Raw genomic sequence first — 57,671 nt, forward strand, 5'->3', positions numbered from 1 at the left:
GGGCAGCGTCAGCAGGGAAATTGGACACAATTTCCATGCGAATCCGCCCTGGAACAATTCCACATGGAAAATGTGGACTGCTCTGGTAGCCGCGAGAGCGGCTACTCGCAACCGAACACACGGAAAACCACGTTTTTTCCGTAGTGTGAGGGCCGCGTCAGCAGGGAAATTGGACACAATTTCCAGGCGAATCCGCCCAAGGGGGACGGCAGAGACGGGGAGGGGAAGAGGGAGGCCCGTATCTATCAGCCGATGAGGCTGAGCAGCATATACGGGAAACTGTTGGCCTGACTGAGCATGGCCGTCGCGGACTGCGTCAGCACCTGGTTGCGCACGAACTGCGTCATCTCCTGCGCTACGTCCACGTCGGAAATGCGCGATTCGGCGTTCTGGAGGTTTTCGGCCTGGATGGTGAGGTTGGTAACGGTGTTTTCCAGCCGGTTTTGCAATGCGCCGAGGTGCGCGAGGATCGCATCCTTGGAAACGATGGCCCGGTCTATGGCCACGAGGGCTCTTTGGGCCGCCTCCTGGGTGGAGATGGTATAGCCGGCGGCAGCTGTGGCCTCTCCTGTAAAGCGTTCTTCATAGGTGACTTTTATGGTGGTTGTGACGGACGGCCGCAAATTGTCAAGGATGAGCTTGTCCGCGGGATCGTTCGGATCGAGCCCTGTTCGCGTAGGATTGGTGGGATCGGCAGCAAAAGAAGCGCCATCATCCGCCGTATAGTAGTGTAAACCTGTTCGGACGTCTTCATAGACAAGGTATTCCGCAGGATAGGGTAGCTCCTTGATGTAGTTTGTTGTCATGGAAACAGGTTCAAGATTGGCGATGGTATTCAAATCGCCGGGATTGTTTTTGCTCAAAGCGATAGACGTAAAATCTTTTGGATTTGTAAGATAGTTTGTCTTGCTCCCAAATGACATGGTATAATATTTTTTATTTGTAGTTTTGTCTATATACGAATCAAGAGGGATTAAAATCTGTTTATTTTCCTGTTCTGGTCGGAGCATGGCGATGAGCGAATTGTCAGTGACTTTGTTTTTGAGCTGCTGATCATAGTAGAAATTCTTTCCATCAAGCGAATAGTATCGATCAAGCGTATTTATTTTATTATAAACCTTCAGGTCGTATCCAGGTTTTACGATGCCATGATCGACAATATTGGCCATTATGTCGGCATAGTTTGGATCAGATTTATCAATGATGCTCCCTGACGGATCATTCAGGTCCGTAAAAATGTTTTGTTTATTATCAGCGGAGTAGTATACCAGCGAAGGATTGCGCTGGTCCCTGTACACCTGATATTCGATATATGTATGGAGGGTTCTGTTGACTGGCGTCAGTTTGGCGATCTCCGCATCATCCTTTCCCGCACTCAGATCGGCGAACTCGGGAGCATACAGCTTGTTTTCGGTATAGAATGTTTTTCCATTATCGAAAGAGTAATATTTTACATTTGTATCCGAATGGATAAAAGTTTTGTAGATGGTATATGTGATTTCCTGTTTCGGAAGAACGACAAGCCTGTTGATGACAGCCGAGTCCAGAAATGGCGTTGAATTCGGATTGGCGGTCGTATACACGGTTTGCAGATTGTCATTGCTGTAGTATCTTTTCTGGGTAACGGGATCCTGATATGTAATGAATTCAATGTCCGTTGTCATTTTGAATGTTTTTTGTTCGACAACCTTATTGAGCGTATCTATGATTTTTCGATCATCAGGATTGACGGAGGACAATATATTCGATGTTGGTCTGCTTACATTTTTAACAAAAGTTTTTCCGCTGTTGCAGGTATAATACGATACTCCATTCGGATCTTTGTATTCATTCCATGTTATTACTACTTCATAGTCGTTTCCTGTCGCTGTCAGTCTGTTGATAAGGTCATTGTAATTCGGGGAGTTTTGGTCAACAAGTCCATCGTAAAAGTTGTTTATATCTGTAGTATATCTATTTCCGAATTTCTGCTTGTAATATATCTTGCCATCAACACTATCGTAGTATTCATCATATTGCTCTGTTGTTGTTCTTGTGGAATTTTTCATTTGTAATCTTTCAATGATTTCCTTGTCATTTTCCGCATCGAGTGCGGTTTCAAAAGGTTTTTGATGATTTTCATAGAATATTTCCCCGTCTGTATAGTATGTTTTTCCTGAATCTGGATCGACATAAACGGTATAAGTGTTTTTTTGCTTGAATGTCTGCTGTGTTTCCACCAGCGTTTCCACACGGACGCGGGTCACGCCCGCTTCCGTATACTGGGAGGTGCTGCCGACACCCAATGCCCCGGCGGTACAGTTGCCGATGGTGATGTAGTAATAATCTTCCGCCGAATCGTTGGCCGTGCCGAAATGCACCTTCAGCGCGCCGGTGGACGAAAGACCGCTGCCGTCGTGTACGCCGGACAGAGAGCCGTCCAAGAGTTTGACGCCGTTGAACGCGGTGGAATTGGCGATGCGGTCGATCTCCGAAGCCATGTGCTGATATTCGGATTCGATGAGCAGCCGCTGTATGGAATCATAGGTCCCGGTGGCCGCCTGTTCGGCCAGTTCTTTCATGCGGATGAGCTTTTCATCGATGATGGCCAGCGCTCCGTCGGCGGTCTGGATGAGGGATACGGCATCATTGGCATTGCGCGGCCTTGTCCCAGCGTACGGATATCCGCGCGCATCAGTTCCCGGATGGCAAGGCCTGCCGCATCGTCCGCCGCGGAATTCACGCGCAGGCCGCTGGACAGGGCTTTCGTCGAGGAGGACAGACGGGCATAGTGACAGGTCAGGTTCCTGGCCACATTGGGCGCCATCAGATTCGTGTTGAGGAAAAGTCCCATGGAAACTCCTCATCAGGACACCGCTAAGCGTGCGGGGCTGCCATGCGCTGCCAAGACCGGAACAGTCCCACGGGCACTTCACACGCTCATTTCGGAAAAACAACACAGCTAGAGCATTTTCAGTTTCAAGGCCTACGGCCTGTCGTTTCGCGGAAGAAACGTGGTTTTTCCGCTCACGTTTGGCCGGGCGTGTGCGGGTCACCCGCCTTCTGTCCTTTTCAAAAAGAAAGCGATTTATGTATATTTTGCTGTTTTTTACCATTTTGTTGAAATAAGGGCAAGCCGTCCGCACATCTGAGACAAAAAGGAAATTTTGAGTAAGATAGCAAGGATAAGCGAGTTCTATCAGGTTGTAACAAATGACAATCCCTATCAGGTAAAGTACGGGAGGGCAGGGGGGCGCAGCTCTCCGGTGATGAGACGGCGCGGGGATGGCGGCTGTGGCGAGCGAAGGGGAGGCCTGGCCGCCGCAGGAGGGGCGGCGGATGGGACGCCCCGGAGGAGACGAGGAAAGGAAAAGGGGAGACGTAAATCGTCTCCCCTTGAGCATTTTCAGTTTGAAACGCGTTGCGTTTCAAACCATACGGCCTGTCGTTTCGCGGAAAAAACGCGGTTTTTCCGCTTGGTTTGGGCCGGGCGGCGCTGTCGGCCGCCTCGCGTTTTACCTTTTTCAAAGTTAAAACGCTCTTGTGCATCACGTATTCAGCAGATCCGCGGCAGTTGCGCGCCCTCGAGCATGCCGAGCAGGCGCTGCCCGCCAATGAGGGTACGCAGGACGACCTGTCCGGCGCGTTCCGCACCGACGGTGCCTATGCGGGCGGCTTCCCGGCCGTAAGGCGTGGAGCGCATGGCCGCAAGCACGGTATCGGCCAGAGCTTCGGGCACGATGCAGAGACATTTGCCCTCATTGGCCAGGTAGAGCGGATCAAGGCCGAGGAAGGAGCAGCCGCTGCGCACCGTCTCATGGACAGGGATGGCCTGCTCGTCCAGTTCGATGCTGACGCCGGACTGCTCGGCGATCTCGTTGAGGGTGGTGGCCAGTCCGCCTCGGGTGGGATCGCGCAGCACATGGACCTCGCCGGGCATGCCCGCCGCCTCGGCAGCGGCGAAGACGGCGCGGACAAGGCCGTTGAGCGGCGCGGAGTCGGAACGTACGTCGGTCAGGAAGGAAAGACCTTCCCGGCTGCCCATGATGGTCAGGCCGTGGTCGCCCACCGCCCCGCTCACCAGCACAGCATCGCCCGGACGCGCCCGATGGCCGGAAGGCTCGGTCTGCACGAGCAGATGGCCGATGCCCGTGGTGTTGATGAACAGCTGGTCGCAGGCCCCGCGCTGCACCACCTTGGTGTCCCCGGTGACGATCTGCACCCCGGCCTCCCGCGCGGCGGCGGCCATGTCGGCGGCCACCCTGTCCAGCGTGGCGAGAGGGAGGCCCTCCTCGATGATGAAAGCGCAGCTCAGATAGCGTACGTCGCCGCCAAGCATGCTCACGTCATTGACGGTGCCGTGCACGGCAAGGGTGCCGATGCTGCCGCCGGGGAAAAAAAGGGGCGTGACGGTGTAGGAGTCCGTGCTCATGGCCAGCGGCCTGTCGTGAGCGGAAGCCACGGGCAGCAGGGCCGCGTCGTCCATGCGGTCAAGAAGGGGATTGGCGAAATGGCGCAGGAAGCACTGGCTGATGAGGCGCTGCGAGGCGCGGCCGCCGCTTCCGGCATCCAGCAGAATGCAGTCATCCATAAGGAGTTCTCGGCAAGGTTAAAGGCTGGGGTGCGTATCCATGTATAGTAAATTTAATAGATAAGGAAAATACGTTGTACTTGCTCCGCTTGCCTTTGGGGCAAGGTCATCCCGGGTCCCCGACTCATCTCCGGTAAAAACGCGTTGGGGAAGGGATGGGGGGCTTGGAGGGAAGGGGAACCTCCTCCCGCGCGAGGCGAGGGGTTCCCCCTTCCCCCAAACAAACAGCAAATAGCGTTAATTGTCCTCATTTCGGGCGTATTTGAAATAGGCGGCGCAACTGCCTTCGGTGGAGACCATGCATGGGCCGACGGGGGTCGCCGGCGTACAGGCCTTGCCGAAGAGGGGGCATTGCGGCGGCGTGAGGCGTCCCTTGAGGACCTGGCCGCAGCGGCAGCCGGGCAGGGGGGGCACGTCGGGCAGGCGCATATCCAGACGGCGCATGGCGTCAAAGCGGGCAAATCCATCACGCAGAGCCAGGCCGCTTTGCGGGATGCGGCCAATGCCGCGCCACAGGGCGTCGGCAGGCTGGAAACACTGATCCAGCAGGGCGCGGGCGCGGGGGTTGCCGCCATCGTCCACGGCGCGGGCATAGGCATTGACCACCTCGGCCTGGCCGTCCCTGCGTTGTTCGGCCATAAGGCAGAGGGCCAGCAGGATGTCCGCCGGTTCAAAGCCGCCCACCACGGCGGGCACACGGTATTCTTCGGCAAGGAAGGCGTAGGGGGCCAGCCCGAGGATGGTGGAGACATGGCCCGGCAGCAGGAAGGCTTCGATGGGCTGCTCCTGCTGCTGCGGATCGTCCAGCAGGGCGCGCAGGGCGGGGGGCACGAGCTTGTGCAGGGAAAGCACGCAGAAGTTGTCCAGTCCTCGTTGCCGGGCGGTCAGGATGGTGGCGGCCACCGTGGGGGCGGTGGTCTCAAAGCCGATCCCCAGAAAGACCACCATGTCTCCCGGATGCTCGGCGGCCAGCGTCAGCGCATCGAGCGGCGAATAGACGATCTCGACGCGCGCGCCCTGGGCCTTGGCGTGTTTGAGGCTTTTGCCGCCGGGGCCCGGCACGCGCAGCAGATCGCCGAAGGTGGCCAGGATGATGCCGTCACGCCCGGCAAGATCGAGAAAGGCGGCCACTTCCGCGTCATGGGTGACGCAGACGGGGCAGCCCGGCCCGGAAAGATGCCGCACCTGTTCCGGCAGCAGCGAACGCAGACCGCTTTGGAAGATGGAAACGGTATGCGTGCCGCAGACTTCCATGAAGCGCAGGCTGCGGCCGTCAAGCGCCGCCTGCAGACGATCCAGCAGGCTGCGGCAGAGCTGCGGGTCCCGCAGGGCGGCGGTCAGGCGGGAGGACGGGTTGTCGAAAGCTGGGCTCGGGGATGTGGGCTGTTCCGCCATGATGCTGGTTCCTCAGGAAAAAAACGGGGTTGGTGATCCCTCAGCGACGCGCAGAGCGCCGAGCACGGCACGTTCCCCCTGAAAAAGCGCGCTGGGGGAGGGGTGGGGCCTGGGGGAGGGGAACCCCCTCCCGCGCGAGGCGAGGGGGTTCCCCTCCCCCAAAAAGAACAGGCCGACTGTCTGGTCGCCACGTTCTACGGCATGAGGGGGGCCAGTTGCAGCCCGGTCTCCACCGGCAGGCCGCACATGAGATTGGCGTTGGCGATGGCCTGCCCGGACGCGCCGCGACAGAGGTTGTCGATGGCGGAGACGATGATGAGCCGCGAAGTGCGCGGATCGACCACAAGGCCGATATCGCAGAACATGGTGCCGCGGACATTGCGTGTCTCCGGCAGGTTGCCCTTGGGCAGGACGCGTACCCAGCGGCTGCCGGCCCAGGTGCGGACATAGGCGGCGTGCACCTCGTCCAGCGTGGTTTCCGGCCGTTTGAGCTTGGTGTAGATGGTGGAGAGGATGCCGCGGTTCATGGGGACAAGGTGCGTATTGAAGGAAAGGGTCACCGGCTTGCCCGCCAGCAGGGAGACCTCCTGTTCGATCTCCGGCGTATGGCGGTGCTTGCCGAGGCCGTAGGCCCGGAAGGTGTCCGCCACTTCGCAGAACAGGGAGGGCACGACGCCCTTGCGCCCGGCGCCGGTGGTGCCGGACTTGGCGTCGATGACGATGTCCTCGGCCTCGATGAAGTCGTTCTTGAAGGCGGCATACAGGCCCAGGATGGCCGAGGTGGGGTAACAGCCGGGATTGGCGATCAGATAGGTCTTGGCGGCCTCGGCGGCGTAGAGTTCCGGCAGGCCGTAGACCGCCTGGGGCAGGAATTCCCTGCGGGTATGCGGCACATACCACTGCTCGTATACGTCCACATCCCGCAGGCGGAAGTCGGCGGACAGGTCCACGACCTTGGTCCCTTCATTGACGAGGTCGGCGGCCATTTCCATGGACTTGCCGTGCGGGACGGCCAGGAAGACCACATTGCACTCGCGCGCCATGCGGCGCGGTTCATATTCGGTGATCACCACCTCCGACCCGGAGAAACGCTCCAGGAAGGGGTAGAACTCCCCAAGGCGGCGTCCGGCCTCGGCTCGGGAACAGGCCATGTTCAGGCGCATGCAGGGATGGGTCGCCAGCAGGCGGGCAAGTTCCATTCCGGTATAGCCGGTAATGCCCACAAGACCGGCGCGAATCATGTCAGGCATGGGGATCGCTCCTTTGGTATGAGGGTTGGCAGGGACGCGTGGCGGCGTCTCGGGTATGCTGGGACGGTCTTCGCTCCCCCACGGGCGCTTCCCCGGCGGAGAGCGCCTGCGGGGCCGCATGTCGGCATCAGGCCTTGCCCTGTCCCGGATCGCCCGTCGCACCGCATTTCATGACGTATTTCATGCGCAGCTCGTAGAGCAGGCTTTCCAGCAGGCGGCGCTCCTGGTCATCGAGGCCCTGGGTGGTCTTGCGATGCAGCATTTCCAGCATGTCGATGCTGTGCCGGGCCAGACGGGGATGCATGGCCTGGACGCCGGTCTCGGGATTGGGCACTTCCCCGAGCTGCACCAGCGCCGCGGAAGCCAGCGACATGATAAAGGTGGAAAAGGTGACTTCCGGCAGAGCGTCCCGGGTGGGGCCGTCGTTGTTCTGACTCATGCTGCGTGTTCCTTTGCTCCGGCAGGCGCGGCCTGACCGGCAGTGGGTGACGAAAGGGCAGAGGCCGCTAGCCGTGATGCCGTATGACCGGCGTACCGGGAGGAAGGGCAAGGGCCGCCTCGTAGGCGGCAAGGCCCTGCTCCAGATAGTCCCGCGCGCCGCTGTAGCCGCCCACGGCGAAGATGCAGCGGTTCAGCGCGAAAAGACCGGCCGTCACGTCGGCCCAGTCCACCCAGCCCATATGGCCGATGCGTACGATGCGGCCCTTGAGCTGATCCTGTCCGCCGGCCATGACGACGCCGTAGGTGTCCTGCGCCAGGCGCAGCACTTCCACGCCATCGACGCCCGCCGGCAGGCAGACGCTGGTGATGCCCCAGGCGAAGTGGGAGGGGGCAAAGAGCTCGAGCCCCATGACGGAAAGGGCGGTGCGGGTGAGCATGGTCAGGGCCCACTGCTTGCGGTAGATCGCCTCCAGCCCGTCCTTGAGCAGGATGTCCAGGCTGACGTCCAGCCCCACGAGCAGGTTGACCGGCGAGGTGAAGAGCGTCTGCCCCTTGAGCACGTTGTCGCGCTCCTTGGGGAGATTGAAGTAGAAGCAGCCGGAGGGGATGCTCTCGGCCTTGCGCCAGGCCCGCGCGGAAAGGGCCAGCAGGGCCAGACCGGGCGGCAGCATCAGGCCTTTCTGCGAGCCGGTCAGCAGGCAGTCGATGCCCCAGTCGTCCATGGGACAGGGGGAGAGCCCCACGGCGGAGATGCCGTCCGCCACCAGCAGGACGTCGCGCGTGCGGGTGATGGCCGCCACCTCGCGCACGGGATGCAGGACGCCGGTGGACGTCTCGGAAAGCTGCATGAGCACGCCGCGGATGCCGGGATCGGCCTCCAGCGCCTTTTCCACGGCGGCGGGCTCCACGGCGCAGCCCCACGGCACGTCAAGCCGCACGCATTCCAGACCGCGGGCGGCGGCGATATGCTGCCAGCGTTCGCCGAATTTGCCGCCGTTGACCACAAGCACCTTGTCGCCGGGCGCAAAGAGGCTGTGCACGGCCGCCGTCATGGCGCCCGTTCCGGAACAGGAGAGAGGGAGCACGGGCTGTTCCGTGCCGAAAAGCGTCCGCAGCTTGCCCTGGACCCGCAGCATGATGTCCTTGAAGGCGGCCTTGCGGTGATGGATCATGTCCTGAGCCAGCGCAAGGCGAACCTGTTCCGGCAGAGGCGTGGGGCCGGGAGTGAGAAGACGGGGTTTGTTCAGCATGGCGTTTCCTTCAGGGCCCGGCCTGCCGCCGGGCGGTTAGTGGGCGGAGCGCGGCCGGTCAGTCGGCGCGCTGGGCAATGAAGCACTTGAGATAGGCCGTTTCCGGCATGGCCGCATGGACGGGATGATCGGGCCCCTGCCCGCCGGCGAAAAGGAGGCGCAGGGCGGTCTTCCGCCGTGCGGCGGCCTGCCCCAGACAGTGGCGCAACTCGTCGGCCGGCAGATGGTGCGAGCAGGAACAGCTGGCGATGACCCCGCCCGGCGACAGCAGCTGCAGGGCCAGCGCGTTGATCTTGCGGTAGGCGGCCAGGCCCTGCGCCGCATCCTTGCGCCGCTTGATGAAGGCGGGCGGATCCAGACAGATGAGCGAAAAGCGCCGGCCGCTGTCGTGCAGTTCGCGCAGCAGGTCAAAAGCATCGCCGCACAGGGTGCGGATGGCGTCGCCGGTGAGCTGGGGCGCATTGCGGGCGGCATTGGCGCCGGCCAGCTCCACGGCCTGCGGCGAGGCGTCGAGGAAGGTGACGGAGCGTGCCCCCCGCGCGGCCGCCGTGGCCCCGAAGCCGCCGGCATAACAGAAGATGTCCAGCACGTCCGCGCCCTGGGCGTAACGCGCGGCCTCCAGCCGGTTGACGCGCTGATCGTAGAACCAGCCGGTCTTCTGGCCGTCCAGCAGGGGGGCGGTAAAGGTGCAGCCGTTTTCGGGCAGTTCCAGCCGCCGGGGCACCGGCCCGGACAGGACGTTCTCGCGGGAAAGGCCTTCCAGCGAGCGCGAGGCCAGATCGTTGTCCCAGAGCAGGGAGGCGGGATGCAGCAGTTCGTCCAGACAGGCGGCGATGGCCTCCCGTCGCGCCTCCATGCCCGCCGTGCCCAGTTGCAGGGTCAGATGATCTCCGAAACGGTCGATGATCAGGCCGGGCAGCAGATCCCCCTCGCCGTGGCAAAGGCGGTAGTAGGGCTGGTCAAACAGGCGTGTGCGCAGGGCCAGCGCCGCCTGCAGGCGCTGCCGCAGCAGGCCGGCATCCAGCTCCGTATCCGGGGTGCGGCTGTAGAGACGGGCGCAGATGAGCGAATGCGGATTGACGAAGGCGCTGCCGATGATGCCGCCGCGGGCATCCCGCACGGTGACGGCTTCGCCGGGACTGAAGGCGGAGAGCGGACTCCGTTTGCCGTCCACCTCGTTGCCGAAGATCCAGAGGTGCCCGGCGCGCAGGCGGCGATCCTCACCCTTGTTGAGCCAGAGGGTACGCATCTACTGCGCCGCCTTTTCCCGTTGAGCCTTGACGCGTTCCTCCAGCGGGGACCCAGGTACGGCTTCCAGCTGCAGGCGCGTCACGAGCTGCAGCAACCACAGGGGATTTTCGGCCTGGATGGGGATCCATTCGTCGCCGTCGATACCTATTTTCAGCTCGCCGGGCGTGGCGATGAAGGTCTTGACGGCAGGCAGCAAGGTTTCGCCATTGGGCAGGTTGGCGGCGAGCATCTGGGCCATGCTTTCCATGGTCATGCGGGCAACGGCAGGTTCCTCGGCGATGTTGAGGGCCGTGAGGGCCATGAGGCCCTTGTCCGTCAGACGCATGTCAAGATGACGAAACGTGTTCATCGGGGAGAACATGCCGGCCATCTGGCCCTCGACGTTGTAGTCCAGATCGCACAGGCCGTCCGCTGTCAGGCTGCCGCTTGCTGTAACGATGCCGTTGTTGAGGCTCTGCCGCTCCGTGAACTTGCAGCGCAGTTCCTTCAGGCCGATGTGCACAAACGGCATCACCGACATGGGGATGACGAGATCGGTGATGGTGTTGGTGGCGTTCTGCGTGTCCCCTTCCGCATTCCAGAGCGTTTCCACCTGATCCGTGGTGACCGTGACCTCATTGAAGGTCAGGCGTATATCCTTGACCAGGTGGCGGGAGAAGAACGGCTGGAAAGAGTGTTTTTCTCCCACGGGACGGTCACGGCCTATGAGCTCATCCACCCAGGGAAGCGAGTCGCTTTTGAGAAAGGCGATGGCTTCGGCAAGCAGGACATCGTGCAGCTCCTGACGGCCAAAGTTCACGACAATCTCCGTCGGGAGCTGAGCGGAAGGCGGGAGCATCAGGTTGACCTGATCGATGACGAGCTGCTTCAGCATGCCGGCTTTTTCGCCGCGCGTCATCTCCAGCATGGCGAAGTTGTACGCGGGCTTGCTGGACGCGTCGTTCGGGGCGGCAATCTCCAGCTTCCCGTCCTTGATCTGGAGCGTGCCGCAGACAAGATCCGCGAAAAGCGCCTCCCAGAAGGTGTCAGGCGAGCTCTTCTTGAACACTTCCCAGATCGTTACGGGCCGCAGCTCCGTCAGCGTCGTTTCCTTCAGGCGCAGGCTGTCTTCGCCGGCATGGCAGGAAAGGTCAGTCAGCAGGATACGGCCGATCAGATCCTGCCGGATATCCGCTTTTTCCAGCTCAAGCACACCGGCTTCCATCTGTGTGGGAGCCATTTGCCCCTCCTGCCAAGTGAAGGCCGGCTTTTCCAGCTTGAGCGAACGGAAGGCGCAGCCGCGCAGGATGGCGGCGGCATCCGCTGAGGCATTGCGCAGGTTCTTGAACTGTTCCACGCTGACCGCCAGGGTGGAGCCTGCGACACTGGCGATGGCGCAGTCGTTCTTCGCGCCGTCGGCCAGGTTCTGGCGCAGGGTAACGTCCGTACCCTGCCAGTCGTCCAGCAGGGTCAGATAGCCCTGGGGCGAAAGCAGGAAATCCAGCTGCGGCGCGGCGTGCAGGATGGCGCGCAGGCTGATGGCGGCCTGGAGTTCCCGCGCCGTGAAGGTCAGGCCGTCTTCAGGAGAGGAATACTCTACGTCACGCAGGACGAGACGGCGGGAAAAGGAAGCGTAGTCCCAGGAAGCCAGGCTGACGCGCTTGTCGGCCTGCAGTTGCCGCAGCGTTTCGGCAAGCTGGGCGCGGACCGCCCTGTCCGCGGCATAGCACAGGCCAGCCACGGCGATAAGGAGGACAAGGAGAAAGATGACGGCTCGTTTCATGGCGCTCCTCTGAAGTAAAACTATGGCGACTGCTGCCAGTCGTCCTTTTTCTTATTTCTGTTTTTTCTTCATGCTGTCAATCTGCGCGCGCAGCGTCTCGGGGCCGGGTTCCATCGTGATGAGGAGGGGGAGAGTCTCTTCCGCCGGCAGGGCGGCCAGCGGATTCCAGAGCGCGCCCTCCGGCATGCGGATATCCAGCGTTCCGGGCTGCCGCCAGAAGCGCAACAGGGCCTCCCGCAGGGCTTGCGGCAGCGGCGCGGGCAGGTGCTTCTCCAGCAGGGGCAGGGGATTGCGCAGAGCCTCCGGCTGGTTCAGGGCCACGAGGGCCAGCAGGCCCTTGTCGGCATAATGGATGTCCAGCTGGCGCAGGCCCTCGTTTCCCGCGGGGATGACGGCCGAAAAGCTGCCGTCCGCCAGGCTGCCCTGCCAGTTGAGGCGTTCCTCCGTCCCTTCGGCGGTCACACGGCTTTGGGCGCTCATCTCCCAGTGCCAGACGGCGCCCGCGGGCAGCTCGAGGCTCAGAGCCCGGGCCAGGGTGTCGGCGTAGAGCTGTCCGCCTTCAAGGCGGCGCTGCGAATCCCTGCCGTCCAGATCCGCGTCCTTCTCCCAGGTAAGGCTTCGTATGGCGAACAGCGGGGCGTCGGCCAGACGGCAGAGCACATCCTCAAGGCTCCAGCCGTTTTCCCCGCGATATCCGGTGGGCTGGCTCCGGCCGGCTACCGAGGCCGGCACCAGACAGCGCGTCAGGCTCGCCAGCATGTCCGGGGCTGCCAGCATGTCGGCCAGCGGCAGGGCGGCATGGCGCAGCTCATGGCATTCCACGACATACGGGGGGCTGGCCAGGTTGATGTCTTCCCCCTTCAGGCGGAGGAGCTTGCCGTCCGCAAGGGCATCGGCCGTGAGTTCCCGTATGCCCAGGCGCAGGGGGGCAAGCAGGGAAGGCGCGTCATAATCGCAGAACTGGGCGGCATAGCCGGAGAAGCTCACGCCCTTGCGGAAGGTCTCCAGGGTGGCGGTGCCCCGGTCCAGGGCCCAGAGCAGCGAGGAGGAGATCTCCAGATGGCTGATGTGCTGGCGCTGGGCGCTCCAGGCGCCCTCGGCGGTCTGCAGGCGCGTTCCCCGCAGAGTGACGTCATCCAGCACGAGCGGGCCGCGCTCTTCGCCGGGCAGGGAACTCTGCCCCCGTTCCAGCGCCTGCAGCGTGGCGTGCAGATGTTCGGTATTGAGGCTGACGGAAAGCTCGCTGACCTGAAGGCGCAGGCCGCCCCCGGGCTGACGGATGTCCAGACCCCGCAGATTGATGCGGCCGGCCAGCAGGGAGACCTCGACGCTCCCCGTGACCGTTGCCTCCTGGCCCTGACGGGAAAAGAGGTGCGGCAGGCCGTCCAGCAGGGCACGCTCCATGCGCTGCTCCGCCTGCTGCAGAAAACCATAGGCCGCCAGACAGAGCAGCGCCGTCAGGACGAACAGGACAAGAAAAAATTTTCTCATGGCAGGATGGGAAGGGGCGGCCCGGGCCGCCCCTTCGTCGATCAGTCGATGCGGTGATGGCAGCCGAGGCTGTGCGGATTGCGCATGGCGGCCTGCGTGATGACATAGGCCGTCTGCGAGCCGTGGAACAGGTCGACCAGCCGGCGGGAGATGCGCGTGGTCTTGTAAAAGTCGTGGATATGGCGCACAAGGTCGCGCATATCCTCGAAGGCGCGGCGCAACCGCGGTTCGGAGCGGGATATGCCCACATAATTCCACATGGTGCTGCGGATGTTGAACCAGTCCTGCGCCACCAGCGCCGGGTCGTCGCGCTGTTCGTCGCCTTCATGCTGCCAGTCGGGGATGGCGTCGGCAAGGCCCTTGGGGATGACGCCATGCTTGCGGCCCACCTGCTTGGCCAGATCCCGTCCGCAGGCCACTCCCCAGACGACCCCTTCCAGCAGGGACGTGCTGGCAAGGCGGTTGGCGCCGTGCAGGCCCGTGCAGGCGCATTCCCCGATGGCGTAGAGGTTGGGCATGGAGGTGCGTCCGCTGGCGTCGGCCAGGACGCCGCCGCAGAAATAGTGCGCCGCCGGGACCACGGGGATGGGTTCCTTGCGGATGTCGATGCCCACTTCCAGACACTGGTTGAACACGGTGGGGAAGCGGGTGGGCAGGTCCTGCTTGACGCCGCTCACGTCGAGGAAAAGGCAGGGGGAGCCGCTGTGCAGCATCTCTTCCATCATGGCTTGCGCCACGATGTCGCGCGGGGCAAGGTCGCCGCGCTTGTCATGCCGCAGCATGAAGGGCTGTCCGTTCTCGTCCAGCAGGCGCGCGCCCTCGCCGCGCATGGCTTCGGTGATGAGGGGGCGGCGGTTGCTGCGCTCTTCATAAAGGGCCGTGGGATGGAACTGCATGAACTCCAGATTGGCCAGGGCCACACCGGCGCGCGCGGCCATGGAGATGCCCGCGCCCACGCAGCCCGGGGCATTGGTGGAATGCAGGAAGACCTGCCCCACGCCGCCGGTGGCGAGCACCGTCCAGTCGGCGAGGATGGTTTCCGGCTCGCCGCTCTCCTCGTTGAGGACGTACGCGCCGAGGCAGCGGTTGGTGATGCTGTAGCGGTGCTGGGTGATGCGGTCGTGGTGGCGGCTGGTCAGCAGGTCGATGGCGGCACGGCGGAAAAGACGCGTGATGCGCGGATGGGCCGCCACCTGCGCCGTCAGGCCGTCCATGATGGCCTTGCCGGAATAGTCGGCCCGGTGCAGGATGCGCGGCGCGCCGTGACCGCCTTCGCGCGTGAGGTTGAAGCTGCCGTCCGGGTTGCGGTCGAACTGCACCCGGGCGCGTTCGAGGAGCATCTCGTCCACGCAGACCGGCCCCTGCCGGCAAAGCTGCCGTACGGCGGAACGGGAATTGTAGCGGTGGCCCGCCACCATGATGTCATGTTCCAGGGCGCGCGCTTCGGCATCCGTATCGTCGGTGGCGGCGCGGTAGATGATGCCGCCCTGCGCCAGTTCGGAATTTCCCTGACCGAGGTTGTCCCCGGCGCTGATCAGCAGGACCTCATGGCCGGCGTCTGCCAGCGTGAGCGCGGCCGTGCAGCCGGCAACGCCGGACCCGATGATCAGGACCGGCACATGACAACGAGAATGACTCATGATCTTGCCTCATGCCCACAGGCGGTTACAGGCTTGCGCCGGAGCAGCGCGGCGTCGGCTGCTCCGGCGGCGGGGAAGGGGCGCGGCGCCCCGGAAGATGACGCCTTGTCCGCGACGCCTCAGGAGGCGGCGCAGATCTCCAGCATACGGGTCAGGGTCTGACGGGCCGGCGGGCAAAGGGCCTGATCCACTTCCAGAGGCTCAGCCGTGCCGGTCTCGATGGCCTGCAGCGTGGCAAGAAGATTCTTTTCGGTCACCTTGCCCATGTCGGGACAGATGGCCGGTCCCAGCGGCAGGACGGTGCAGCTCCCGGCGTGGCGTTCGCCCAGCCGGTCCACGAGGTTGGTCTCCGTGCCGACGATGAGGGTGCTGCCGGGTTTTTCCGCGGCAAGGCGGGCGGCTTCGTTGATGAGGAAGGAGGTGGAGCCCGCGCCGTCGCACAGGTCGATGACCTCCGGGCGGCATTCGGGATGGGCCATGACCAGGCAGCCGGGATGGGCCGCACGGGCGGCGGCGATCTGTTCCACGGTCAGATGGTCGTGGATGGGGCAGCAGCCCGGCCAGAGCAGCAGCGGCGTCTTCCAGAGGCGATGGGCGGGATCCCGTTCCGCCGGGGAAAGACCGTCGGCCCCCAGTTCCAGCAGATGCCAGTCGTCCGGGCCGAGGCCGAGCTGTTTGCCGACATTGCGGCCCAGGTGGCGGTCCGGCAGGAAGAGGACGCCCTGTCCCTGATCCAGCGCCCAGCGCATGACGGTGCGCGCATTGGCGGAGGTGCAGACGGTGCCGCCAAATTCGCCCACCACGGCTTTGAGGGCCAGCGTGGTGTTGACGTAGGCCACCGGGATGACCCGGCGGCCGCCGTCGTGCAACTGCCGCAGGACGGCGCGGGCGCTCTCGGCGGGCGACATGAGGGACATGGCGCAGTCGGCATCGGGGGCGGGCAGGTGTACCTGCTGGCCGGCCTTGGCCAGAAGGACCGCGGATTCGCCCATGAAATAGACGCCGCAAAAGACGATGTGGTCGGCCGTGATGTCCGGTACGCGGCGGGCCAGTTCCAGCGAGTCGCCGGTGATGTCGCAATGGCGCACCACGGCGTCATTCTGGTAGTGGTGGCCCATGATGCAGACTCGGGAGCCGAGGCGGGACTTGAGGGCGGTGATGGCGGCAGCGGTATCGTGCATGGGGTTTTCCTCAGGGATGGGCAGGCCCGCGGGCCTGGCCCTGTTGCAGGGTCATGCTGAAATCCGCCGCAACGGCGGAATGGGTCAGGCGTCCTACGGAGATGAAGTCCGGGGCGCGGCGGGAACAGCGGGCCAGCTCGCCGATGTTTTCCAGGGTCACGCCGCCGCTGACTTCGGTCTCGATATGGGGGGGGACCAGTTCCAGAGCCTCGCCCAGCAGCGGGGGGCGCATGTTGTCCATCATGATGCGGTCGGCCTGCGCGGCCACGGCTTCACGCACATGGTCGAGCGTGCGGCATTCCACTTCGATGGGCGGGCAGGGCGTGTAGGTGTCGCGCAGCTTCCGCACCGCGCGTTCGATGGAACCGGCGGCGTCGATGTGGTTGTCCTTGAGCATGAGCATTTCCGTCAGGTCCCGACGGTGATTGCAGCCGCCGCCCACGAGGACGGCGTATTTCTCGGGCCAGCGCAGGCAGGGGGTGGTCTTGCGGGTGTCCAGCAGGCGGACGCCCGTACCTTCCAGCTCGCGCACATAGCGCGCGGTCAGGTTGGCGATGCCGGAAAGATGCGTGACGTAGTTGAGGATGATCCGTTCGGCCTTGAGCAGCACCACGGCCGGACCTTCCATGACGGCCACTTCCGTCATGGCCGGGACGCGCCGGCCTTCCTCGGCCAGCAGCGTGTAGCGGACGGTATCGGCCCGCATGGCGGCAAAGACTTCCGCCATGACGGGCAGGCCCGCCACAAGGGTGTCCTCCTTGGCGCGGATGACGGCCCGCATGGGATCGGTGGGGGAAAAGAGACCTTCCGCCGTCAGGTCGGGGCCGTCCTCTTCCAGCGCAAGTTCCACGGAACGACGTAAAAAAACTTCTCCGCGGCCGGAGAAAAAAGTAGCCCAAGGCGTCAACATTTGCTTGTCCCTGTCATAGGTGCGTGCTAAGTCATGCCCGGCGGCCGCGCGATGGGGAACATCCTGCTCCGGCAGGCGGCCGCTGCGGACAGGCCGCCGGCGCACAGACCATGTGCTGCATGTGGCGACCGATGGTGCTTCCTTGATAAAGTTCCTGTCCGTTTGCGTCAAGGCCGGGGCGGGAATTGGGACGTTTTTCACAACGGATGTCGGCAAAAGGAGGGGGTGTCGGTATGCACGATCATGAAGACTGGCAGGCTGCCGGCAACCATACCGTCCCCTCCCGGGATGCGGACGCGCCGCGGCGGGATGACGGAGGGAACGACACGACGCCGCTCTCCCCCGGAACGCCGGCCTCGTCTTTTTCCGCGGAGCCGCCCCCGCTGGCTACGGCGCAGGAAGATGCGCCTTCCGACGAGCAGCACCGCTACGCCATGCCGGATTTCTGCCTTGACGAGGGCGACGAGATTGACGCCGAATTCGTCCATCCCGCCGACCTGGCCGACCATCTGGAAAACCTGACGCTGGAAAAGCAGGTCTGCGCCCTGCGCCACATGGCCAAGGAGGACGCCGCCGAGGCGCTCGCCGAACTGGACGGCAGCGTGGCCGTGGACGTGCTGGAAAACCTCGATGCCGACGTGGCGGCCCAGATCATCGCCGAGATGGAGCCGGACGACGCCGCCGACGTGCTGGACGAGCTGGACGAGGGGCACCGGGACGTCCTGCTGGGCAAGCTGGACAGGGAAGATTCCGAAGAGCTGCGCAACCTGCTCAACTTTGACCCGGATTCCGCCGCCGGGGTCATGAACATCGAGCTCATCCTGCTCGAGGAACACATGACCGTGGACGAGGCCATCGCCCACATCCGCAGCGAGATGGAAGACAAGGAAAGCCCCTACTACGGCTATGTGGTGGACGCGTCGGACATCCTGCTCGGCGTCCTCTCCCTGCGGGACATCATGCTGGCCCGGCCCGGGACCGTGGTGGGCGATGCCGTGCGCGGGCAGAGCGTGGTCAGCGTGCCGTACGACATGGACAAGGGCGAGGTGGCCAGCCTGTTGTCGCACTACAACTTCCTGGCCATGCCCGTGGTGGACCATGAGGGGCACATCATGGGCGTCGTCACCTACGACGACATCATGGACATCATGCACGAGGAAGCCAGCGCCGACATGCAGGGCATGGTGGGCGCCGACCCCGGGGAAAGCGTCGATACCCCGTGGCTGGAAAGCGTGGCCAAGCGGCTGCCCTGGCTCGTGGTCAACATGGTCAATTCGGCGCTGTCCGCCTCCGTGGTCTATATGTTTGAAGGCACCATCGCCCAGATGGCCGCCCTGGCCGTGCTCATGCCCATGGTGGCCAATCAGGCGGGCAACACCGGGCAGCAGGCGCTGGCCGTCATGATCCGCCAGCTGGCCACGGACCGTTTCGAGCAGAAAAAAGCCTGGCTTGCCGTGCTGCGTGAAGCCAAGATCGGCCTGTTCACCGGCGTCATCATGGCGCTGCTGGCCTTTGTGGGAGCCTGGATATTCACCAGCATACCGCAGGTCGGCATGGTCATGGCAGGGGCGCTGCTTTGCGACATGATGCTCGGCGCTGTGGCCGGAGGCTCCATCCCGCTCATTTTCCGGGCTATGGGGCGTGACCCGGCACAGGCCTCCAGCATCTTCCTCACCACCATCACGGACGGCGCGGGCTTCTTCCTCTTTCTGGGACTGGCGACGCTCTTCCTGTTCCAATAGAGCATTTCCAGTTTGAAACGCTTTGCGTTTCAAACCATATGGCCTGTCATTTTACGGAAAAAGCTCTGTTTTTCCGCTCACGCTGGGCCGGGCTGGGCGGTGGACAAAAGAAAAGGCATTCGGGAGATCCCGAGTGCCTTTTTTGCGCTGACAGGCATGTCTGATGTCGCTGCCGGAATATGGCACGCAACTTCGGAAAGGGCGTCGTCCGTTCCCGGCAGGGGAGTGCCTGGGCGGCCGCGGCGCGGGGACGCGGCCTACTTGCCCATGGCGTTCATGAAATCCTTGTTGGACTTGGTGCCCCGCATCTTGTCCAGCAGGAATTCCATGCTGTCGATGGGGGACATGGGCGCAAGGATCTTGCGCAGTATCCAGACCCGGTTGAGCACATCTTCCGGCAGAAGCAGATCTTCCTTGCGCGTGCCGGTACGGTTGATGTCGATGGCCGGGAAGACGCGCTTTTCGGCGAGGTGGCGGTCCAGGAATATCTCCATGTTGCCGGTGCCCTTGAATTCTTCAAAAATCACTTCATCCATGCGGGAACCGGTGTCGATGAGGGCCGTGGCGATGATGGTCAGGCTGCCGCCTTCCTCGATATTGCGGGCCGCGCCGAAAAAGCGTTTGGGGCGCTGCAGGGCATTGGCATCCAGACCGCCGGAAAGCACGCGGCCCGAAGAGGGGGTGACGGTATTGAAGGCGCGCCCGAGGCGGGTGATGGAGTCCAGCAGGATGACCACGTCCCGCTTGCGTTCCACAAGGCGCTTGGCCTTTTCCAGCACCATTTCGCAGACCTGAACGTGGCGTTGCGGGGGCTCGTCGAAGGTGGAGCTCACGACTTCGGCCTTTTTGACCGTGCGCTCCATGTCGGTGACTTCCTCGGGGCGTTCGTCGATGAGCAGGACGATGAGGTAGACGTCAGGATTATTGGCGTTGATGGCATTGGCCAGCGATTGCAGCAGAACGGTCTTGCCGGTGCGGGGCGGGGCGACGATGAGGCCGCGCTGACCGCAGCCGATGGGAGCCATAAGGTCGATGACGCGGTTGGAGAGGTTCTTGTCGCCATTCTCCATGACCAGCTGGCGATCGGGATAGATGGGGGTGAGGTTATCGAAGAGGACGAGGTTTTTGGCGTTTTCAGGCGGCTCGAAGCCGATTTCCGTGACTTTCAGCAGGGCGAAATAACGTTCCCCCTCCTTGGGGGGGCGTATCTGCCCGGACACCACATCCCCCTTGCGCAGGGAAAAGCGCCGTATCTGGGAGGGGGAAACGTAGATATCGTCCGGGCCGGGCATATAACTGCATAAAGGCGAACGCAGGAAGCCGAAGCCGTCCGGCAGTATCTCCAGCACGCCGTCCCCGAAGATGGCCCCGTTCTGGGAAGCGCAGCTTTGCAGCAGGGCAAAGATGAGCTCCTGTTTGCGCATGGAGCTGGCATTCTCGATCTCGTATTTCTCCGCCAGTTCCATGAGATCCTGCATGCTGCGGGTTTTGAGATCGGTAAGACTCAGGGTGCTGTCGGACAGGAGTTCCGGCTCGGCCTTTTTTTTGCGAACGGGCTTACGAGGTTTTTTTTCCATGAGATTGCAATAGGGAATACGGCACGTTGAATGTGTCGTCTGATGTGATGGAGAAAACTGTGGGGAAATGGAACAAAAAAGATGTGTGCCTTGCGATTAGCGCAAGTCAGGAAAAAAGGCAAGCAAAAAAGCTGGGATTTCCCGTGAGCGAACGCCAGAAAAGGCGCGGCCGTGCCGGGTGGGCGGGGGGAAAGGCGAGGGGTCAGCAGGCGGCGGCTTCCGGCACGGGGGGAGGCGCATAACGCTGGAGGAGATCATCCCTCAGGTCATGTTCATCCAGCTTGAGCACTTCGCCGATCTCGCCGGTGACAAGGCTCATGGCCTGCTCCTGGAGGCGGCGCTCCCCGAAGGAGAGGTCCTTTTGGCGGCTGATGAGCAAAAGCTCCCGCAGCACCTCGGCCACCACGCCGAGGTCGGGACTCTTGAGGCGCTCGGAGTACTCGCGGAAACGGCGGTTCCAGTTCTGACCCGTATGCACGTTTTTTTCCGTTTCGGACTGGAGAGAACCCCAGATGCGGCGTGCCTCGTCGGCGGCGATGAGGGGGCGCAGCCCCACGTTGGTCGCATTGGCCACCGGCACCATGAGCGTGATGTTGTTGGCGCGGATGCGCACGATGTACAGCTCGCACGCGACGCCGCCTATTTGCTGATTATTGACGCGTTCTATCTCTCCTACCCCTTGCGCGGGATAAACGACAAGCTCACCGGCGGTAAACATAGGCATCCACTTCCGGTTGATATGTGGGAGTACAAAAAGGGAAAGGTCGGGAGTATATTTCCCGACTGTTAAGAGATAGTAACAAGATGCGAAAGTAATGTCCAGCAAAAAAATTTTTTTTACGGGTATGTGGCTCCTCACGCCCTGCATCCGGATTGCAGCGCCAGAGCTTGCGGCGCCGTAGAGCATTTTACCTTTGAAACGGGTAAAATGCGCGGCGGCGGGCAGCGCCGCCCGGCCCAAACCAAGTGGAAAAAGCGCGCTTTTCCCGCGAAATGACAGGCTATATGGTTTGGAACGCGAAGCGTTTCAAACAGAAATTGCTCTGGACGCGCCGGGAGCCACAGGGACGAAAAAAGCCCCCGGAACGGACGCTTCGGGGGCTTTCTCGCGGCGGGGAGGGGCTGGAGCGTTTCCCCTTTGAAAAAAGGAAAGCGTGGGACGGCGGACAACGCCGTCCGGCCCAACGTGAGCGGAAAAACCACTTTTTTTCCGCGAAAGGTCAGGCCGCATGGTTTGAAACGTGACGCGTTTCAAACGGAAAATGCTCTATTTGCCCATGCCGCCGGCGTACAGACGGCGGCCGTGCCGCAGCTGCAGCTCGGCAACGATGAGCTGCTCATATTCCGGGGCCAGCGGCAGTTCGGCCTTGATCTGCTGGGAAAGAAGCCCCGCAAGCTGCTGGGTCTCTTCCCAGATCTCCAGCAGTTCATCGTCTTCCAGCGTCTTCACCTTGTCGGCGAAGGGGGCATCGTCGTTGAAGGGATGACAGGAACCCATGTATATGTCCTACGGTTGGGTGGTCAGAAAAGCCTGCACGGACGGCAGGGCAAAGAGGGCCTCGGCCATGACTTCGCAGCCTTCGGGACCGGCATGGATGCCGTCACGCAGGCTCTCCATGTACGCGGACGACCCCTTGAGCGTCTCAAAGACGTCGGCCCAGCCGAAACCGTGTTCGGCGCAAAGTTCGGCATAGGCGCGGTTGAGTCCCGCGATGCGGGCCGTCACGTCCGGATTGGCTATGGGGGGGACGCTGATGAGCAGCACCGGCGCAAGGGCGGCGGCCTCGGTCAGCATGGCCTGCATGGTGGCGCAGACTTCGGCCACGGGCTTGCCGTCGGCGGGCACCATGTCCACCACGCCGGCGCAAAAGGCGATATGCGGCGAGATGCCGGGAAGCTGGCGCGCCTCCCATTCCTGTTTCCAGCGGGCCCGCACGTCCATGACCGTATGGCGGCGGACGCCGAGGTTATAGAAGGTCGCCGGAGGCAGAGCATAGAGGCCCGCCGCGCCGCCCTTGCGGGCAAGACGGCCGACCCAGCCGCCCTGCATGGCGTCGTCATTGACGCCCAGGGTCAGGGAATCGCCGTAAAAGAACCATGTTTCCGTCACATTGCGGGACATCCGTTATCCTCCTGTAGAGCATTCTCAGCTTGGAACGCAAAGCGTTTCAAACATTGCAGCCTGCCGTTTCGCGGAAAAAGCGCGGCTTTTCCGCTCGCTTTGGGCCGGGCGGCGCGATGCCGCCGCGCGCTTTGCCTTTTTCAACGGCAAAACGTACTGGAAGCGTCCCGTAGCGCCCTGCGCCGGGAACGGCAAGGAGCGCGGACATCACGGGAGCCGGCTGTTTCGCCTACCGGCAGGCGGCGGCAAAGTGCTGTTCCGTCTTGCACAGATGCATGGCGGGGCGCAGGGTCTCGGCCTCGCCCAGCGAGGCCAGGACTTCCAGGCAGAACACTGCCGGAGAGAGATACATGCTAGCCCAATCCTGCGTGAATGTCACGGCATCGTCCGCCTGCGACCACTGGGCGAGCAGGGGGCGGATATCCACGGTACGCATGCCCTTCTTGGTCTCGCGGGTCAGCGGATGTTCGTCTTCGGCCGTGAAGCGGGCAAAGGCGGCGGCAAGCGTCGCGCCGTCCACCCCGTCCACGCGCAGCTGGAAGGTCTCGCGCACGGACTGCTCCGTACGGCGGCTGCCGTCCACGCTTTCCACATGCAGGATGTCCATGCCGGGCGGCAGGACCTCCCGCAGGCGGCGGGCCACTTCCACGGCGTCGAGGGGTTCGCGCAGGGTGATGGCGAACCATTCCGCGCGGCTTTCCACGCCCACGGGCAGGGCGCGGCCGAAACTCATGAGCGGCAGGGGATGGAAGCCCTGGGAGAAGCTCATGGGCAGGCGGGCGCGGCGCAGGGCCCGGTCCAGCAGGGACTGCAGCTCAAGCTGGCTCAGATAGGCGCAGCCGCCGGTCTTGCTGTGCCAGATGCGGAACTGGGCGGCCTTGACGGTGAGCTCCGGCGCGATCTGCGGCGGCTTCTTTTCCAGTTCGCGGCAGATGATGCGGCCCTCGGCATCCCTGTGCGGTTCGTGGGCGCTTTGATCCCGCTGGTTGAAGATGAGACGGTTACGGTGCAGGGGGCCGTCGTCCGTGGCCTTCCCGGCGTGGGGCAGGCGCGAGGGCCGGGCCGGGGTGTCGCAGGCCCCGCAGGCGCGGCAGGCCCCGTAACGGCAGTCGTCGGTCACTTTCTCGGCCTGGGCCCGCTCCCATTCGCGGCGCAGGAATTCGGGCGAGATGCCGGCTTCCAGATGGTCCCAGGGCAGGGGAGCGTCCAGGGGGCGGGCGGCGATGAAGTCGGCGGGCGCAAGCCCGTTTTCCGCCAGCGCCGCATACCACGGCTCAAGGGAGAACTCTTCCACCCAGCTCGTGAAGATGGCTCCCTTGCGGTAGGCGGCCTCCACTACCGGGGCCAGTTCGCGCCCGGCGCGGGAGAGGATGCCTTCCAGATGGCTCATGGCCGGCTCATGCCAGCGCAGCTTGAGGAACTTCTGTCCCTTGAAGGCTTCGCGCACCAGGCGGACGCGGCGTTCGATCTCTTCCATGCCGATCTGTTCCACCCACTGGAAGGGGGTGAAGGGCTTGGGCACGAAGGGGGAGAGGGCCGCCGTGACCTGCAGGCGGGGATTGCCGCGCCCGGCGGCGTCGCGCACCTTGCGGCAGAGGTCGGCGATGGCCAGCAGGTCGTCGTCGTTCTCCGTGGGCAGGCCGATCATGAAATAGAGCTTGACCTGCCGCCAGCCGTATTCCAGCAGTTTTTGCACATGGAGGAGGAGCTGTTCCTCGCTGACGCCCTTGTTGATGACGTCGCGCAGGCGCTGGCTGCCCGCTTCCGGCGCAAGGGTGCAGCCCGTGCGGCGGATGTCGGCCATGCGGCGCATGATGTCGTCATCGATGGAGCCCACCCGCAGCGACGGCAGGGAAAGGCTGACCTGCTCATGGACGCAGCGGTCGAGCACCCGGTTGGACAGGGTCTTGAGGGCGGAGAAATCCCCGGTGGACAGGGAAAGGAAGGAGATCTCGTCATACCCTGTCTTGTTCAGGCAGTCTTCCAGCAGGCGGGCGATGTTGTCCAGCGAGCGTTCCCGCACCGGCCGGTAGACCATGCCCGCATGGCAGAAGCGGCAGCCGCGCGTGCAGCCGCGGGCGATCTCCAGCGAAAGGCGGTTATGCACCGCGCCCACGGGCACCACCTGCTCCACGGGGTAGGGCGCGCTGTCGAGGTCGGCCACGATGCGCCGGGCGGGGCGGGCATGGTCGGCAAAGCGCGGCGTCAGGCTGCCGTCCGCCTGCGGCGTGAAGAAGGACGGCACATAGACGCCGGGGATGTGGCGCGCTTCCTCCAGATAGCGGGCACGGCCCCAGCCGGCGGCCTTGGCCTTCTCCAGCAGGTCGAGCACGTCCACGAGGGTCTCCTCGCCGTCGCCCAGCACGCAGAAGTCCAGAAAAGGCACGAGCGGTTCCGCGCTGAGCAGAGCGCCGCCGCCCGCGAAGATCAGCGGACAGGCGGAGAGGTCGTCGGGCCTGTCCGCATGGCGCAGGGGGATGCCGCCCAGATCCAGCATGTACAGGATGTTGGTGTAGCAAAGCTCATTGGTGACGGAGAAGGAGACGCAGTCCGCCTTGCCGATGGGCAGACCGGATTCCAGCGTGCAGAGCGGGGCTCCATGACGGCGCAGGATGTCGCCGCTTTCCCGATCCGGGGCCATGACGCGCTCGGCCCACCAGTTCTCGCGGGCGTTGACGATGCCGTAAAGGATCTTTTGTCCCAGATAGGACATGCCGACGTCGTAGGTGTCGGGAAAGGCCAGCGCTACCCGGAGCGTCACCGCCTCGGGGGATTTGCGGCATACGCCTTCTTCGATGCCGACATAGCGGCTGGGGCGGGGCAGGATCGGAAGCAGGTTTTGCATGGGGAGTCCGGGCTGAAAGAGGCAAGAAAAAAGGGCGGTTGCCACCGCCCCGGGTATCGGAAGAAAATCTTCCCCAGTACGGGCCTTTCCGGCGGGATGGCGCGGAAACGGCGCACGCGGGGACTACGGCGTCACCAGACCGCCGGACGTGGGGGCGGGGCCGCCGCCGAACTTGAGCTTGCCGAGCCCGCCGGCCACGGTGAGATTGGTGCTGGCTTCAATGTACTTGTCCTGCATTTCCTTGGGGGTATCGGCATAGCGGTACAGGAAATGCTTCCCTTCGATGGTGCCTTCGAAATTGGGTTCAAAGGGATAGCCGTAGGGCAGGATCATCATCTGCATGCCCTGCTGCGTGGGGATGCTCTGGATGATGGCGGTCTCGTTGAGGCAGTCCTTTTCGGCATCGTATTTGCCGATGACCAGTTCGCCGGTGACAAGCTTCATCAGTCGGATATCGTAAGCCATGAGTTTCTCCTCGAAGACGGCGGAAGCGTCCGCCGGAATACACGCCGGGAGGCAGCCCCTCAAATGGAAAAGAACCGGGCATGCCGGCACAGACCGGCATGACGCGGGCAGGGAGCGGCGTCCGGACGCAAGCGCGGATCCGGTAAGGGAAGGTGGCCCTTCCCGTGTCGGACTGCCAAGCAAATAGGCATTGCGGGAGCCTGTGTCAAGGCTTTTCTGTTGCCAGCGGCAGGGGCTTGGGCTACCGTCTGCCCATGAAAAAGACCCCGTTGCATACGCTTGATGAGGCTGTGGCCAAGCGGCTGGAAATGGCGCTGGACTACCATTTTGCGAATCGTTCCCTCTTGGCGTTGGCCCTGACGCACAGCTCATGGGCTAACGAGGGGGGATCGCAGCACCGGCATAATGAGCGTCTGGAGTTCCTGGGTGATGCCGTCCTTGAGCTGGCCGTTTCCAAGGAACTCTTCGAGCGCTTCACACAGCTGCGTGAGGGGGAATTGACGCGTTTGCGTTCGCAGCTTGTGAGCACCCCGAGCCTGGCCCGGCTGGCGAGGAGTCTGGATCTGGGGAGTGCACTTCTTATGGGTCGCGGAGAAGAACGGCAGGGGGGGAGAGATCGTGATGCCGTACTGAGTGACGCCTTTGAGGCTGTGCTGGCGGCCATTTATGAAGATGGCGGCTTTGCGGCGGCCCATGCGTGCGTCTGCAGATTGTTTTCTCCACTCTGGCCGAAGCAGGAAGAGTTTTCCCCCCGGCACAAGGACTTCAAGACACTCCTTCAGGAAATCATGCAGCAACGTTACAGGGATCGTCCCCTTTATCGCCTGACTGCCAGCCACGGACCGGAACACGCCAAGGTGTTCGAGGTGGTGGTAAGCCTGCCGGACGGCAGAGAATATGCTGCCTGCGGCACGAGCTGCAAAAAGGCCGAACAGGAGGCCGCACGTCTGGCTCTGGAGGCGGAGCAAGCTCTGCCGCAGGCGACGGCCCGGTAAACATCAATCCTCTTGTCATGTCGCCGTCCATGCACGGCACGGAACGCTTGCGACCTTTGGTCCGCGGCATACCGTTTTCTGTTCCGGTCCGGGGGGACAACCCCCCCGGACCTCCCGTCTTTGGTCTGCCACAGCCTATGTAGAGATGGCTTAGCCGCCGATAAGCTGCAGAGCCATCTGAGGCAGCGAGTTGGCCTGGCCGAGCATGGCCACGGCGCTCTGCGTAAGGATCTGCTGGCGCGTGAATTCGGTCATTTCCGTGGCGACGTCCACGTCGCGGATGCGCGATTCAGAGGCCTGCAGGTTTTCAGCCTGGATGTTCAGGTTGGAAATGGTGTTTTCAAGGCGATTCTGCATGGCGCCAAGGTGCGCGCGAATCTTGTCCTTGGAGATGATGGCCTGGTTCAGGGCGTTCAGCGCCCTCTGAGCGGCTTCCTGGGTGGACACGGTGCCGCCGTCGCGCAGCTGCCTCGTACCATTCTGGTCGATATAGTAGGCCTGGTTGCCGATACCGAGAGCGGAAGCGGTGGAGTCGCCGATGACGATGTAGTAGTAGTCTTCCGCCGAGTCGTTCGAGGTACCGAAGTGGACCTTCAGAGCACCGATGCTGGTCAGGCCGTCGGGGCTGGTCCGGCCGCTACCATCATGGATCTTGCCGTCGGCGCGGTCAAGAGCGGACAGGGTGCCGTCCAGCAGCTTGATGCCGTTGAAGTCCGTGGAGTTGGCGATACGGGTGATTTCCGAAGCCATCTGCTGATATTCGGATTCGATCATGAGGCGCTGGGTGGAGTCATAGGTACCGGTAGCGGCCTGTTCCGCCAGTTCCTTCATGCGGATGATCTTTTCGTCGATGATGCCCAGGGAGCCGTCGGCAACCTGAATCAGAGAGATAGCGTCGTTGGCATTGCGGGAGCCCTGTTGCAGGGTTGCAATATCGGCGCGCTGAAGTTCGCTGACAGCCAGACCGGCAGCATCGTCGGCCGCGCTGTTGATGCGGAGACCGGAAGAAAGACGCTGCGTCGAGGTAGACAGATTGCCGTAATGGGCATTCAGGTTCCTCGAAACGTTCATAGCCATCATGTTGTGATTAACGACCAAAGACATGGGACACCTCCTACGGTGGTTATTAGTTAAGCTGTGCCCTCTTTAATGCAGTTCGCGTGCCAAACTTTAAAAATATTGTTATTTCAAATGGTTAAAAATTCACTTTTACAAGTGGAAATTTTTTCCGCGCAAATTTGCCCATTTTTTCGGGGAGAAAACGGCAAAAGCTGCCCGCAGGGAGGGGGGCCGCGGCTGTTTTTGAGGCGCGTTGCCTTTTTCTGCCTGCGGACGGCGAGCGTTGTCTGCTGGTGAGTGCTTTTTGCTGTCTGGCGGGGATTGGGGCCGCAGCCCGGCGGCATGTCGCTCCTGAAGGGTAGGGGAGGCCTCCTGTTCCCTGTCGCTCTTCTTCCCGCGGACTTAGGCTCAGGACTCATTACTCTTTTGTGAGGGGGAAGAAACCCCTTTTGCTCGCGGCAAAAAGGGGTTTCTTCCCCCTCACACTCCCCCATCTTCCCCAAAACCCGCTACTTGGGTAAAAGTAATTGGAAACAAAAAACCTCAGATTATAAAAATAAGTATTTATTTTACAACAAGTTATAAAAATATCTCAGTCAGAACATATTGCCTGATAATGAGTCCTGACCTTAGATCTTTTCCCATTTGAACCGCTTTGCGCTCCAAACCATGCGGCCTCTCGTTTCGCGGAAAGAAACGCGGTTTTTCCGCCCACATTGGGCCGGGGGGCGCTGTGCCGCCACCTCGCGTTCCCCCTTTTTCCCGGCAAAACGTTCTAGGCCGCCGCAGGAGGAAAAAGCGTCCTACCGGCCGAACAGGTCTGGGCCGCTGGTTTGGGTACTGGAGAGGGCCGAAACCGGGCGTATCCGGCAAATACGGCAAAAGCGGGCGGAAAGGGCCAAAGCGGCCGCGTACAGGAAGATCCGGGCAACGGGTCGGAAAAATCTCTCGCAAGGCGTGGAGGGGCGGCATGCCGTACAAACTGTCCTGTCGCGGAAATGGGGAAAGAGGAAAAACGTGCCGGAGCGCATCAGGGCAGGGCATGCCGTCCGTCACTGGCGGCTTTTCCCGGGCATCTCCGCCTGCTGGCTCCATCTGCAGACCGGCATGTCTGCATCCTTGGCGTCATTATCAGCGCAGGCCCGACCGGCGGAAATTTTTTTGTCTGCCGCAAGGCGGCACAGGCCCGGCGGGGAAGGAAAATTTTTTCCCTGTCCGAGCATTTTCCATTGGAACCGCTTTGCATGTTAAACCATATGGCCTGACGTTTAGCGAAAAAAACGCGGTGTTACGCTCACTTTCGGCCGGACGGCGTTGTGCTGCCGCCTCACGTTCTGCCTTTTTCAAAGGGAAAGCGCTCTATCCGGCGTACCGTGCGTACATTGATTTTTCCGCGAAACTACAGCCACATGCGCCGAGAAGGGCATAGACGGCAAGGGGCTTTTTTCGTCTGTATCCGCAGGCATCCCGCTTCCGTCTGGATATTTTTTCCTTCTTCAGGAAAGCGTGCGCTGCCAGCGGGATATTTTTTATCTTTTCCGGCGGGCATTGCGGGATGGATATATTTTCCCTCCCCGGGGCGCGGCAGATTCTTCTGCCGGGGATCGTCGCCGGGCGGGCACGTTTTCCCGATCTCCCGCGGCAAGAGCGGCTTCCTTTGCCATGTCGTCGCGTTATCTCGTGCATAGTCAGGCCGTTTGCCCGAACAGGGGCGTACGCATGCTGTCTGCCCAAGGTTGTCTTTTTTGCCGGGCAGGAGACCGAAGAAAAGTGCTGGAAGAAGTCGCTTCGGCAGGCATGGAGCTATTTTTTTCCTGCAAGAAAAAGCAGGGAAATGTCTGCTGGGCTGCAAACAGGCTGCGGCAGTCAGCCCTGCGCAGCTCTTTTTACCTTTTGCCGGGTATACGGCTTTCCCTGCAGGGTGAGGCGTCACGCCACGCGCGTTGTTCCTCAGTAAGGGAAACGGGGGAATTTTCCGCCTTTGCGGCGTTGAGATGACGGAGACGATCCCTGCGTGTCCTCCGTGCGACGGAGCGCGGTGGAGGCCCGGCGGGTACGCTGGTGGGGCGCGCATGCCACCCAGGCGCAGCTGAAGGGAGGGGCTTCCCCTGTGCGGATGGAAAGGGAGGGCGGCATACGGGACAGATGCCCGGCAGGCCTGGAAAGGCGGGAAAGGGGAGGAGGACGTCGGCCACTGCGGCAAATGGCTTGCCTTGCCGCTCTATGCCGCAGCCTGAACAAGGCAGGCAGGACAGAGCAGGGGAGCTTGCTCCTTCGGAGGTGCCGAAGGGAGATCCATGCCAGAACGCTGGGGGGAAGCCTCGAACTGCGGAAAACAGGACAGCCACAGCAAGCCCGTCGGTACAGACAGGGCTTGGTGGCCGCATAAAACGTAAAGGGCGTCGACCCCAATGGCCAACGCCCTGCACGGAGGAAACGGATTCTCTGCGAGAAGTCGTGGAGAAAGCCTCTGAAGCGGGCGGGGAGCCCGTAAGCTCGCCCGCCCGATGCTTATCTGTTGTTACCGCTTCATGTTGATGACGGTTTCCAGCATGGTGTCGGTGGTGGTGACGCCCTTGGAGTTGGCCTGGAAGCCGCGCTGGGTGGCGATCATCTGCACGAATTCGGTGGTCATGTCCACGTTGGACTGCTCGATGTTGTAGCCGAGCACGTTACCGAAGCCGTTGTCGCCGGCCACGCCGAGCATGGGATTACCGGATTCCATGGTGGCGGAGTAGAGGTTGCCGCCTTCCCGGTACAGACCCTGATAGTTCTCGAAGTCGTAGATGCAGAGCTGCCACATGGGCAGGGTCACGCCGTTGTTGTAGGTCACATAGAGCACGCCGTTGGTGTCGAACTCCATGTTGGTCATGCGCCCGGAACCGTAGCCGTTCTGTTCGGTCTGGTTCACATAGGTATCCTTGTTGGCCACGATGGCGTTGTCCTGGCGTTCCGCGGCCGTCATGGTGGCGGCGTTGCTGTTCACGTTGACCGTGGCGTACCAGGTGCCGTCGGGCTTCTGCTCCAGGCCGGTCATGAGGCTGGCCAGGCTGTTGGTGTCGTTGGCACGCGCAGGCTCCAGGAAAGTGTCGGGCTTGGTGGTGAAGTTATCCGCGTTGTTGATACCGCCTGCGTATTCGTACACGCTCTTGGCGTTGTCGCTGGAGAAACTGGTGACATTGGGCGTGCTCAGGCCCTGCGCCAAATCCTGCCGATCACCGGCGGCGTCGATGTAGTAATAGCCCTGGGCATCGTGCAGCACGGCCCGGTTGGTATTGCCTGCGCCGTCGTCATAGATGCCGTAGACGAGGTCGCCCGTATTGGCGCCGCCGTACGTCGTATTGTCATCAGGCGAGACCGTATAAAAGCCGTTGCCGTCCTTGTTCAGATAGAGTTCGCCAGCAGCGATCTGGTTGGGGGCAGTGCCAATGGGGCCGGTATTGGTGTATTGGTACTTCGTGTCATTGGGATCGCCCACGACATAGAACTTGCTGCCTTCAGCGAAGATTTCCTCAGCGGTACCGTCTATGGTCGCCTGACCGTACACCTTGTCGCCAGTGGCGTTGTAGGTGTAGTAGCCCATGTTGTCGCCATAGATGGGGTCACCACCAGCGTCAAATCCAAACACCTTGTCGCCGGGATGCTGTCCACCAGCAGGCTCATAGTAGTAATAACCCAGCGGGGAGTCGGTCTCCAAAGATACCTGCTGACCGTTGACCGTGGTGTAGGGCTTGCCGGTGGCGGGATCGATCCGCACGGAGTTGGCTTCCGCGTTATCCCAGGCGGGCTGGGCGACCTGCTTGAGGCCCATGTTCAGCTCGATGATGTACTCCTCGGCCTGGCTGAAGGGGGTGCTGCCGGCGGCCGTGGTCATGGTCTCGCTCACGCTGTTGGCCAGCGGCTGGCCGGTGAAGTTGGCCGTAAAGGTCGGGTAGCCGTTGTTGGAAATCTTGGTGGGCTGCCACGAGGTCTTGAGGTCGGGGTTCAGGCTGACCTGATCGTTGGCGGGCGGGTTTGCCGTCGCGCCGAAGGTGTAGGCCGTCTGGTCGATGAGATTGCCCGCGGAGTCGAAGATCAGGATGCCGCTGGCCAGCACGCCGGCATTCTTGCAGGTCTGACCGGTGGTCGGATCGTTATAGAAGCGGGTGGGTTCCTTGGCCCAAGATTCGGTGGCGGCGTCATAGCCTTCACCGCCGTAGGAGCGCATGTCTTCAGACGGGGGAATGGTGACGAGGTATTCGTACACCTTGCAGCCGGCGGGCAGGCCTTCCAGCGAGTAGCCGATGCTGCCGTCGCTGTTGTTGCGCTCCAGCGCCACGGCGTCGTAGTAGATGGTGAGGTCGTGCGTGCTGCCGCCTTCGTCGTAGACGCTCATGGTCGAGGACTGGGCATAGGCGGAACGGGCCAGCGGCGGTTCGGCATTGGCGTTCCAGCTGTCGAACAGGGCGGTCAGCGGGCTGGTCATGGACGTGCTCTTGTCCTGATCGCTGATGTCGTTGAGCAGGCCGGTGCCGTTGGTGGAAACGTTGGTGGTGCGCTGGGCGTTGATGTTCCAGCTTTCAAAGAGCACGTCCTGCGGGGAACCGCCGCCCACATAGGCGGATTCCACGGTGCTGGTGTCGCCCATGCCGGTCACGCCGTTGTTGAAGGTCAGGCGGATGGAGTTGTCCACGGGGCGGCCCTGCACCACATAGCCCTGCGGGTTCACGAACTGGCCCTTTTCATTGAAATAGAAGTCGCCGGCGCGGGAATAGCTGATGGACTTGGAGTTGGGGTCGCGCACGCCGAAGAAACCCTTGCCGTCGATGGCGAGGTCGGAGAAGCTGTTGGTGGACTCAAAGGAGCCCTGCGAGAAGTCGCCGAGCAGGGCGTACACGCTGGCGCCCGCGCCCATCTGCACGGAACCGCTGGCGCTGGAGCCGCTGGTGTACAGATAGTCGTTGAAGTCCATGCGCTGACCCTTGAAGCCGATGGTGGAAACGTTGGCAATGTTGTTGCCGACGACCTGCATCTTCTTGCTGTGGGAAAGCAAACCTGAAACACTTGTCCACATGCTCGCAGAAAGACCGCTCATGATTTTCCTCCGTAAATAAACTTCTGCGGTTATATTGTTCAGGCGGCCGTGCACCGCCTCTGAATAACAGGGTTAAACTCTCTGGGTTTCCGTACCGTCGCCGGCGCCTTCACCATCGCCGCCGTCGCCGCCTTCACTCCCATCGCCGCCGTCACCGCCGTCACCGCCATCGCCCTCGTCATCCCCGCCGGGAACCGTGGAGATCTCGGGATCGGATTCGGAGACCTGTTCCACGTCGCCCAGGGACATGTACTGGCCACCTTGCAGGCGGAGCATGATTTCCGTGCCGTTGCGGAGCACGTCCGTCACGCGGTCGGCCACCAGCTGGGTTCCTACCAGTACGGGGTTGCCCGCACCGTCTTCGCCGGAAACCGTGATCTTGTAGGTGCCGTCCGCCGCCGGTTCGCCCTTGGAATTCAAACCGTTCCAGGCGAACTTGTAGACGGCCAGCGTTCCGTCGCTGTTGTACTGCGACATGCCGCCCAGGTTCTCGGTGTAAACAAGCTGGTTGTTGTTGTCGAAGACCTGGATGGTGGCCTTGGAAACGTCGCCGTTGAAGGTGTAGTAGTACGGCGTAATGGTGGAAGTGGTGGTCACCTGTCCATCTTCGCCCGTCACCGACGAACTCGTCTTACCGATGACGTTGCCCGTCGTAGTCACATACTTACCGATGTAGCTGGTAGCATTGAACATGGACTGGTTGTTGACGGCATCAGTAATGCCCTGCATGGATTCGTTCAGGTTCATCATCTGTTCGAGGCTCGAGAACTGGGCCATCTGCGAGATGAATTCCTTGTCGTCCATGGGGTTCAGCGGGTCCTGATACTGGAACTGGGTGACCAGCAGCAGCAGGAAGGCTTCCTTGTCCAGGTTGCTCCCGCTCGTATTGTTAGCCAGAGCCTGATTGAACTCGTTATTGACTTGACCGATGGAATTGACAGGCATTGTTCACTCCGTGCCGGCAATCCTTAGGCCACCACATGAAGGGAACGGGTGGCATATCTTGCCGTTTCACCTATTATATGCATAGGCTGTGCCAAGTCGTTTTCTTCCGGGTAGATCCTTGAATTTCGCAGGTTTGCAAGATTCTGCAGGTGGGCAAGTTCTTCACGGCGGGCATCTTCTTCCTGCCGGGCGTTATGCTGCTGCATATTTTGCCACTGGTCGCCGTTGCTTTCGGCCAGATCCTTCTGCTGGTTCTGGAGGCCCACTTCCAGCTTGTCGACCTTGAAGCCCTGCTGTTCCAGATTGATGCGGATATTTTCCAGCTGCTGGCTGACGAGTTCGGCGGTCTCGCTCTTTTCGGAACGGATCTGCGCGCTCACTTCGCCGTTGCGCATGGTGAGGGTCAGAGTGATGGCCCCCAGTTCCGCCGGATGCAGTTCCACGTCGAGGCGGCGCACATTGCTGCGCATGGCCTGCAGGAAGCCGTCCTGAACCTGCTGGCCTACCTGACGCGAGAGGGAAGACTGCTGGTTCTGCTGGGCGGCATCAAGGCGCGTCGCTTCAAAACGGGCCGCATCCAGACGCATGTTCTGGAATTGCGCGGCAAGGTCGGCTGGCTTGTCCTGCCCGCTGTGCAGGTTGCCGCCAAGGTCGTTCATGCCGGACTGCTTCTGTCCGTCGCCGGAAGCGGTGACCGCATGGCGGGCATCCTGCACGAGGCCGATGCGTTCGGCATCCGTCTTGGCGGCATCGCCATCCTCAAGGCCCTGCTTGGCCAGCTGGAGGCGGCGCAGGCCGTCCTCGGTGGCGGCGGCTTCGCTGCTTTCGCTGTAGCGCATGCGCAGGCCGGTCATGTCAGCGGCATCGCCACGGCGGGCATTGGCGCGGGCGGCGTGTTCGTCTTCGCCCGCCTTGCCCATGCCGGTGGCGGAAAGACCGTTATCCGTCTTGTTGATGACGGCGCTCTGGCGTCCGTCGGCGCTGCGGCCCGAGGCTTCACTGAAGCGGGCGGCCTGCTCGCGGGCGGCATTTTCCTTCTGAGAAGCGTCAAGGGCGGCTTCGAGGTTCTCACGGGTCTGCTTCTGCACCGTGCGCTCGATCATGGCCTTGCTCTGCTGCACTTCTCGGCTTTGCAGAGATTCGGCCTGCGCTTCCTTTTCCATGCGCTCACGGGCCTTCTTGATGACCTGACGCACGGTCTGGGCCGCGGCTTCGTCCAGCTTGGCCTGCTTGTTCTCCATTTCGGCAAGATGGGCGCGCGCGGGGTTCATGAGGTTGCTGAACTGGTCGCTGGTGCAGCGCAGGCCATCAGCCCCGCCGAAGCTGCTCATGAGCTTCTGCTGCACGGAAGCGGGCAGACCGAGCCCCTTGGCCAGGATGGCCATGTCGTCCTGGGAAATGTCGATGGTGCCGCCATGCTCGGCGCCGCTGAACGTCTTCTGGATGAGCGCAAGCGCCTGGAGCCCCTTGCCCTGCTGCATGAGGTCCATGGCATTGACGGCCAGTTCGCCCGAGGGGTCGATCTGGTTGAGCAGACCGGTGAGCATGTCCTTGTCGCTGTCGCTGAGCTTCACCGTGCTGTTCATCTGCAGGCTGGCCATGACCTGCGCCAGCATGGCGCCGTCGGGCGACTGCATGAGGGCGTCGAGACCGCCCAGAGCGTCTTCGGGAGCGCCGGCCTTGATGAGGGACGCGCGCAGATCCTGGAGTTCCTTCTTGGTGAAGGTCACTTCATCCAGGGTATAGAGTACGCCGTTGAGCGTATGGCGGCTGTAGGGCGCATCCACCAGCGGGCCGGTGGCCTCGTCTTCTTCCAGGGCTTCCTTGACGTTTTCGGACTCGCCCCGGTTGACGGCGTCGATGGCGGAATGCACAGAATCCAGGAAGTTGTCCACCGGATCGGAGTCGCTGGAATCAAGCGAGCTCTGGAAAATGCCGGCGAAATTGCCGGAAGCGGATGCCGCCGTAGCCGCGCCCGTATCCTGACTCTGGATGCTGTAATCGGAAGGAAGAATTTGCATGGCATACTCCTTGTCCCGGGAGGTATACAAGGAACATGCCAAAATGCGTTATCGTGTTTTTTCGCGGGATTGATGGTAGCGTATCTCGGCGGACGGCAAGACTTTCCCGGCAAAAAAAGCCCACCGGTCAGGGGAGGTCCGACCGGCTGGCCAAGGGGTCAGCTGGCGCTTTCCGCCTGGCCCCGTTGCGCCTTGATGCGCTTTTTTTCCTGGTACATGCGTTCGTCGGCCTGCTGGATGAGGTCGTCGAGGTTGTCGGCCGCGTCTTTCCAGACATATCCCAGCGCAAGTCCGCCAGGATAGGCGGCCTCGCATTCCTTGCGCATGCTTTCGAGCTTGAGGAGGAAGATGTCCTCGCGGATATTGCCGCAGACAAAGACGAATTCGTCCCCGCCGATGCGGAAGATGTCGCTGCTGCGGAAATGCCGGGCAAAAATGCGGCTCATGCCCTGGATGAACTCGTCGCCTTTTTCGTGCCCGTAGGTGTCGTTGATCCGCTTGAGTCCGTTGAGATCGATGAAGGCCACGCCGATCTTGGGAGCGGGAGTCTCGGAAAAGGTCTTGCAGGTGGTGAGGTAGGCGTTGCGGTTGCCGAGCCCCGTGAGCGGGTCGCGCAAGCCGAGCGTACGCAGTTCATCCGCTATGCGGGTCTTGGAGATGGTGTTGTCGATGAAATAGGCAAGGGAATGCAGCAGGGTCAGATCGTGCTGACGGTTGCGGGGATTATCCACGCCGATGAAGCCGGAAAGCAAGCCGTTGATGTGCAGGGGGACAAGGAAAAGACTTTGGATATCCTGCGGTTTGTGCAGAGCATACAAGTCGGGTAAAACGTCGCGTATTTCCTCAAGATCATTGATGATGACGCTGTTCGTGCTGCCGAAGGCCTTCATCCAGGGCGAAAAGACCGCATAGGGGATATTTTGCAGCTGGTTTTTTTGCGGCGTGACGCCGGGAGCGCACCATTCATGCGTATTGGTCACGATATCCGCCCCGGAAGCGTCATATTTGGTCTCAAAGACGTAGCAGCGATCCGCTTCATAGAGACGTCCCGCCAGCAGGAGGGCCTTTTCCACGGCGGTATTGAAATTTTCCTCTTCCAGCAGGGTGCGGACACATTGCAAGAGCGTCTGTTCCGCGGCGAGTTTGTTCTTTATGTTTTTTTGTTCAAGGACGCTTTCCGTAATGTCGGTGGCGATCTCCATGTGGAGCGTTTTGCCTTTGTAGCGGATGAATTTGTCCTTGACGCGGAAGTAACGCCCAATTTTTTCGTTATAATGCTCCCAGATATAGGATTTTTCGTGGGAAAGCTTGTTCATGGGGCAGAAGGGGCAGGGCGCATCGAAATTTTGAAAGAGCTGGTAGCATTTCTGGCTTGCTATGTCGGCATCGGAAAAGAGGCTGCCGCAGATCTCATTGAGCCAGAGGATTTCGTATGTTTCGGGATCGTTGACGTAGATGATGTCATCCAGTGAGCTTGCTATCAGGCCGGAGAGGCATTCCTCCTGCGTTTGCATGCATGTTTTGTTATGACGTTTGTAGTAGGGCATCAGAGTCTCTCCGGCTGTGGGGGGAAGTGGTGGCGGCCCAGGGGATGACTGTCTTTTATGCTGTGCCAATCTATTGAATTTGTTGATTTTAATGGTAAGTCATCTGTACTTCCAAAATAGGAATTTTTTTCAGTGATGTCAAATATCCGGATAGGGTGATGAAGTATGCATCCCGCAGTCGGGCGAACAGATCCAGAAGGGGGGGATGTGCCGCCGCGGCAGGATGCGGGAAACGCCGTCAGGCAGGCGTCGGCGCCGCGCGGGAAGCGGAAAAGACTTTCTCTGGAGCTGCCCTGCTGACATGCGGCGCTTTTGGGGATAAGCTGCCGTTGCGGGCCGGAAGCCGGCATGGCCGGCAGGGGGCCCCGTTCGTCAACCCATCATCAACACAGAGGAAGTGCGCATGAAAAAACACGTCATGGCCGCTCTGGCGGCACTTGTCCTGCTGACGTCTCCCTGCCTCGTTGCCGCCGCCCAGCAGGATGCGTCCGCTCCCGCGGCCGGATCCGCCCCCGCCGAGACGGCCGCCCCGGCCGCAACGGAAGCGGTCGGCCGGGAGGTCCACGGCAATCCGGGCAGCAAGGTGTATCATCTGCCGTCGTGCCGCTATTACAACAGCAAGGGGGCAAGCAAGGTCTTCAAGACGGCGGAAGAGGCCGGGGCTGCCGGTTATCGTCCCTGCAAGACCTGCGGCAAGGGAGGCGCGTAAGCACGTCGTGCGGCCTTTGCCGCATCTTCCTGCATGCCGGTATGCCGGACCGCGGGGGCTTCGACCTCCCTGCGGTTCGGCGGATCCGGCAACGCCTGTTCAGAATTCATACACCAGATGGACGCGGCCGCCGATGCTGCGCCGCGTGCCCGCCGCGCCTTCCACGGCCAGATCCAGCCGCAGGGGCGCGGTCTCGGGCGTGATGGCGAGGCCCAGCTCGAAAAGGGCGCTGCTGCCCGTCATGGATGTGGACGGGATGGCCATGCCGCTGCTGCGGGAGGCGGCGCGGGCTGTGCCGAGGCATTCGTATTCCCACGCGGCCCCCATATAGACGGAAGCCGAGGGGAGGATGCCGCCGTCAAGGCGGGCCCCCAGCCGGATGCGGGAGGAGTCCACCGCATCGAAATGGATGCTGTCGCCGTTGACGCCGGTATCCTGCGCGTCCTGATGGAGGAAAAGATACTTGCCGTAGACATCCAGCGTCCAGGCGTCGCCCAGCGGCAGGAGGCAGCCCAGGCCCGCGTGGCCGCCGTAGTAGGGCGTCGTCAGGGCGTAGTCCGCCGGACGGTCCATGTTGTCCAGCAGATCGTCGCTGTGCCAGGCGGTATTCACTTCGCCGGCGCGGCCGCTGGCCTCGATGTAGAGGCCGCGCAGCAGCCCCTGGGTGAAATCGATCCGCGCAAGCAGCCCGCCGCCCGTATAGCGGGCATCGCCATAGCCGGAGATCGTTTGGCCCGCTGTTTCCCGTGTCGTCTCAAGGTTGCCGTAGCCCGCTTCAAAGAACGCGCCCGCCAGCATGTCCGCCCAGGCGGTTCCGGCATGGCGGGCAAGGCCGGTCACGAGGGACATGCCCCGGCTCGTCACGCCGGTCTCCGTGGTCAGGCTTGCCGTACCGCCGTAGATGGTCGCAAAGGCGGCCCATCCCGTGCCGTCAGTCTGGCGGGCGGCGGCGCGGGCGTCGCGCAGGGCGGCCCCGGCCACCAGATCCCCGCCCTGATTGAGCAGGCCCGCCGCCCCGATGCGGGCTTCGGTCAGGGCGCCCGCCAGCGGATTGGGGCGGGAAGCGTCGATGCGGATATAGATGGAGTCCTCGTCGCTGAGGACGGCCCCGTCATACAGGACGGCATAGCCCTGGAGCAGGCTGACAAGACCGCCGACATCGGCTTTGGCGATGGCCTGACTGGCGTCGTGCACCAGCTCGAAGGTCTCGCCGAGGTGAGCTCTGCCGCCGGTGATGATGTCCGGCAGCTGGGCCGTGACCGTCGTCCCGTCGAAGTCGCCGCTCTGCGCGCCGCTTACGGTCAGCATGGGGACGCCTGCCGCCGCCGTCCCCGGCGCGGGCAGGACGAAATGCAGGTTGGCGAAGCCGGCGGCGCGGCTGACCGTGCCCTGCCAGCTGTCCACGAAGAGCGTATTGCCGCTGCCGCGTGAGGCCACGGCCTGTCCGCCCGCTTCCCCGCCGAAAAGCCGGGTGTCCGCCGGCAGTGACGCCTGCTTGCCGATGATGATGCTGTTGCCGGTCGCGCTGCCCCCTGCCGCCGTCCGGCCGCCGTAAATGTCGCCGCTGACGCTGCCGTCATTGATCAGAAGGGTGTTGTGCGAGGCATCGCCCGCGCTTTTTTCCAGATAGCCGCCCACCAGATCGCCGTCCACCCGGCCGCCCCCCGTCACGGCGATGGTATTGTTGCCGGCGCTGCCGCCGTCTGCCGTCCGGCCGCCGTAAATGTCGCCGCTGACGCTGCCGTCATTGATCAGAAGGGTGTTGTGCGAGGCATCGCCCGCGCTTTTTTCCAGATAGCCGCCCACCAGATCGCCGTCCACCCGGCCGCCCCCCGTCACGGCGATGGTATTGTTGCCGGCGCTGCCGCCGTCTGCCGTCCGGCCGCCGTGGATATCGCCGCTCACGCTGCCGCCGCTGACCAGGATGGTATTGTGGGACGCGTCCCCCGCGCCCTCCAGGCTGCCGCCCGCCAGACTGCCGTCCACCCGGCCGCCCTGCAGCACGGAAATGGTGTTGTTGCCGGCGCTGCCGCCGTCTGCCGTCCGGCCGCCGTAAATGTCGCCGCTGACGCTGCCGTCACTGATCAGAAGGGTGTTGTGCGAGGCCTCGCCCGCGCTTTTTTCCAGATAGCCGCCCGCCAGGTCGCCGTCCACCCGGCCGCCCTCCACCACGGCGATGGTGTTGTAACTGGCGCTGTTGCCGTCTGATGTGCCGGTGGCGTCGCCGCCGTGCACAGCGCCGTGGACGACGGCTCCGGCGCCGATGACGATGCTGTTGCCGTCCAGTCTGGCGGGGAAGGGCGTGTCAGGCGAAAAGCCGCCGGTGACGTTCCGCTCCACGACCGCATTGCGCAGATACACGGCATTGTTGCTGGCGGAAGCCTCTGCCGCATCGCTCTGCGCGGAAGCGGCGATAAGGTTTTCCGTGATGTGGCCGCCGGTGACGGAGACCACATTGTCGTTGGCCACGGCGTCCCGGCTGGTGCTGAAGGCCAGCCCGCCCACAACATGCTTGGCCGTGCCGCCGGAGATGCTCACCGTATTGCCGGAAGCCTCCGCCGTACCTTTGCCGGTGGCTGAACCGCCGTACAGCTCCTCCACGCTGCCTCCGGCGACGTTGATCATATTGCCGTAGGCGGCGGCAACGGTATCGCTCCCGCCGTTGATGGCGCTGGTTCTGCCGCCGAATGCCTGCAGCAGGCTGGCCGTGCCGTCGATGCTCACCCGGTTGTTCGAGGTCATGAACAGACCGCCGTCGCCGCCGTCGGCCCGGGCATAGCCGCCGTACGCGGAGGCCAGGTCGCCCAGCGCGAGCGGGCCGCTGATGGACAGGCTGTTGGCCGCGGCGATGGCGCTTGCCATGCTGCGGGCGTAGCCGCCGTAGATGCTGGGACTGTCGCCCGTGAGACCGCCGGTGATGATGACGCTGTTTCCGCCCGCTCGCGCCGTGTCGTTATCGCTGCGGGCATAGCCGCCGTAGATGCTGCTGCTGACCGAACCGCCGCTGATGACGAGGCGGGCGCTTTCAGCCAGGGCATCGCCGCTTTTGGACCGGCGCTGCAGCGCGTAGACGCTGTCCCAGATGCCGTCGTGAATGGTGAGACTGCCGCTGCCTACGTTGTCCTGCGCTCGGGGAGCAGCGGGATTCCCCAGCAAAAGCAGGGCGGACAGCAGCAGGCTGAAGCCACATCCTCTCGAAAGGTGCAAAGACGTCATGGCGACTCCCGGCGCGGAAAATGCGGATGGAACTCTCCCCGTCAGCGCGGCGGCTATCCCCCTGCCGCAAGGTGGCGGGAACACGACCGCCAGGGCGTACGGGGAGAGCGTTCCCCGGAGGACATCCCTGTGGAACGCTTGCAAAAAGCATAGGACCACTTTTCGTCGAAAGCAATAGGTGTAGAAAATGCTATATTTGCTGGAAGCTGGTTTTCCGTCGGGAAAAACGCCGAACAGTAAAGCGGCAGGAGGCGGTGACGCGGACTTTTTAGAGCATTTTCCTACGGTCTGGCGTTTCGCGGAAAAAACGCGGTTTTTCCGCTTGGTTTGGGCCGGGCGGCGCTGTGCCGCCGCCTCGCATCTTGTCTTTTTCAAAGGCAAAATGCTCTATCCGGCATGGCGGCAAAATGCCGGCAGGCAAGGGGCATTTCCATGCGGCCTGCCTGCCGGCGTATGGGGTGGGTCACGTTATGGGGAAAGCGGATCAGCACATCCAGGCGCCTGCCGAGACGTTGATGTCCTGCCCCGTCATCATGGATGCGGCGTCGGAGCACAGGAAGGCGACGACATCGGCTATGGACGTTGGGGGGACAAAGGTGTTCAGCGGCGAGGCCCGCTTCTTTTCGCGTTCCACATCCTCGAAGTTCCGGTGCTGCGCCTCCGCGGCATGCTGGATGATCATGCGCTGGCGCGGGCCGTCGACGGCCCCGGGACAAACGGTATTGACGCGGATGTTCCACTGGCCGCACTCAAGGGCCAGCGAGCGGGTCAGGCCGATGATGGCGGCCTTGGCCGAGCAGTAGGAGGCTCTTTCGATCAGCGCGCGCTTGGCGGATACCGAGGATATGTTGACGATGTTCCCCTGCCGTTCGGAAGAGCTCTCCCGCAGCAGCGGGATGCCGTACTTGCACATGAGGAAGACGCCGTCCAGATTGATGGCGTTGGCCTTTTGCCATGCCGCGAGGGAGATGTTCTCCGTGGGCCCCATGGGGCCTGCCACGCCGCTGTTGTTGACGAGGATGTTCAGCTTCCCGAAGGTCTTCTTTATCTCACGGAAGCCGTCGGCAACGGAATCCTCGTTCGTGACGTCAAGGTGCAGACAGAGGGCTTTGGCATGACAGGCGCTTTCGATGAGTTGCTTCGTCTCCAGCGATGTCTGTTCGTTTATGTCGGCAATGACGACGCTGGCCCCGTGCCGTGCAAGACAAAGGGAGATGTCTCTTCCGATACCCTGACCGCCGCCGGTCACGACCGCGACACTGTTTTCAAGAAACATGGTTCCTCCGAAAGCAAGGTTGAATGGTTGACTTATTGTTCCGCGGCAGCTTCCTTCTTCCTGCCCAGGATATTCTTGATGACAGGGGCAAGAAGCAGGAAAACGACGGCCACGATCAAGCCGGCGGCAATGGGATGGTCAAAGATCATGCTTTGCAGGCTGCCGTTGGTGATGATGAGGCTCTGGCGCAGGCTGATCTCGAACTGCATGCCGAGCACGAGCCCGATGACCAGAGGCGCAAGCGGTATCTTGAAATACCGGAAGATGACGCCGACGAAGCCCATGATCACGGTCGTCCACAGGTCGACAAAGCTGTTGCGGACACTGTAGGAGCCCAGGAGGCAGAGCAGGGAGATGATGGGGAGGAGCAGCGATTCCGGGAGCTTGAGCATCCAGGCGAAGCCCTTGGCGACAAGATAGCCGATGGGGATCAGGAGCAGGTTGGCGATGCAGAGGGCGATGAAGATGCTGTAGACGATGTCGGGGCTGTCGACCATGAGCCGGACGCCCGGCGTGACGCCATGCATGATCAGGGTGGCCAGCATGACGGCGGTGACGGCGTCCCCGGGAAGGCCGAGAGCAAGGGAGGGCACCAGCGCGCCGCCGGTGACGGCATTGTTGGCCGCCTCGGGGGCGATGATGCCGTCCGGCTCGCCCTTGCCCATATTCTCCTTGCGCGGAGAGGTGCGCTTGGCCTCGCCGTAGCTGATGAAGGCGGCGGCCGAGGAACCGGTGCCCGGCAGGACGCCTATGAGCGAGCCGATGATGGAAGACTTCAGCAGGAGGACGAAGCGTCCCTTCCATTCCGCGAGGCGCGGCAGGATGAGCCCGCTGCACTTGATGATGTTGCCGACGTTTTCACGGACCACGATGTCGATGCGGATGAAGACCTCGCTCAGGGCGAAGATGCCTACCAGCACGGCGATGAGATCCATGCCGCCGCTCAGGGCGAAAAAGTTGAAGGTGAAGCGCTCGTCGCCCGTCATGGGGTCCTGCCCGACGATGGACAGCATCAGGCCGACCGTGCCGGCGAAGATGCCCTTGAACTGGCTTTTTTCCGAAACGGTGGAGATGCAGGTCAGGCCCAGCAGGATCAGCGCGCAGGTCTCCACCGGCCCGAACTTCATGGCCAGGGCGGCGAGCTGCGGCGCCGCGAAGAGCAGTACCGCGCAGGAAAACAGTCCGCCGAAGACCGAGGCCATAGTCGCCCAGCCAAGGGCCTTTTCGGAATGGCCGGACTTGGCCATGGGGAAGCCGTCAAAGCAGGTGGCGGCGGATGCCGGCGTGCCGGGCGTATTGATGAGGACGGCGGAGATGCTTCCGCCATAGACGGAACCGGCATAGACGCCGAGCAGAAGGGCGATGGCCGACACCTTGTCCATGGAGAAGGTAAAGGGCAGGCAGAGGGTGATGCCCACAACGGACCCCAGACCGGGAAGCGCCCCGACGATGACGCCGATGACGACGCCGATAAGAAGACAGCTCAGCGCTCCCACCGTCATGATGAGCGCCATGCCTGACATCAGGTATTCCATGATCAGACTCCCGACAGACTAAAGGATGGTAGGGCAATCATCAGCACATGTTCAAATGTCATATCGATAAAGACGGCATAGACGACGCTCGTGATCACAAGCAGCAGCGGACGTGAAAAACCGAGGATACAGGCCAGGCTGATAAAAAAGATCGTTCCCGTCGCGATGAACCCCAGGGAGGGGAGCAGGAGCGAGAACAGGCAGAGCGCCGCAAGGCCGGCCAGGACGCGGCCCCACATGAAGATCCTTTTTTCCGCGCAGCTCTTGCGGGCCTGAACGAGCATGCCCGCGGCGCAGAGTATCCAGACGGTCAGCAGGATGCGCGGAAAGAGCATGGGGCCGTCGCTGATGTCCTGCGCCATGCCCGCATAGCTTTCATCAAAGGTGTGCAGCATGAGGCCGCAGCCGAAAAGCAGGATGATGGCGGAAAAGATGTATTCCTGTGTCCTGTAGGTCATCTCATGCCTCCCCTTCACGATCCAGCAGGCCGAGTTCCCGCAGCACGGAACGTATGCGCAGCATGTCGTCATCCCGCTTGCGGCAGATGTCCTCCACCGTGCGCTGGCCGTAGTCGTAGAAACCCTGTCCGGCCTTGATGCCGGTATGTCCTTCTTCCACCAGCGTGCGAAGCTGCGCGGGCAGCCGCTCGCAGCCGAGGCGGCGCATATTGCCGAGGACGAGATCCAGACCGGCGAAGTCCAGACGCTTGACAATGCCCAGGGCCGCGATGCGGATGCCGAGGCTGGCCTTTACCGCAAGGTCGAGCTCGGCGGCATCCACGACACCTTCTTCCATGAGCTTGAACATTTCCTGATGGATGGCGAACTGCAGCCGGTTGACGACAAAGCCCGGCGTGAACTTCTTCAGGGGGACGGGGACGGCTCCCGCCGCGCGATAGTGCCGTTGCAGTCGCTCCAGGTCTCCCGCGCCGGCGGCGGGCGATCCGATGATCTCCACAAGCGGGATGATGTGCGGCGGCACGAAATGATGCGCGGCAAACAGCCGCGGATGCAGGCTCTCCGGCGCGAGGGCGAAGATATCCAGCGTGGAGGTATTGCTTGCCACAAGCGCGGAAGCTCCGGGCGTGCCTTCCGCCGCGCAGGACGGCAGGCCGGCGAAAAAGCGGCGCTTGATGTCGGGATTTTCGCTGATGGCCTCGATGACAAGTTCCGTATCCGACAGGCAGTCTTCAGCATGCTCGTGAAAGCTGATGCGTTCCATGATCTGCGCGGGGCTTTCCTTCAGTTCGCCCGCGGCATCAAGGGTCTCCAGCGCGTTGCGCATGAGCGGGGCGGCCGCCTGCAGCGCGCTGGGGCTGGTATCCACAAGACAGACGGCTTCCGCGGCCTGTGCATGCAGCAGCGCCAGCGAATGTCCCATGACGCCCGCGCCGAACACCGTGACTTTCTTGAAGGGTGACATAGTGGCTCCCTGTGGTTGAGGCGTTTTGGGGGGGCGGGAGCCGGAGCTCCCGCCCGGCGGATCACTTCTTCAGGCCGAATTCCTTGGCGTACTTGCTGTAAAGCGCATATTCCGATTCAAAAAACTTGGTGAACTCGGCGGAGTTGAGATAGCTCGCCTGCATGTCCGTGCGGGCGCAGAGCTGGCGAAATTCTTCGGAGGCGATGACCTTGGCCGCGGCTTCCTCAAGCCGGGAAAGCACGTCCGCGGGCAGGTTGGCCGGTCCCCAGAAGCCATGCCAGCCGGTGAAGGCGGGCACGTTGATGCCCAGTTCCTTCATGGTGGGCAGGTCGGGGTATTCCGGCAGCTTCTTGTCCCCGAAGACCGCAAGGCCGACGAGGCCGAACTGACGGATGATGACGGGCGGGTCGGCGTAAAACTGGACGGTGCCGGAATTGAGGGCCTGGATGGCGCTGCCGGAGTCCTTGGAAGGCATGTGGTTGACCTTGAGGCCGAGCGCGGCAAACAGGGCCTGCTGGCTGATATGCGGAGAGCTGCCGGGGCTGCTGCTGGTGAAGAAGTACTTGCCCGGATTCTGCTTCAGGTGTTCCACGGCTTCCTGGAAGGTCTTCCAGGGCGCCTTGGCATGGGTGACGAGGACGACGGGGTTGTTGGTGACAAGACAGATGGGGGTGAAGGCGTTCCACTTGTAGGGGAGCTTGCGCAGGTTGGGCTGCGAGCTCATGGTCGCCACAGGCAGATAACCCAGCGTGTAGCCGTCAGGATCGGCCTTGGCCAGTTCCGCCGCGCCGATGGTCCCGCCGGCCCCGGCCACGTTTTTGATGATGAATGTCGCTCCCAGTTCCTTGCCGAGCAGTTCGGCAAAGGCTCTTCCCATGATGTCCGTGGCGCCTCCCGCCCCAAATCCCACGATGACGGTCACGGGGCGCTCCGGATAGGCCGCATGCGCCTGAGCCGTCAGGGAGCAAAGAAGGGCGCATACGCCGAAGATGCAACTGATCACTCTCAACATGCTCACCTCACATGACTGGGTTGCGGGAGGCGGCGTCCGCCGGGGGACGCCGCTCCCTTGTTCGTCTTACTCCTGTTCCTGAGGATCGCAGGCGATATCGGTGATGACCTCCACAAGGACCGGCCTGTCGGCGGCAAGCGCCTTTTCCAGGGCGGGGATGATGTCCGCGGGCTGCTCAACACGAATGCCCATGCAGCCCATTTCTTCGGCGATGCGCGTGAAGTTCGTGTTGCGGAACATGAAGAGATCTTCCGGCCTGCCTTCCTTGCCGGCATAGATCTGCCGCACCTTCCCGGCGCACTGACCAAAGCCGCCGTTGTTGTTGAGGACGGTGATGGTCTTGATGTTGTGGCGTGCGGCCGTTTCCATTTCGCAGAGATGATACCAGAAGCCGCCATCGCCGGTAAAACAGAATACCGGCCTGTCGGGCAGGGCGCACTTGGCCCCGAGCGAGGCCGGGAAGCTCCAGCCCAGGGAGCCGCCGGTGGCCCTGATCAGGCGCTGGCCGGGCTTGAGGAAGCGGACGAAAGCGCCCGTCCAGATGGAGGAGAATCCCGTATCCGCCACCACGACGCTGTCCTGCGGCAGGAAGTCCGACAGGTCCTGGCAGAGCCTGTCCGTCAGGATGGGCACGGCGTTGCTGGTCAGACGGGCCGCATGCCGCCGCAGCCAGTCCGTCAGGGCCGCCTCGGCCTCGGCCGTCCAGGCGGTGGGGGCCCGCCAGCCTTCAAGCGTCTGGACCAGTGCGGCCATGGACAGCTTGGCGTCGCCAAGCACGCTCGCGCAGTTGGGGATGTTGCGCCCCAGTTCCTCGGGGCTGATGTCGATCTGGGCGATGCGGACGCCGCGCGGCGGCAGCGTCCAGTCCAGGGTCAGCTGGTCATTGACGCTGCACCCGACGTAGACCACAAGGTCCGCCCGCTTGATCATGTCGTTGGCGCACTTGCGGTTGTAGTCCCCGACGGGGCCGAGGTAGAGGGGATGGCTGTCCGGCAGCAGGCCCTTGCCGTCCACGGAAGAGGCCACGGGCAGGCCGAGATCCGCCAGCGCGCGGGTCTCGTCATGCGCGCCGGAGATATTGGCCCCGTTGCCGACCACCAGCAACGGACGCTGCGCCGCGCGGATGACGTCCGCCAGCTTGCGGACGGCGTCGGGATCCGGCAGGGGCCGCATGGCGGGCACGCGGGCATACTGCGGTTCCGCCGTGGCGTCGAAGTTCGTCTTGCACTTGTCCAGGAAGGCGCCGGCATGGTTGGTGACGTCAAGATGCACCGGGCCGGGGCGGCCGCTGGTCGCCTCGCGGAAGCACTGGCGCAGATACATGGGGACCAGCTCGGGAGCCGAGGCAAAGACGTTGTACTTGGTCACCGCGGCGAAAAGGGGGCCGTGATCCAGTTCCTGATAACTGTGCCTGTGCTGGAATTCCGGCGCTTTCCTGCCGGTGATGGCGATGACGGGCGAGCTGGCGAGGTAGGCGTCCTGCAGGCCGGCGGACAGGTTGGCGGCGCCCACGGACTGGCTCATGCAGACGCCGGGCTTCCTGCCCGCACGCGCGTAGCCGTCCGCCATGTAGGCCGCGCCCTTTTCCGAGTGGGCCACGATGCGCCGCACGCCGATCCGCTCCAGCTCCACGAGCGTATGCCGCAGGATGGCTTCCATGAGGAAGACGTGCGTGATGCCGTACGCGTGCAGCGTTTCCGCCATGTATTCCGAACCCTTTTGCATTTTTTCGATGGACATGACTGTATCCTCTTGTAGATGGTTGCGTGTGGCGGGTTATCTGGCCGTGGGGAGCATGCCGTCCCAGGTGTCCACCTTGCCGCCGTCTTCCCTGAACCAGGTGGCCGTGACGTTCTTCAGTTCCGTGTAGAAGCGGACGCCGTCCATGCCCATGACATGCAGCGAGCCGAAGAAGCTGCGCTTGTGTCCCGTAAAGCCGAAGGAGCACACAGGCACAGGGATGCCGACATTGACGCCGACCATGCCGCCGTGCGTCCTGCGGGCAAATTCCCGCGCATGGAAGCCGCTCCGCGTATAGATGACGGAACCGTTGGCGTAGGGGCTGGCATTCATGAGCGCGAGGCCTTCTTCAAAGTCATGCACGCGCTTGATGGAGAGCACAGGGCCGAAGATCTCCTTGTCGCCTATGCTCATGCCCGGGGCGACGTTGTCGAAGATGCTCGGCGCTTTGAAAAGACCTATATCGCCTTTGACAGGGCAAGACAGTTCGATCAGATAGTAAAATGCAAATATTTTGATGAAATGTATCCGCTTTTCATAGCGCCGGCCGCCATCTATCTTGGCCTGTTCCCGGAGGCCGTGGGCACGACGATATCGTGCCTCAATACCGCGAGGCAGAAGGGGGATACATACGGCACCATCTGGTGGCATGCCGTTCTGGGCATCTGCTTCCTGCAGATCGGCATGCTGGATGCGGCGCTCGAGCATATCGTGCAGAGCATGAACTACGGCGTCATCGAACCCGCGCAAAAATTGTACTTGTGGATATGGAGGGCCCTTGCGCTCTATCATGCCCAAAATGGCCGCATGCTGTATTCCTACAAGATCCTGTCGTCGTGCATCGAGGAGAGAAAGCGGCTGGGCCTGGGGCGATTCTCCTATACGGCTCCCTGGGTGCTGGAGCTGCTCTATCTGTACCATGTGGAGGGTTTGCCGGATCTGCCCGGGTTCCCGCTTGCTCAGGAACTCAACCTGGTGCTCGAGTCCGGGAACAGGCATCTGCACGGCATGGCCTACAGGATAAAAGGGCAAATGCTGCTGGCGGAAAACAAGCCCGCGGAAGCTGTCGGCAGCCTGCATGCGAGCAGGGATGCGTTTCAGCTGGCCGGGAACGAAAGGGAATATGCCAAGACCCTGCATGTCCTTGCGCAATGCTATCAACAGCTGGGCCGGCAAGGCGAAGCTGCCGAGCTCCGGCATGAGTCGGACGAGATCCTTGCCGGCTATGCCGTCACCTGTGCGGAGATCTGGGGGGACGAAGGCCGCAGCGACTGTGCATGGAAAGGCTGCGTCATCGCGGAAAACGTTCAGAAGAAAATGCGCATCTGTCTGGAAAAGCTGTACAATATACGGTACGCATCATCTTTTGAGTCCATGCGGCGGGACATCCTCTGTACGGTGCAGCGCTATCTTGGCGCGGAGTGCGGCCTGCTGGCGGAGTTCCCCGCTGGCGGCGCTCCCTGCTTTTTGCAGGGCGTGAACATCTCCAAAGCCGATTTTGAAAGCAGCCTGTCGCATTTTGCGCGGGAGGGCATCCATGCGGACGTCGCGTCCGGCAAGGCCCTGCTGCTTTCGGATGCCGGCAGGATCTCCCTTGTCCTCCCCCTGAAGACGGGCGAGCGCACCCTGTGCTGCATCCTTTCGAGCACGCTGCTGGCGGGGAGCTTCATCAGTCTTGAAGAAAAGCAGCGTGCGCGCCTCATCAGGGAACTGCGGGACTGCTACCGTCTGTATGAGCGCTTCGACAGGCTTTCCCTCAAGGAACAGACGGAAGAATCGAGCTGTCCGCCCGATCTTTCCGCGATCAGCTTTTCCGAAAGGCATTATGACAACAGCCGCGGCATGCACATCCCGCTTGAGCAGGCACGGCATGCGGCGCAGTCCGACGCCTCCATCCTCATACTCGGGGAAACGGGCGTGGGGAAAGAGGTCCTGGCCAACAGGATCCACGAGTACAGCGGCCGAAGGGGGCCCTTTGTGCCCGTACATCCGGCCTGTACCCCGGAATCTCTGTTTGAGAGCGAATTTTTCGGATACGAAAAAGGGGCGTTCACCGGAGCCACACGACAGAAGATCGGGCTTTTCGAACTGGCGAACAACGGGACGTTCTTCATCGACGAAGTGGGGGAGATCCCCTTGTCCTTTCAGGCAAAGCTCCTGCGGGTTCTGCAGACGCACAAGTTCATGCGCGTGGGCGGGACGCGGTTCATCACCTCGCATTTCCGTCTTGTCGCCGCGACCAACAGAGACTTGCGCAAGGAGGTGCAGAAGGGCAATTTCCGTGAAGACCTTTATTACAGGCTTTCCGTCATCCCCATCATCATCCCTCCCCTGCGCGACAGGCCGGAGGACATCCCCGATCTGCTGAACCTGTTCATCGACGAGTTTTCCGTCCGCTACGGCTGTTCCTTCCCGCCGGTCACCGCCGAGATGGTGGACATGTTCAAGCGCTACTCATGGCCCGGAAACATCCGGGAAATGAAGAATGTGGTCGAACGGGCCGTCATCCTGAGCAAGGGGGGGCCGCTCAGATTCTACATCGGGAACGAGCAGGTGCAGAAGCCGTCCGAGGTGCCGCAAGAATCGCCGGAATCCTTCTTTGAGGAACTGCCGACGCTGCAGGAACTTTGTCGGAAATACATTGCCTACGTCGTCAAAAAAACGCAGGGCAGGATAACCGGGAAAAAGAGCGCGCAGGAGATCCTCGGCATCAGCAAGTCCAGCCTCTATGCCAAGATAAAGGAACTTGGCCTGAAAAACGGCTCATAGCCGGGGCGGAAGCCGCCCGCCGCGTCCTGCGCCGTGCTGGAAAGGGACTGAGCCACCTGCGCGGAAAGCGGAGGAGGGCGCGGGAGGCGCGGTCGAAAGGAGAGAGGGCAGGCTGATCTGCGCCTTTGCGGAAGGGGAGGGAGCAAGGCGGCGCACGCCCGGCACGGCAGTGCGGATGCAAGGAAAAAGGGGCCACGGCGTTGACCGTGGCCCCTTGTGCATTCTGGTGGAGAAGAGGAGACTTGAACTCCCGACCCCCGCCTTGCGAAGGCGATGCTCTCCCAGCTGAGCTACTTCCCCTTTCGTGCGTTCACACAAGAACGTCATTTAGCCGAAATGCGGGAACATGTCAATCTTTTTTCCCGCCATCTCCTGCGGCTAGCCGTTCGCCTCGGGAACGAGCTGGATGTAGGGCCGCTTGAAGAGGCGCGTCTCACCGCTTTTCGGATCATGGACGGAGTTGACGAAGCACTTCCACGCGGCGTCGTCCAGCGGCATGTGGTCGCTGCGGTAGTAGAAGCCGGGGTAGCGGGTCTCCTCGCGGAAGGCTATGTGCTGCATGTGCAGGCGGACGGTCCAGAGGCGATGGTAGTTCTCCCAGCAGCGCAGCAGTTCGTGCAGGTCGCGGGCCGCCAGACGCGCGGAGTCCTCCTCCAGCATGTCCAGCAGCTCGAAGCCCCGCTCCAGCATGGCCTGCGAGGTGATGTAGAAGGTGGAGACGCCGCCGCCGTATTCGTCCGTGCATTTCATGAGCCGCAGCATGAAGTGACGGGGCGTGAGCATGTGAGGATTCACCTCCACGTCGGTGGTGGCGTCCTTGTAGGTCTCGAAGGTGCGCCACGGCGCATAGATCATGTCGGCCAGGGCCTGCGGCGTCTGCGCGGGCACGGGCGCTTCGCCGGGATGGTCCACGCACCAGCGCACCATCTGCTTGCCGGCGATGCGGCCTTCGGCATGCGAACCGGAGGAGAACTTGTGTCCGGAAGCGCCCACGCCGTCGCCGCAGGTGAACAGGCCCTCGATGGTGGTCATGCGGTTGTAGACCTTGCCGTTGGCGGCCCGGATCTTGTATTCCGCGGGCACCCAGTCCTCATCCGGGCCGGAGACCCAGATGCCGCAGCAACCCGAATGCGAACCCAGCAGATAGGGCTCGGTGGGCATGATCTCCGAACCGCGTTCTTCCGGCGCGGTGTTGGTGCTGGCCCAGAGGTTGGCCTGCGCCACGCACATGTCCAGAAAGTCTTCCCAGGCTTCGCTTTCCAGCGCCTTCTGCTGTTTTTCGTCCAGGGTGGCAAAGGTGCTGCGCAGGGCCGTGCGGGTATCCATGAGGATGGGGCCGCGCCCTTCGCGCATCTCGCGCAGCATCATATGGTTGCGCAGACAGGTGGGCACCACATGGCCGCGGGCGTAACCGCGTTCCTCATAGGGACGCAGCATGGCCTTGTTGGTCACGCAATAGTCCTCGCCGAGGGCATTGACGGCCTTGGCCCGGAACAGCAGGAACCACGCCCCCACGGGGCCGTAGCCGTCCTTGAAGCGCGCCGGGACGAAGCGGTTTTCCATCATGGTCATTTCCGCGCCGATCTGGGCGCTCATGGCGTAGGTGGAACCGGCGTTCCAGACGGGATACCAGGCCCGGCCCAGCCCTTCGCCGCAGGAGCGGGGACGGTAGACGTTCACCGCGCCGCCGGCGGCCAGCAGGACGGCCTTTGCCCGGAAGACATGCACCTCGTTGCGGCGGACATTGAAGCCCACCGCGCCGGCGATGCGTCCGGGATTGTCCTTGTCCGTCAGGAGCCGGACGATGAAGACGCGCTCAAGGATGCGCTCCGGTCCCAGGGCCTTGCGGGCGGCTTCCGCCACGATGCATTTGTAGGACTCGCCGTTGATCATGATCTGCCAGCGGCCGGAGCGGACGGGTTTGTCGCCCTTGCGCAGGGATTTCCCGGCAGCCTTGGCCTCGGCGCCGTCCAGGTTGTGGCCGTCATCCCCCTTGATCCAGCAGGGCAGGCCCCAGTCCTCGAAAAGATGGACGGAGTCGTCCACATGGCGGCCCACGTCAAAGATGAGGTCTTCCCGCACAAGGCCCATGAGGTCGGTACGCACCATGCGCACATAGTCTTCCGGGCTGTTGTCGCCCAGATAGGTATTGATGGCGGACAGGCCCTGCGCCACCGCGCCGCTGCGTTCCAGCGCGGCCTTGTCCACCATGAGCATTTTCAGACCGTGGCGGTCACCCCAGCGGACGGCTTCGTAGGCGGCGCCGCAGGCGCCCATGCCGCCGCCGATGATGAGGATATCCAGATCGTGTTCGACAATGTCGGGATTGGCCAGCGGCAGACCGGCCTGCTGGTGTTGTGCGTTGCTCATGCGTCCTCCAGGCGGGGGGTGTGCGTGCGAAAAATGCGCTGCCTGTCCGGCTCGCTGACCGTGGCGCGGACGGGAGCGGCAGGGGCGAGAGCGGCAGCGGGCGCTTCTTCCGTACTCAGGCGATTGTCTTCCAGCGAGGCGTCCTGGGCCAGGGGCGCGGGCGCTTCGATGGAGTCTTCAGCCGTGGTGCGGATGGGGAAGCTGAAACGTTTCTGCAGACCGTTGCGGAAGCGGACGGTCCAGGAGATCTGCTGCGAACCGCGCAAGGGCAGGCAGACGCCGCCCAGCGGGGCGAAGTCCGCATAGGGGCGGACGGAAATGGCGCCCTGCGGGCAGATCTTGACGCAGGAATAGCATTCCCAGCAGGCGTCCGGTTCCTGATTGAAGGCTTTCATGCTCGTGCTGTCCAGCAGCATGAGGTCATTGGGGCAGACGTACATGCAGGCGGTGCGTTGACCACCCTTGCAGCCGTCGCACTTGGCGGGATCGACATAAGTCGGCATGGCGGCTCCTGTTGCAAAAGATCCTTTGGATGCGCCCCGTCATGGGCGCACGGAAAGGGGAAACACGGTTGTCGTCTATTCTCCGGTGGCTGCGGCCTCGTCCACGACCCAGATGAGATCCCCGACGCTGGGCCGCACGAACTGGGCGGGCAAGGTCGGCTCATCCAGCAGGTTGAGCGTCTTGCTCAGCACGGCATGCTTTTCCTTGCCGGTGACGAGGAACATGCAGCAGCGGGAATTGTTGATGACGGGCAGGGTCAGCGTCAGGCGGTCGGCCTTGCGTTCCGGCACATACTGGTCGATGACCAGGCGTCTGCGCTCCAGGAGCGCGGGAGAATTGGGGAAGATGGAGCCCGTATGCCCGTCGTCTCCGACGCCCAGCAGCATGAAGTCGAAACGGGGGATCTCCGTGGGGCCGATATTGAAATCGGCGCGGATCTGTTCTTCATACATGGTGGCGGCTTTGACGGGGTCAAGTTCGCCGCGCATGCGGAAAAAGTGCGTCACCGGCAGATGGGAGAGCATTTCGCGCCGGGCAAGGCCGTAATTGCTTTCCGGGTGATCCGGGCCGACGCAGCGTTCATCCACCCAGAAAAAGGTGATCTTGTCCCACGGCAGGCGATCCGCCCAGTCATTGGCGGTCAGCAGGCGGAAGAGCGGGATGGGGGTCTGCCCCCCGGAGAGGGCGATCTTGAAGACGCCGCGCTCGCTCACCGCCTCTTCACAGGCGGCGGCAAGGATATGCGCGGCGCGTTCGGCCATGGCTGCCGGATTTTTATGGATGTGCACGGAAAGATGTATGGAACGGCTGCGAGCTTGCATAAGGGGGACTCCTTCTTTTACGGAGGGAGTATGCCATAGCCCGGATGCGGAGAAAAGGCTTTTTTGTGACGTTTTCCCGGCGCATCCGCGGCATTGCGGGCCCGAAGAGGGGAGCTGGCCGCGCCGGCGGGCGTGGCCGTGCCGTACGCGCTCCGGCCCCGCGGCGGCGTATTTTTTGTTGAAGCCATGTTGCCGATAACGTAAAAGAACGGAGAAGGCTGCGCCCGCGCCGGCACGCATGCCGTACCGCTACGGGGCTTGCGGCCTGAATCCCTCACTGCTGCCCGCTTTTTCAGGAGATGCCGATGCTGCCCGTCATTCATATCGATCCCGCCCTGCTGGAACGCTGTCCGCATACGCGTCTGGGCTGCCTGGCCCACATGGTGACGGTGGAGCCCTCCCGCGAGGATCTGCAGACTTATCTGGGCGAGGTGACGGCGCCCTTCCTGCGGCATATGCTCGAAGAGACGCCGCTGGCGGATATCCCTAATCTGAGCGAATCCCGCGCCGCCTACAAGGCTTTCGGCAAGGACCCCGGCCGCTACCGCATCTCTTCCGAATCCCTGTACCGCCGCATCCGGCAGGGCAAGGAGCTCTACCGCATCAACAGCATCGTGGACGCCAACAACCTGGCCTCTCTGGAAACGGGCTTTTCCATAGGTTCCTACGATCTCAACGCCATCAGCGGCGATATCGTGCTGCGGCTGGGGCGTGAAGGCGAAGTGTACACCGGCATCGGCAAGGACAGCATCGACCTGCACCGCCTGCCGCTGCTCGTGGATGAGCGGGGCCCGTTCGGCGGGGCCACCAGCGACTCCACACGGGCCATGATCACCGGGACGACGGCGGCCTGCCTGACCGTCATCTACGGCTTCTCCACGCGGACGCAGCTGGAAGAGGCCCTGGCCCTGACGGCTCGCCACTTTGCCGTGTACACGGAAAGCCGTCCCCTGGTCGCGCCGTTCATCGTGCAGGGAGAGGGCTGCTGAAGCGGAGGGGAACGCCATGCAGCCGTTTTCCTTCCAGGCCATCGGCATCATCCACAGCCGTCATCATGTGCCCGGGCAGACGCCCGTGCAGCCCATATACGCCGCCGATTTTCCCGGCACGGTGGAGGTCTTTCCGGCCTTTGCCGCCGGTCTGCGGGATCTGGACGGCTATTCGCACATCTATCTGCTCTATGTCCTCGACCGGGCGGGGGAGCCGCGCCTTGCGGTCAAGCCCTTTCTGCAGGATGTGGAGCGCGGCGTCTTCGCCACGCGCGCGCCCTGCCGTCCCAATCCCATCGGCATGAGCATCGTGCCCCTCCTGCGGGTGGAGGGCAACATCCTGCATGTGGGGGCGCTGGACATCCTGGACGGCACGCCTCTGCTGGACATCAAGCCGTACTCGCGCCGCTTCGACTGCCTGACCGAAACGCGCAACGGCTGGCAGGACGAGGTGGATGAGGCGGAGGCCCGTGTCCTTGGCCGCCGCGACTGTCCTTCCCCTGCAAAGGTATGATCCTCTGTCCGCAGGCCGGGCCGTCCGTCGTGCCTGCCTGGGCAGAGGGTCGGGCGTGATGCCTGCGGCGTCATGGCGCGGTCTGCGTCGGCGCATCCACGGTTTTTAGAGTATTTCACCTTTGAAAAAGGTGGAATGCGAGGCGGCGGCACAGCGCCGCCCGGCCGAGAGTGGGCGGAAAAACCGCGCTTTTTCCGCGAAACGCCAGGCCGTATGGTTTGAAACGCAAAGCGTTTCAAACTGGAAATGCTCTAAAAAGAAAGCATATCAACAATAAAGAAAAAAATACGTGTGACGGCATTTCGCCATGCCGGGAGCAGCTTTTTGCGTTTTTTTGGGGTGGGAAGTGTCTGTCTTGATGGTGCGCGCAATAAAAAAGCTTTTTCCATGCGCTCAACTTTTTGCTCGGCCAGAAAGAAACTGCTGCGGGAGCGTGCCGTAGTCAGGCAAAAAAAACTTGAGCTTTATACTATGATATGCAAGTCTGTGAAAAACTATAAGGAGAAGAGAGTATGGCTCTTGAAGACAAGGACATCCTGAACGCCGTATTTGGCAGGTTCAATGATCAACCTATTGAATTTATCATGTCGCAGTACGAGATCGCCAAACGCATGAGCATGGATATCGAGCGTCGTCTGACGGACAGGCAGGCGGGCGACAGTGCCGCGGCCAGTCCGGAAGGCGGGGCGGAAGCTTCCGCGCCGGAAGCGGAAAAGATGCCGGAAGCCCCCAAGCGGAAAAAAGCGGGCCGCAAGGATCTTGTCTGCAAGCCGGAAGAAGCCATAACGGACGACTTCATCAAGTGCTGTCTCTGCGGTAAGGAAAGTTCCTCGCTGACCTCCCGTCATCTGGCGCAGCATGACATCAGCGTGGAAGAATATAAGAAGCTGTGCGGTTACGCCGAAGATCAGAAGCTCATGTCCGGGAACTTCGAGCGCAAGATGCTGCACAACGTGCAGCGGGCCCAGCAGGTACGCATGAAGAACCTGAGGGAAAAGGAAGAAAGCGCCTCCTAGCCTCTGGAGGCATCATCGTTTCCTGAGGGGGCTCTCGGGCCTGTCAATATATTTTGTAAACAATTTCAATATATAAGATGGATTCGCTTGCCTTTTGAGGCTGGCGTGCCTCTTGTCCCTGACTCTTCCCCCGGTAAAAACACGCCGGGGAAGGGTGGGGCCTGGGCAAACGATCAGCACAAAAACAGGCCGCTCATGTGCTGCCGGCACACTTTACGCACACATCCGCGCATGCCCCGCACAGG

Annotated in this window: 40 protein-coding genes, 1 tRNA gene and 2 pseudogenes; 7 read left to right on the plus strand and 36 right to left on the minus strand. The window is 62.3% G+C overall.

Annotated features, from left to right (window positions below):
- Positions 1-245: 245 nt before the first annotated feature.
- The 13 genes and pseudogenes from Q0K12_RS03450 to nadC all read right to left on the minus strand — a co-directional run.
- Positions 246-557, minus strand: a pseudogene (locus tag Q0K12_RS03450) (flagellin); the annotation flags it as partial.
- Between the two features lie 1,710 nt (positions 558-2,267).
- Positions 2,268-2,833: pseudogene (locus tag Q0K12_RS03455) on the minus strand (flagellin); the annotation flags it as partial.
- Between the two features lie 702 nt (positions 2,834-3,535).
- Complete coding sequence (gene hypE, locus Q0K12_RS03460) at positions 3,536-4,570, minus strand: hydrogenase expression/formation protein HypE (RefSeq protein WP_297260388.1); 1,035 nt, start codon at positions 4,568-4,570, stop codon at positions 3,536-3,538.
- A 237-nt stretch (positions 4,571-4,807) separates the two neighbouring features.
- Complete coding sequence (hypD, locus tag Q0K12_RS03465; protein WP_297260389.1) at positions 4,808-5,965, minus strand: hydrogenase formation protein HypD; 1,158 nt, start codon at positions 5,963-5,965, stop codon at positions 4,808-4,810.
- Positions 5,966-6,159: 194 nt separating this feature from the next.
- Entirely contained in the window at positions 6,160-7,215 is a 1,056-nt protein-coding gene (gene argC, locus Q0K12_RS03470; RefSeq protein WP_297260390.1) for an N-acetyl-gamma-glutamyl-phosphate reductase, read from the minus strand.
- A 127-nt stretch (positions 7,216-7,342) separates the two neighbouring features.
- Positions 7,343-7,654 carry a DUF1844 domain-containing protein gene (locus Q0K12_RS03475; RefSeq protein WP_297260391.1) on the minus strand — a complete coding sequence of 104 codons (312 nt, stop codon included), beginning with the start codon at positions 7,652-7,654 and terminating at the stop codon, positions 7,343-7,345.
- A gap of 67 nt (positions 7,655-7,721) precedes the next feature.
- Complete coding sequence (locus Q0K12_RS03480) at positions 7,722-8,906, minus strand: alanine--glyoxylate aminotransferase family protein (RefSeq protein ID WP_297260392.1); 1,185 nt, start codon at positions 8,904-8,906, stop codon at positions 7,722-7,724.
- Between the two features lie 58 nt (positions 8,907-8,964).
- Positions 8,965-10,155 carry a class I SAM-dependent rRNA methyltransferase gene (locus tag Q0K12_RS03485; RefSeq protein WP_297260393.1) on the minus strand — a complete coding sequence of 397 codons (1,191 nt, stop codon included), beginning with the start codon at positions 10,153-10,155 and terminating at the stop codon, positions 8,965-8,967.
- Positions 10,156-11,919: a hypothetical protein gene (locus tag Q0K12_RS03490; RefSeq protein ID WP_297260394.1), complete on the minus strand. Its 1,764-nt coding sequence runs from the start codon at positions 11,917-11,919 to the stop codon at positions 10,156-10,158. It abuts the gene before it with no gap.
- 51 nt (positions 11,920-11,970) lie between these two features.
- A complete protein-coding gene (locus tag Q0K12_RS03495) occupies positions 11,971-13,410 on the minus strand; it encodes a hypothetical protein (RefSeq protein ID WP_297260395.1) in 1,440 nt (479 codons plus the stop codon).
- Positions 13,411-13,451: 41 nt separating this feature from the next.
- Positions 13,452-15,050: an L-aspartate oxidase gene (gene nadB, locus Q0K12_RS03500; protein WP_297260396.1), complete on the minus strand. Its 1,599-nt coding sequence runs from the start codon at positions 15,048-15,050 to the stop codon at positions 13,452-13,454.
- Positions 15,051-15,169: 119 nt separating this feature from the next.
- Positions 15,170-16,231 (minus strand): quinolinate synthase NadA, encoded by a 1,062-nt coding sequence (nadA, locus tag Q0K12_RS03505; RefSeq protein ID WP_297260397.1) that lies wholly within the window; start codon positions 16,229-16,231, stop codon positions 15,170-15,172.
- Positions 16,232-16,241: 10 nt separating this feature from the next.
- Positions 16,242-17,141 (minus strand): carboxylating nicotinate-nucleotide diphosphorylase, encoded by a 900-nt coding sequence (gene nadC, locus Q0K12_RS03510; RefSeq protein WP_297260398.1) that lies wholly within the window; start codon positions 17,139-17,141, stop codon positions 16,242-16,244.
- A 233-nt stretch (positions 17,142-17,374) separates the two neighbouring features.
- On the opposite strand from nadC, the gene mgtE reads away from it, so the two are divergent.
- A complete protein-coding gene (gene mgtE, locus Q0K12_RS03515) occupies positions 17,375-18,883 on the plus strand; it encodes a magnesium transporter (protein ID WP_297260399.1) in 1,509 nt (502 codons plus the stop codon).
- Positions 18,884-19,140: 257 nt separating this feature from the next.
- On the opposite strand, the gene rho is transcribed toward mgtE, so the two are convergent.
- The 6 genes from rho to Q0K12_RS03545 form a co-directional block, all read right to left on the minus strand.
- Positions 19,141-20,391, minus strand: coding sequence for a transcription termination factor Rho (rho, locus tag Q0K12_RS03520; protein ID WP_297227696.1), 1,251 nt, complete (start codon positions 20,389-20,391; stop codon positions 19,141-19,143).
- A 271-nt stretch (positions 20,392-20,662) separates the two neighbouring features.
- Positions 20,663-21,178 (minus strand): CarD family transcriptional regulator, encoded by a 516-nt coding sequence (locus Q0K12_RS03525; protein ID WP_297260400.1) that lies wholly within the window; start codon positions 21,176-21,178, stop codon positions 20,663-20,665.
- Positions 21,179-21,727: 549 nt separating this feature from the next.
- Positions 21,728-21,958, minus strand: a complete 231-nt coding sequence (locus Q0K12_RS03530; RefSeq protein WP_297260401.1) for a hypothetical protein — start codon at positions 21,956-21,958, stop codon at positions 21,728-21,730.
- Positions 21,959-21,967: 9 nt separating this feature from the next.
- On the minus strand, positions 21,968-22,582 hold the full coding sequence (locus tag Q0K12_RS03535; protein WP_297260402.1) for a GDSL-type esterase/lipase family protein: 615 nt from the start codon (positions 22,580-22,582) through the stop codon (positions 21,968-21,970).
- Positions 22,583-22,811: 229 nt separating this feature from the next.
- Complete coding sequence (locus Q0K12_RS03540) at positions 22,812-25,427, minus strand: TIGR03960 family B12-binding radical SAM protein (RefSeq protein WP_297260403.1); 2,616 nt, start codon at positions 25,425-25,427, stop codon at positions 22,812-22,814.
- 123 nt (positions 25,428-25,550) lie between these two features.
- On the minus strand, positions 25,551-25,892 hold the full coding sequence (locus Q0K12_RS03545; protein WP_297227666.1) for a hypothetical protein: 342 nt from the start codon (positions 25,890-25,892) through the stop codon (positions 25,551-25,553).
- A gap of 254 nt (positions 25,893-26,146) precedes the next feature.
- Between Q0K12_RS03545 and rnc the strand changes: the two genes are divergently transcribed.
- Entirely contained in the window at positions 26,147-26,887 is a 741-nt protein-coding gene (gene rnc / locus Q0K12_RS03550; RefSeq protein ID WP_297260404.1) for a ribonuclease III, read from the plus strand.
- A gap of 150 nt (positions 26,888-27,037) precedes the next feature.
- Here the strand turns inward: rnc and Q0K12_RS03555 are convergent, their stop codons facing one another.
- The 5 genes from Q0K12_RS03555 to Q0K12_RS03575 all read right to left on the minus strand — a co-directional run bounded on the left by Q0K12_RS03555 (position 27,038) and on the right by Q0K12_RS03575 (position 37,500).
- Entirely contained in the window at positions 27,038-27,991 is a 954-nt protein-coding gene (locus tag Q0K12_RS03555) for a flagellin (protein ID WP_297260405.1), read from the minus strand.
- 2,476 nt (positions 27,992-30,467) lie between these two features.
- Positions 30,468-33,020 carry a flagellar hook-basal body complex protein gene (locus tag Q0K12_RS03560; protein WP_297260406.1) on the minus strand — a complete coding sequence of 851 codons (2,553 nt, stop codon included), beginning with the start codon at positions 33,018-33,020 and terminating at the stop codon, positions 30,468-30,470.
- Positions 33,021-33,092: 72 nt separating this feature from the next.
- Positions 33,093-33,965 carry a flagellar hook assembly protein FlgD gene (locus tag Q0K12_RS03565; protein ID WP_297260407.1) on the minus strand — a complete coding sequence of 291 codons (873 nt, stop codon included), beginning with the start codon at positions 33,963-33,965 and terminating at the stop codon, positions 33,093-33,095.
- 23 nt (positions 33,966-33,988) lie between these two features.
- On the minus strand, positions 33,989-35,986 hold the full coding sequence (locus tag Q0K12_RS03570) for a flagellar hook-length control protein FliK (protein WP_297260408.1): 1,998 nt from the start codon (positions 35,984-35,986) through the stop codon (positions 33,989-33,991).
- A gap of 158 nt (positions 35,987-36,144) precedes the next feature.
- Positions 36,145-37,500 (minus strand): sensor domain-containing diguanylate cyclase, encoded by a 1,356-nt coding sequence (locus tag Q0K12_RS03575; RefSeq protein ID WP_297260409.1) that lies wholly within the window; start codon positions 37,498-37,500, stop codon positions 36,145-36,147.
- Positions 37,501-37,936: 436 nt separating this feature from the next.
- On the opposite strand from Q0K12_RS03575, the gene Q0K12_RS03580 reads away from it, so the two are divergent.
- On the plus strand, positions 37,937-38,242 hold the full coding sequence (locus Q0K12_RS03580; RefSeq protein WP_297260410.1) for an Ada metal-binding domain-containing protein: 306 nt from the start codon (positions 37,937-37,939) through the stop codon (positions 38,240-38,242).
- 99 nt (positions 38,243-38,341) lie between these two features.
- Here Q0K12_RS03580 and Q0K12_RS03585 read toward each other — a convergent pair whose 3' ends face one another.
- The 8 genes from Q0K12_RS03585 to Q0K12_RS03620 all read right to left on the minus strand — a co-directional run bounded on the left by Q0K12_RS03585 (position 38,342) and on the right by Q0K12_RS03620 (position 49,070).
- A complete protein-coding gene (locus tag Q0K12_RS03585) occupies positions 38,342-41,458 on the minus strand; it encodes a hypothetical protein (protein WP_297260411.1) in 3,117 nt (1,038 codons plus the stop codon).
- 484 nt (positions 41,459-41,942) lie between these two features.
- On the minus strand, positions 41,943-42,734 hold the full coding sequence (locus Q0K12_RS03590) for an SDR family NAD(P)-dependent oxidoreductase (protein ID WP_297260412.1): 792 nt from the start codon (positions 42,732-42,734) through the stop codon (positions 41,943-41,945).
- A 32-nt stretch (positions 42,735-42,766) separates the two neighbouring features.
- Positions 42,767-44,269 (minus strand): tripartite tricarboxylate transporter permease, encoded by a 1,503-nt coding sequence (locus Q0K12_RS03595; RefSeq protein WP_297260413.1) that lies wholly within the window; start codon positions 44,267-44,269, stop codon positions 42,767-42,769.
- A 2-nt stretch (positions 44,270-44,271) separates the two neighbouring features.
- Positions 44,272-44,727 carry a tripartite tricarboxylate transporter TctB family protein gene (locus tag Q0K12_RS03600; protein ID WP_297260414.1) on the minus strand — a complete coding sequence of 152 codons (456 nt, stop codon included), beginning with the start codon at positions 44,725-44,727 and terminating at the stop codon, positions 44,272-44,274.
- A 1-nt stretch (position 44,728) separates the two neighbouring features.
- Positions 44,729-45,691, minus strand: a complete 963-nt coding sequence (locus Q0K12_RS03605) for a 3-hydroxyacyl-CoA dehydrogenase NAD-binding domain-containing protein (protein WP_297260415.1) — start codon at positions 45,689-45,691, stop codon at positions 44,729-44,731.
- Between the two features lie 61 nt (positions 45,692-45,752).
- Positions 45,753-46,703: a tripartite tricarboxylate transporter substrate binding protein gene (locus tag Q0K12_RS03610; RefSeq protein ID WP_297260416.1), complete on the minus strand. Its 951-nt coding sequence runs from the start codon at positions 46,701-46,703 to the stop codon at positions 45,753-45,755.
- A gap of 66 nt (positions 46,704-46,769) precedes the next feature.
- Positions 46,770-48,443 (minus strand): thiamine pyrophosphate-binding protein, encoded by a 1,674-nt coding sequence (locus Q0K12_RS03615; protein WP_297260417.1) that lies wholly within the window; start codon positions 48,441-48,443, stop codon positions 46,770-46,772.
- Positions 48,444-48,479: 36 nt separating this feature from the next.
- On the minus strand, positions 48,480-49,070 hold the full coding sequence (locus Q0K12_RS03620; RefSeq protein ID WP_297260435.1) for an aldehyde dehydrogenase family protein: 591 nt from the start codon (positions 49,068-49,070) through the stop codon (positions 48,480-48,482).
- Between Q0K12_RS03620 and Q0K12_RS03625 the strand changes: the two genes are divergently transcribed.
- Complete coding sequence (locus Q0K12_RS03625) at positions 48,966-51,212, plus strand: sigma 54-interacting transcriptional regulator (RefSeq protein WP_297260418.1); 2,247 nt, start codon at positions 48,966-48,968, stop codon at positions 51,210-51,212. The genes Q0K12_RS03620 and Q0K12_RS03625 overlap by 105 nt on opposite strands.
- A gap of 224 nt (positions 51,213-51,436) precedes the next feature.
- On the opposite strand, the gene Q0K12_RS03630 is transcribed toward Q0K12_RS03625, so the two are convergent.
- The 4 genes from Q0K12_RS03630 to pgl all read right to left on the minus strand — a co-directional run bounded on the left by Q0K12_RS03630 (position 51,437) and on the right by pgl (position 54,907).
- A tRNA-Ala gene (locus tag Q0K12_RS03630) sits at positions 51,437-51,512 on the minus strand.
- 78 nt (positions 51,513-51,590) lie between these two features.
- A complete protein-coding gene (gene aprA, locus Q0K12_RS03635; protein WP_297260419.1) occupies positions 51,591-53,582 on the minus strand; it encodes an adenylyl-sulfate reductase subunit alpha in 1,992 nt (663 codons plus the stop codon).
- On the minus strand, positions 53,579-54,085 hold the full coding sequence (gene aprB, locus Q0K12_RS03640; RefSeq protein ID WP_297260420.1) for an adenylyl-sulfate reductase subunit beta: 507 nt from the start codon (positions 54,083-54,085) through the stop codon (positions 53,579-53,581). The genes aprA and aprB overlap by 4 nt, the downstream gene beginning before the upstream one ends.
- Positions 54,086-54,160: 75 nt before the next feature.
- Positions 54,161-54,907 (minus strand): 6-phosphogluconolactonase, encoded by a 747-nt coding sequence (gene pgl, locus Q0K12_RS03645; RefSeq protein WP_297260421.1) that lies wholly within the window; start codon positions 54,905-54,907, stop codon positions 54,161-54,163.
- Between the two features lie 305 nt (positions 54,908-55,212).
- Between pgl and Q0K12_RS03650 the strand changes: the two genes are divergently transcribed.
- From Q0K12_RS03650 to Q0K12_RS03660, 3 genes are all read left to right on the plus strand, one after another.
- Positions 55,213-55,896, plus strand: coding sequence for a phenylalanine--tRNA ligase beta subunit-related protein (locus Q0K12_RS03650; RefSeq protein ID WP_297260422.1), 684 nt, complete (start codon positions 55,213-55,215; stop codon positions 55,894-55,896).
- Positions 55,897-55,912: 16 nt separating this feature from the next.
- Entirely contained in the window at positions 55,913-56,410 is a 498-nt protein-coding gene (tsaA, locus tag Q0K12_RS03655; protein WP_297260423.1) for a tRNA (N6-threonylcarbamoyladenosine(37)-N6)-methyltransferase TrmO, read from the plus strand.
- A 512-nt stretch (positions 56,411-56,922) separates the two neighbouring features.
- The gene (locus Q0K12_RS03660; protein ID WP_297260424.1) at positions 56,923-57,426 is read left to right on the plus strand and encodes a MucR family transcriptional regulator; all 504 of its coding nucleotides are present in this window, start codon (positions 56,923-56,925) and stop codon (positions 57,424-57,426) included.
- The last annotated feature ends 245 nt before the right edge of the window (positions 57,427-57,671 follow it).

This window comes from uncultured Desulfovibrio sp. (genome assembly GCF_944324525.1).
GTDB lineage: Bacteria > Desulfobacterota > Desulfovibrionia > Desulfovibrionales > Desulfovibrionaceae > Desulfovibrio.

Bases quoted from the DNA above. Each gene is read 5' to 3' on its own strand.
- Q0K12_RS03600 (WP_297260414.1), bottom strand. From the start codon at position 44,727: ATGACCTACAGGACACAGGAATACATCTTTTCCGCCATCATCCTGCTT.
- Q0K12_RS03535 (WP_297260402.1), bottom strand. From the start codon at position 22,582: ATGTCCCGCAATGTGACGGAAACATGGTTCTTTTACGGCGATTCCCTG.
- hypD (WP_297260389.1), bottom strand. From the start codon at position 5,965: ATGGCGGAACAGCCCACATCCCCGAGCCCAGCTTTCGACAACCCGTCC.
- rnc (WP_297260404.1), top strand. From the start codon at position 26,147: ATGAAAAAGACCCCGTTGCATACGCTTGATGAGGCTGTGGCCAAGCGG.
- Q0K12_RS03590 (WP_297260412.1), bottom strand. From the start codon at position 42,734: ATGTTTCTTGAAAACAGTGTCGCGGTCGTGACCGGCGGCGGTCAGGGT.
- Q0K12_RS03540 (WP_297260403.1), bottom strand. From the start codon at position 25,427: ATGCAAAACCTGCTTCCGATCCTGCCCCGCCCCAGCCGCTATGTCGGC.
- Q0K12_RS03485 (WP_297260393.1), bottom strand. From the start codon at position 10,155: ATGCGTACCCTCTGGCTCAACAAGGGTGAGGATCGCCGCCTGCGCGCC.
- nadC (WP_297260398.1), bottom strand. From the start codon at position 17,141: ATGTTGACGCCTTGGGCTACTTTTTTCTCCGGCCGCGGAGAAGTTTTT.
- nadB (WP_297260396.1), bottom strand. From the start codon at position 15,050: ATGAGTCATTCTCGTTGTCATGTGCCGGTCCTGATCATCGGGTCCGGC.
- Q0K12_RS03490 (WP_297260394.1), bottom strand. From the start codon at position 11,919: ATGAAACGAGCCGTCATCTTTCTCCTTGTCCTCCTTATCGCCGTGGCT.
- Q0K12_RS03495 (WP_297260395.1), bottom strand. From the start codon at position 13,410: ATGAGAAAATTTTTTCTTGTCCTGTTCGTCCTGACGGCGCTGCTCTGT.
- Q0K12_RS03565 (WP_297260407.1), bottom strand. From the start codon at position 33,965: ATGCCTGTCAATTCCATCGGTCAAGTCAATAACGAGTTCAATCAGGCT.
- tsaA (WP_297260423.1), top strand. From the start codon at position 55,913: ATGCAGCCGTTTTCCTTCCAGGCCATCGGCATCATCCACAGCCGTCAT.
- Q0K12_RS03475 (WP_297260391.1), bottom strand. From the start codon at position 7,654: ATGAGTCAGAACAACGACGGCCCCACCCGGGACGCTCTGCCGGAAGTC.
- Q0K12_RS03575 (WP_297260409.1), bottom strand. From the start codon at position 37,500: ATGCAAACGCAGGAGGAATGCCTCTCCGGCCTGATAGCAAGCTCACTG.
- Q0K12_RS03545 (WP_297227666.1), bottom strand. From the start codon at position 25,892: ATGGCTTACGATATCCGACTGATGAAGCTTGTCACCGGCGAACTGGTC.
- aprA (WP_297260419.1), bottom strand. From the start codon at position 53,582: ATGAGCAACGCACAACACCAGCAGGCCGGTCTGCCGCTGGCCAATCCC.
- Q0K12_RS03595 (WP_297260413.1), bottom strand. From the start codon at position 44,269: ATGGAATACCTGATGTCAGGCATGGCGCTCATCATGACGGTGGGAGCG.
- pgl (WP_297260421.1), bottom strand. From the start codon at position 54,907: ATGCAAGCTCGCAGCCGTTCCATACATCTTTCCGTGCACATCCATAAA.
- aprB (WP_297260420.1), bottom strand. From the start codon at position 54,085: ATGCCGACTTATGTCGATCCCGCCAAGTGCGACGGCTGCAAGGGTGGT.
- Q0K12_RS03530 (WP_297260401.1), bottom strand. From the start codon at position 21,958: ATGGGTTCCTGTCATCCCTTCAACGACGATGCCCCCTTCGCCGACAAG.
- nadA (WP_297260397.1), bottom strand. From the start codon at position 16,231: ATGCACGATACCGCTGCCGCCATCACCGCCCTCAAGTCCCGCCTCGGC.
- Q0K12_RS03625 (WP_297260418.1), top strand. From the start codon at position 48,966: ATGTATCCGCTTTTCATAGCGCCGGCCGCCATCTATCTTGGCCTGTTC.
- Q0K12_RS03660 (WP_297260424.1), top strand. From the start codon at position 56,923: ATGGCTCTTGAAGACAAGGACATCCTGAACGCCGTATTTGGCAGGTTC.
- mgtE (WP_297260399.1), top strand. From the start codon at position 17,375: ATGCACGATCATGAAGACTGGCAGGCTGCCGGCAACCATACCGTCCCC.
- Q0K12_RS03615 (WP_297260417.1), bottom strand. From the start codon at position 48,443: ATGTCCATCGAAAAAATGCAAAAGGGTTCGGAATACATGGCGGAAACG.
- hypE (WP_297260388.1), bottom strand. From the start codon at position 4,570: ATGGATGACTGCATTCTGCTGGATGCCGGAAGCGGCGGCCGCGCCTCG.
- Q0K12_RS03605 (WP_297260415.1), bottom strand. From the start codon at position 45,691: ATGTCACCCTTCAAGAAAGTCACGGTGTTCGGCGCGGGCGTCATGGGA.
- argC (WP_297260390.1), bottom strand. From the start codon at position 7,215: ATGCCTGACATGATTCGCGCCGGTCTTGTGGGCATTACCGGCTATACC.
- Q0K12_RS03580 (WP_297260410.1), top strand. From the start codon at position 37,937: ATGAAAAAACACGTCATGGCCGCTCTGGCGGCACTTGTCCTGCTGACG.
- Q0K12_RS03585 (WP_297260411.1), bottom strand. From the start codon at position 41,458: ATGACGTCTTTGCACCTTTCGAGAGGATGTGGCTTCAGCCTGCTGCTG.
- Q0K12_RS03560 (WP_297260406.1), bottom strand. From the start codon at position 33,020: ATGAGCGGTCTTTCTGCGAGCATGTGGACAAGTGTTTCAGGTTTGCTT.
- Q0K12_RS03610 (WP_297260416.1), bottom strand. From the start codon at position 46,703: ATGTTGAGAGTGATCAGTTGCATCTTCGGCGTATGCGCCCTTCTTTGC.
- Q0K12_RS03555 (WP_297260405.1), bottom strand. From the start codon at position 27,991: ATGTCTTTGGTCGTTAATCACAACATGATGGCTATGAACGTTTCGAGG.
- Q0K12_RS03480 (WP_297260392.1), bottom strand. From the start codon at position 8,906: ATGCTGAACAAACCCCGTCTTCTCACTCCCGGCCCCACGCCTCTGCCG.
- Q0K12_RS03570 (WP_297260408.1), bottom strand. From the start codon at position 35,986: ATGCAAATTCTTCCTTCCGATTACAGCATCCAGAGTCAGGATACGGGC.
- Q0K12_RS03525 (WP_297260400.1), bottom strand. From the start codon at position 21,178: ATGTTTACCGCCGGTGAGCTTGTCGTTTATCCCGCGCAAGGGGTAGGA.
- Q0K12_RS03650 (WP_297260422.1), top strand. From the start codon at position 55,213: ATGCTGCCCGTCATTCATATCGATCCCGCCCTGCTGGAACGCTGTCCG.